We start from the raw sequence: 56,117 nt of genomic DNA, 5'->3' as shown, positions 1-56,117 counted from the left end.
CTGGTATGTTCATCCAAGTTTAGCCACTAATGCTTCACCTGCCTGCCAGATGTTACCGGCACCCAAGGTGATCACGATATCACCTTCTTTGACGATGCTGGCCAGGTGGTCTGGCAGGTCGTTCCGGTCAGCAATGTAGGTAACGTCCCGCTGGCCATGGCGACGGGTCTCTTCGGCCAGTCGTTCTGCGGTAACACCGGGGATCGGCTGCTCACTGGCAGCGTAGATATCGGTCAGTACCAGCACATCGGCATCGTAGAAACAGGTCACAAACTCGTTAAACAGCTCCTTGGTGCGGCTGTAGCGGTGGGGTTGGAATGCCACCACCAGACGTCGTTCAGGCCAGCCGTTGCGCGCTGCACCCAGGGTGGCCCGGATCTCAGCAGGGTGGTGGCCGTAATCATCTACCACCATGATCCCGTTTTTCTCACCCTTGACCGTGAAGCGACGACCGACACCGCCAAACTGGGCAAAGCCTTCCTGAATCTTATCAAACGGTACATCCAGCTCCAGCGCCACCGCCGTACAGGCCAGGGCGTTCAGTACGTTGTGGGCACCGGGCATGTTGAAGCTGATCTCACCCAGTCGATAGCCTTTGTAATGGGCGGTAAAGCTGGTCTGGAAGCCGTCCAGTTTGACATGGGTGGCACGCAGGTCAGCCTGGGATGAGAGGCCGTAGGTCATGAACCGCTTCTTGATGCGGGGGATGATCTCGTTGATGTTGCGGTCTTCCTGGCACAGTACCGCGAGGCCGTAGAACGGCACCTTGTTGATAAAAGAGACAAAGGTGTCTTTGATCTGCTCCAGCCCGCCGGTGTAGAAGTCCAGGTGGTCGGCATCGATGTTGGTGACCACGGCAATAGTGGGGGAGAGGGTCAGGAATGAACCATCGGACTCATCCGCCTCAGCCACCAGAAATTTGCCCTGTCCCAGCTTGGCATTGCTGCCCAGGGTGTTCAGCTTGCCGCCAATCACGATGGTTGGGTCGATCCCGGCATGGGTCAGCACGGTGGCCACCATTGAGGTGGTGGTGGTCTTGCCGTGGGTACCGGCAATGGCAATGCCGTACTTCATCCGCATCAGCTCTGCCAGCATCTCAGCCCGCGGGATGACCGGTACCATGCGATGCTTGGCCTCAATCACCTCCGGGTTATCACTCTGCACAGCGGTCGAGGTGACCACCACATCCACGTTGGTCAGGTTTTCTGCAGCATGGCCGATGCAGATCTCGCCACCCAGCCCCCGCAGCCGCTCGGTGGTGTCACTCTCCCGTAGGTCTGAACCAGAAACCTTGTACCCCAGGTTCAGCAGCACTTCGGCAATACCGCTCATACCGATGCCGCCAATGCCCACAAAGTGAATTTTTTCTATGTTTCCGTACATGGCTGTACCCCTTCCAGCATCTGGTCAACAATTACCTTGGCTGCATCCAGGCGGGCCAGGGCAGCGGCATTTTCACCAATCAGTTTCAGTGCGTCCCGGTTATCCATCAGTCTGGCAATGGCGTTGGATAGCCCATTACCGCCGATTTCCTGTTCCACCAGCATCTCGCAGGCTCCCCTTTTTAGCAGCGCCTCAGCGTTCTTGCGTTGATGGTCGTCAGTGGCATGGGGAAACGGCACAAACAGGCAGGCCTTGCCCAATGCGGTTACCTCGGCAATGGTGGTGGCCCCTGCCCGGCAGATGATCAGATCTGCCCGGTGATATTCCGTTGCCATGTCATCAATAAAGGGGCGGACAACAGCCGCCAGCCCGCATGCCAGGTATGCGGCCTGCACCTGCTGCAGGTCTGCCTCACCGGTCTGGTGGGTGACCTTTAACCGCGCCTGGTACTCTGGACTTAACTGCGCCAACGCTTGAGGAAGCGCCAGATTTAGGGCATGGGCGCCCTGGCTGCCGCCAAAGACAAAAAGCTGGAACGTTCCGTCTGGCTGCTGTTCCTGTAGGCTGCTGGTCAGCATCTCCAGGATCTGCTTTCTGAGCGGGTTGCCGGTCAGCATAGTGCAACCCTCTGGAAAGAACTTTGCCGACTCTTCCAGCGAGATAAAGACCTTGTTGGCAACCCGTGACAGCACCTTGTTGGACATGCCGGGCAGGGCGTTCTGCTCATGGATATAGCGTGGAATCTCCATCCCCCGTGCAGCCAACACCATTGGCAGAGATGCGTAGCCACCCACCCCAAGCACCAGATCCGGTTTAAACTGCTGCAGGATTTTACGTGACTGGGAGTAGCCATAGAGCATCATGGCAGCCCCTTTCAGTTTGGCCAGGCTGCCTTTGCCACGGATACCGGCGGCTGAGATCAGCTCCAGCTGATAGCCCAGGCGTGGGATGGCCCGTGCCTCAATCCCCCGCTCAGATCCCACAAAAAGCACCTGGTTGGCAGGATCTCGGGACAGAAATTCTTCTGCCACCGCAATGCCGGGAAAAAGGTGTCCGCCAGTGCCGCCACCGGCTACAATCAGTTTCATTTTGCTTCCTTCCCGGTCAGCGGGGCCAGCTTCAGCCCGGCTGAGATGTTCAGCAGAATCCCCACGGCAAACAGACTTATCAACAACGAACTGCCGCCGTAACTCAGGAATGGCAGGGCCAGTCCCTTGGTTGGAAACAGCCCGGTGACCACTGCCATGTTCACCACCGCCTCAATGGCAAACAGTACGGCAATCCCCAGTGCCAGAAAACGGCCAAAGGTGTCCTGGGCAGCCATGGCGATCCGCATTGCCCGTTGCACCAGGATAAAGAACATACCGATGATCACGATTACGCCGATAAACCCCAGCTCCTCTCCTATGACTGAAAGGATGAAGTCGGTGTGGGCCTCCGGCAGGTAGAACAGCTTCTGTTTGCCTTCGCCCAGTCCTTGTCCAAAGAAACCGCCAGCCCCAAAGGCGTACTTTGACTGGATAATCTGCCAGCCGATGCCGGTTGGGTCCTGTTCCGGGTTCATAAAGGCCTTGATCCGTTTCAGACGGTAGGCTGAGTGGACCACCAGATAGACCACAAACGGCATCGCCACCATGCCGCTGCCCAGAATAAAAATCAGCCGTGTGCCTGCAGCAAACAGCATGGTGATGGTGACGGCTGCCAGGGTCAGGGCTGCCCCCATGTCCGGCTGTTTCAGCAACAGGCCCAACAGGATCATTAACACCACCATGTAGGGCAGAAAACCTGCTGACAAGAGGCGGATCCGGTCCTGCTTCTTGTCGATCGAATAGGCCATGTACATGATCAGTGCGATCTTGGTAAATTCCGATGGTTGCAGGTTAAAGCCGGGCAACCTGATCCAGCGTGAGGCCCCTTTGACCTTGCCACCTATGCCGGGAATCAGCACCAGTACCAACAGAATCAGGCTGAGAAACAGCAACGGTACTGCCCAGCGCCGCCAGACCTGATAGTCAATCCGCATGGCAACCAGTGCGCCAGCGCAGCCAACCAGCGCAAAGATCCCCTGCCGTTTCAGAAAGTAGGCACCATCATGGAAGTTTTTGGCAGCCATGACCGATGATGCCGAGTAGACCATCACGATCCCGAAACTGGTCAGCGCCACCACCATCAGCAGCAGTACCAGATCATACTCTGCCAGATTGAATGGTTTGCGCAGCATCGCGAGCATCGCCTAAAGCCCCTTTACCGCTGCAATAAAGCGTTGGGCACGTTCTTCGTAATCCTTGAACATGTCAAAACTTGAGCAGGCTGGCGACAACAGCACCACCCCGCCCGGTGCGGTCAGCCTGGCGCTGAGTTGCACTGCTTCCTCCAGTGTTTTGGCCCTGTGTGTGGCAGTACAGGTGCCAAGTTCCTGCTGCATCCGTTCAGTGGCCTCACCGATCAACACCAGGTGTCTGACCCGCTGCTGCACCAGTTCTGCCAGCGGTGCGTAGGAACCACCCTTGTCCTTGCCGCCTGCAATCAGGGTGATGTTCTCAAAGCTCTCCAGCGCCTTGGCAACGCTGCCCACATTGGTGGCCTTACTGTCCTCAAAATAACGTACACCGGCTACTTCGCGCACAAACTCCATCCGGTGGTGCAGTGCCTCAAAACGGTTCAGCAGTTCCAGGCTTGCATCTCTTTGACACCCCAGCAGCAGACAGCAGGCCAGGGCAGCCATGATGTTTTCCTGGTTGTGTACCCCCTGGAGCTTGAAACCAGCTGTAGGGAAGGTCTGCTCCAGCCCGTTGTGGCGGAAAACCAGTTCAGCTTCACGGCAGAAGATCCCCTCTGCAAGCTCATGCCTGCGGCTAAACGGAAACAACTGCGCCTTGAGTGATTGCGCAGCCTGCCAGACCAGCTCGTCATCGCGATTAACTACGGCAAAATCATCTGCTGTCTGATTTTCAAAGATCCGCAGCTTGGCGTTGATGTACTCCTGATAGCCATGGTAGCGGTCCAGGTGGTCTTCAGTGATGTTCAGCAATGCTGCAACTCTGGGCTTGAACTGTTCAATCCATTCAAGCTGGAACGAGCTGATCTCAGCTGCAACCCGCTCCACTGTTTCACCGGAAGCAGGCAGGTCAATCAGTGGATCACCGATGTTGCCGCCCACATAGGTGCTAAAGCCGTTGGCCTGAAACAGCTCACCAACCAGGGTGGTGGTGGTGGTCTTGCCATTGGTGCCGGTTATGGCCACCAGCGGGGCGGTGATAAAACGGCTGGCCAGTTCTATCTCACTGGCCACGGCAACCCCTGCTTCTGTTGCCTTCAGCAACAGCGGGTGTTCCTGTGGCACACCGGGTGATACCACCACTAGGTCCGTTGCCGTGAAATCAGCCTGATCATGATGACCAAGAACAAAGCGGATACCCAGCCCTGCCAGTTCAGTCAGCACCCCGGCCAGGGCGGTTTCATCTCGCATATCTGTAGCGGTTATCTGCGCACCCTGCTGTGCCAGAAAACGTGCAGAGGCCACGCCGGTTTTGGCGAGGCCCATGACGGTTATTTTCGTATGTTTCAGTTCCATGTCAGCGCATCTTCAGGGTTGAAATGGCCACCAGGGCCAGGATTATGGTGATGATCCAGAACCGGACAATGATCTTCGGTTCTGCCACCCCCTTTAGTTCAAAGTGATGGTGGATCGGCGCCATGCGGAAGATCCGTTTGCCCCGGTATTTGTAGGAGCCGACCTGGAAGATAACCGAGAGCGCCTCGATCACAAAGATGCCCCCCACGATCACCAGCAGGATCTCCTGCTTGGTCAGCACTGCAATCACTCCCAGCGTACCACCCAGTGAGAGCGACCCCACATCCCCCATGAATACTTCGGCAGGGTAGGAGTTGAACCAGAGAAAGCCCAGGCCTGCACCCACCATGGCGCCACAGATCACTGCCAGCTCGCCAGCGCCAACCACCCGGGGGATCTGCAGGTAGGCTGAAAGGGTTGCGTGTCCTGCAATATAGGCAAACAGCATGTAGGTGGCAGCATTGATTGCCACCGGCCCGATTGCCAGGCCATCCAGACCATCGGTCAGGTTCACGGCATTACTGGCACCCACAATTACCAGGGTGACAAACGGGATAAAGAATATCCCCAGGTCCGGGTGAAAGTTCTTGAAAAACGGGACATACAGCATCTCATTGAAGCCTGGGGTAATATAGAGAAATACCGCCACGCCGCCTGCCAGCAGCACCTGCCAGAACATCTTCTGTCTGGCCGAGAGCCCTTTGGTGTTCTTCTTTACCACCTTGAGGTAGTCATCCATGAAGCCGATCAGACCATAGCCCACGATAATGAACAGAGTCAGCCAGATATAGATGTTGGTCAGATCCGCCCAGAGCAGGGTGGGCAGGATGATAGCCGAGAGTATGATCAGGCCGCCCATGGTGGGGGTGCCCTGCTTTTCCAGATGTGATTCCGGTCCATCAGTCCGAATCACCTGCCGGGCCTGCAACCCTTCCAGCTTGCGGATGATCCAGGGCCCCAGGACAAAGCAGACAATCAGGGCGGTGATCATGGCATAGATGGTTCTGAAGGTCAGATACTTGAAGATGTTCAGAATCTTCAGGTTGGATGCCAGGGGGTAGAACAGGTGATAGAGCATTGGTGTTAAGCCTCCTGACGATCTGCAGCCCGAAGCAGAGCGGCAATTTTTTCCATCTTCATTCCCCGTGAACCCTTGACCAGGATCAGATCACCCGGGCCTGCCTGCTTAATAATATCATTGGCAATTTCTTCATGGCTTGCAGCAGAAACAATCGCCTCTGCTCCCATGCCTGCTTCTTTAGCTGCGCTGGCAGTCTCTTTGGTAAGGTTACCCAGCAGGTAGAGCCGATCAGCAACAGAAGCTGCCTGCATGCCCAGCTGGCGGTGCAGCTCCAACTCATCTTTGCCCAGCTCCAGCATGTCTCCAAAAGCGGCGAGTACACGATTACTGCCCTTGACATCCCGCAGGGTTGCCAGGGCAACAGCGCAGGAGGCAGGGTTTGCGTTGTAGCTGTCATCAATCAACAGCCTGTTGTTGGACAGCTGCTCCAGATGGAACCGTCCGCTGTAGGGAGTGAACGCCTCAAGCCCTTCAGCTATGGTCTCCAGGCCCACCAGCTCCAGTAATCCGGCTGCTGCAGCCAGGGCGTTATAGATATTGTGTTGCCCCAGGGCCTTGAGCTGGATCTGGATACTGCCTTTGGGGGTAACCAGCTTGAATGTCTGACCCTCGGTGCCGATTGCCTGGATCTCTTCAGCGCGGACTTCTCCCCGCCGGATACCGAAGCTGATCCTGCGGGCTGAAGGGTTCTGATGCAGGCTGGCAATACGGGGATCATCGGCATTCACCACCGCAAGGCCGCCATCCTGAATCCGGTTCAGCAGTTCACCTTTGGCCTGCGCAACTGCCTCGACACTGCCCATGCTCTGCAGATGGGCCGGATAGGCGTTCAGGACAATACCGATTGAAGGGCAGGCGATCTCTGCCAGGCGGTCTATCTCACCCGGCTCACTCATGCCCATCTCCAGCACTGCCCAGCAGTGTTCCGGTTTCAGCTGAAACAGCATCTGTGGCAGGCCGATCAGATTGTTCAGATTGCCGCTGGTTTTCAGTCCTTGATCAACCTTGCCAAGGATAGCCGCCAGCATCTCTTTGGTGGTGGTTTTGCCATTGCTGCCGGTAACCCCGATCATGGTCAGCGCAAACCGTTTTCTGAAGGCAGCGGCAAGGTCGCCCAATGCCCGCAGGGTGTCCTGAACCGCGATGCAGCTTATGGTGGCTGGCGGTTGTTGATGCTGCAGCCAGGCCTCACTGCAAAGGCTGGTGGTAATGCGCCGGGTGGCCAGTCCGTGAATATAGTCGTGCCCGTCAAACCGGTCTCCCTGTAACGGCACAAACAGCTCACCAGGCTTTATGGTGCGTGAGTCTGTTGAGATGCCGGTTATTGGTCCGGTCTCAGGTCCGATCAATCTGCCATTGGTGATGCTTGTCAGTTGTTCTGGGCTGAACATGTCAGGTCCGCTCCCTGAAGGCGTTGGACGCTTCTTCCCGGTCATCAAAGTGGTGTTTAGTGGTGCCGATGATCTGGTAATCTTCGTGTCCTTTACCGGCCAGCAAAAGGATGTCGCCAGGCTTGGCCAGCTGTACACCAAGCCTGATTGCCTCATGGCGGTTTTCAAGCATGACAAACCCCTTGTACTCAGGGTTAGTAGTCAGTTCGTCCGGGCTGTATTCCCGCAGCCCCAGTGGAAGAATTCCTTCGCGGATCTGGCGCAGGATTTCATGGGGATCTTCGGTGCGCGGGTTGTCTGAGGTGACAATGGCCAGGTCGGAATAGTCTGCCGCAATCCTCCCCATAATCGGCCGTTTGCCGTTATCCCGATCTCCGCCGCAGCCGAATACAGTAATGATTCTTGCTGTTGCCAGCTCTTTCAGAGTGCTCAAGACATTTTCAAGGGCATCGCCGGTATGGGCATAATCAACCAGGCAGGTGACGCCGACGCCGTTTACAACTCGCTCCAGGCGTCCTGGTACGGTGGTATGCTGTTCAATCCCCTGTACAATGGCCTGCAGCGGTAGTCTTAGCGCTACTCCTGCAGTAGCCGCTGCCAGGATGTTGGAGAGGTTAAACCCGCCCAGCAGCTGTGAATGAAACGGTTGTTCTCCCTGTGGCGTCACCAGGATAGCGCTGATCCCGTTCACCGATGAGCTCATCTCGCGGACCGTAACCTCTGCGTCCTGAGCAAGACCATAGCGGATGACCGGGCAGGCAGCTGCCTGGATGAAATCTTCTGCTGCCGGATCATCGGCATTGATGACGGCATGGCGTACTGGTGTGCTGGTGTCCGGTTTTAGCAGTTCGCTGAACAGGCGCTGTTTGGCGCTGCTGTAAGCCTGCATGGTGCCATGGTAGTCCAGGTGGTCGCGGGTCAGGTTGGTGAATATTCCCACATCAAAGACAGATCCATCGACCCGGCGTTGCTCAAGGCTGTGGGAGGAAACCTCCATCACAAACGCCTTTGCACCAGCATCGGCAAGTTGGCGGAAGATGCCTTGCAGTTCAGTGGATTCCGGCGTGGTATGGCTGGCCTCAATACAGGTATCGCCAAAACGGTAGCTGATGGTGCCCAGCACGGCAGCAGGCAGACCAGCAGCCGTGAGAATCCCTTCCAGCAGGTAGCTGGTGGTGGTCTTGCCGTTGGTGCCGGTGATGCCGATTAGTGGCAGATCGCGGGTCGGTTGGCCAAAGAAGCGGGCCGCCATCAACGCCATGGCCTGACGACCGTTTGTCACCTGTACCCAGGGGATCTGGGCAGGTGCATAGGTCGGGTCTTCCAACACAATGGCTGCTGCACCGCTAGCAACGGCCTGATGGATGAAGCGGTGTCCATCAACCTTGGTGCCGTGCAGGGCAAAAAAGAGTGTGCCTGCAGCTACCTGACGGGAATCGCAGGTAAGTGCCGCGACCGCAACAGAGAGATCACCGTGGCTTGCTTGTAGCGGTAGTTCATGCAGTAGTTGTTCAAGGCGCATACAATGATTCCTTATACCGCAGGTGCCAGACGGACCCAGATTTCATCCGAGCCATGGATAACCTGCCCTGGCTGCGGATGCTGTTCAATGACACGTCCGCTGCCACGCAGTTGCAAATTAAGCTGCCGTTTTTCCATTACCTGCAGGACCCGCCGCATACTCATGCCTCTGAAGTCCGGCATAGGTGTTCCGGCTCCGGCAACTTCAATGCTGCCGCCTTCTTCAGCATCGGCAGCAGCTTGCGGTTTTGCCGTGGGTGCCGGTTGTGCCGGTGCTGCCTGTACGGTCTGTGTCTTGGGCAGTTCACAGGCCTTGCCGACTCCGGCCGCCTTCAGGTAGCATAGCGTGTTAAAGGCGATCTCACGGAATGCAGGAGCAGCAACCACCCCGCCATAGGGGCTGGTGGTTGGCTCATCAATCACCACCAGAATGGTCAGGAGCGGCTTTTCTGCCGGCACAAAACCGACAAACGAGGCGGTCCGCTTGGTGGCGGAATAGCCCCTGCTGACCGGATCAACCTTCTGGGCTGTGCCGGTTTTGCCTGCCACCCTGAAGCCGTCTATGGCGGCGTTGGTGGCGGTGCCACCTTTCTGGGTAACGCCTTCCATCATCTGACTGATGGTTGCAGCGGTCTGTGTTGAGATCACCCGCCTGACGGTTTGAGGCTCAAAGCGCTGCAGTTCCAGTCCGGCACTGTCGGTAACCCGCTCCACCAGGTACGGCTTCATCAGCAGGCCGCCATTTGCCACGGCAGAGGTGGCAGCCACCAGTTGCAGGGCGGTGATTGAGACCCCCTGGCCAAAGGAGATGGTGGCGATATCGGTGCCGTACCAGCGACTGACCGGGCGCAGGCCCCCAGATGCCTCACCAGGTAGATCAACGCCGCTCTTGTCACCAAAGCCGAACGCCTTCAGATAACGGTGCAGCCGGTCATCACCCAGCTTGAGGCCGATCTTGGCTGATCCGATATTGCTTGAGTATTTCAGAACCTCTGCAACGGAAACCCTGCCGTGGGGGTGGTCATCCCTGATAATCCGACCGCCAAAGGAATAACGACCGTTTTCACAGTTGATGCCGTCACGGGGGGTTACTATTTTTTCTTCAATGGCAGCAGATAACAGAAAGACCTTGAAGGTTGAGCCAGGTTCAAAATTGTCGCTCACACAGCGGTTACGCAGGTTAAGCGTAGGATATTGTCTGAATGAGTTTGGGTTAAAGGTCGGGTAGTTGGCCATGGCCAGTACCTTGCCGGTCCAGGGGTCCATTACCAGCGCCATACCACTTTTTGCCCTGCTGCCTTCGACCGCCTTGGCCAACTCTTTTTCAGTAAAATACTGGATGTTTTTATCCAGCGTCAGGTACAGGTTTTTGCCCGGAGCCGCGTCCTGTACCACGGCACTTCTTATGGAAACATCCCGCCCCAGGGCATCCCGCTCGGTGAGCAGGTAGCCGGTTTTACCCAGAATAGTGGTGTCGTAGCGACGCTCAAGCCCTTCCAGGCCACCTGGGTCCATGCCGGTAAATCCCAGCACATGGGATGCCATCTCAAAATTCGGATAAAAACGCTTGTTCTCTTTGACAAAGCCGATTCCGGGCAGCTTCATCTGTTTGATCTTTACTGCGGTTTCCGGGGGCAGTTGACGGGCAAGCCAGGCAAAACTTTTCTCGGAGCCAAGTTTACGTTGCAGTTCCTGCTGTGGTAGCTGGACAAGTGGTGCAAGGGCTGCTGCTGTTCCTGCGGGATCAGTGATTCGTTTGGGTTCGGCATACAGCGAATCCATTTCCAGCGAGACAGCCAGAGGTGCGCCGGTCCGGTCAAAGATGCCACCACGCGCCGGTGTAATTGGTATGGTACGGTGATGCTGCCGTTCAGCCAACTTAACCAGCTGATCATGCTCAAGTATTTGAAGGTAGAAGCTACGTGCCGCGACAGCCAGGAAGCCGAAGGCAAACAGGCAGGAGACCATGATGATCCTGACCCGTGCCCACTTTTCCTTGTCGTTTTTCATGCGCTGCTCCCTGCATCTGCTGTGCTGCGGATCATTTTACCAAGATTACCTGCTGGTCCTGAGGGACGATCATGCCCAGATCACGCTTTGCAATGATCTCAATTCTCGCCGGTGTTTTGAGCGATTCCGCCTCAAGTTTCAGCCGTTTTTGTTCCTGCTCCATATCCTTGAGCTGACGACTCGCTTCACCGATCTGCAGGTTGAGTTCAATCAGGCGAAAGCGCGACCAGACGTGAAAAATGGATACCACGGTCAGCAACACCATGCAGATCATCAGGAACTTGACAATATCCATCCGGCGTGGGGCCAGATCAGCCCCCAGATGTCCGGGAAAGGTCAGTTTGGAACTATCAGTTTTTACCATGCCCATGGATGAGCCCTCCTTCCGGGACTAGCCCAGTTTTTCAGCAACCCGCAACTTGGCGCTGCGTGCGCGGGGGTTGCGGTCAGTTTCTTCTGCTCCGGCAATTATCGGTCGCCCGGTCAGGATGCGCAGTTGCGGCTTTTTGTTACAGACGCAGTACGGCATCCTGGGGGGGCAGGTGCATCCGGTTGCTGCCTCACGAAACAGGTGTTTCACAATCCGGTCTTCAAGGGAGTGAAACGAGATCACGGCAATCCGGCCTCCCGGTTTCAGAACAGCTATTCCCGCGCCAACCCCCTGCTGTACCTGCTCCAACTCCTGATTGACCGCGATCCGTAACCCCTGAAACGTACGGGTTGCCGGGTGAATCCGGTCTTCGTGAAAGCGGCGTGGAATGGTGCCAGCCACTAGATCTGCCAACTGAAGCGTTGTGGTGATCGGCGTTTCCTGGCGGACCTGCACGATTCTCAAAGCGATTTTTTTTGCCCAGCGCTCTTCGCCGAACTCCTTGATGATCTGTTCCAGCTCCTGGGCGGAGCATTCCTGCAGCAGGTCTGCAGCAGAGTCGCCACAGCTGCGGTCCATCCGCATATCCAGGGGACCGTCAAGCCGGAAGCTGAAGCCCCGCTCATCGGTATCCAGCTGATGGGACGACACGCCAAGGTCCAGCAGCAGGCCGTCAAGGGCGTTGATACCTTCTCTTTTCAACAGCTCTGCCAGATCTCCAAAGCTGCCTTGTACCGGCCTGAAGCAGGCGCCAAAACGACGAAGCCGTTCAGATGCGGCAGCCAGGGCTGACTGATCCCGGTCAATGCCTATCAGCAGGCCATCCGGTCCGATCTGCTCCAGAATCAGCTGGCTGTGGCCTCCGCCGCCCAGGGTACCATCCAGATAGATACCGCCGGGGCGAGGGGCCAGTTGCTCAATGACCTCTTTGGCCAGCACAGACAGGTGATGAAATTCCTCCATCTATATGCCAAGCGCTGCAAGTGCAGCTGAATCCTGCGGGAAGTTGTGCTCATCCTGGGCATTAACACGGGTATAGATCTCTTTTGCCCAGATATCGAAGCGCTTGCCCATCCCGACAAAATACAGGTCGCGATCGAGAGCCGCATGGAGCCGGAGTGCCGGAGGAATCAATACGCGCCCAAGTTTGTCGGTGGAACACTCCTGGGCTGGCCCCAGTATCAAACGTTTAAGGCTGTTAAGTTGCGCAAGTGGCTGTTCGCCTTCATTGGCATTGATCTTTTTTTCCAGTTCCTGCCATTCAGAATAGGGATAAACCGAGAGGCCACGGCCATAGCTGCCATCTTCAAATGCAACGGGAGATGCCTTGGTGATGACAAAACGCTCGTCACCAAACTCCGCAATCAACAGTTCCCGGAATCTTACCGGGATGCTGGTGCGCCCTTTTGCGTCGATGGTAGTCAGGCTTTCGCCACCAAACATGGCATCCCTTTCGTGTTTCTTTGCCACTAATTTCCACTAATTTCCACTTTGTGGCAAAACTATACCAGTAGTCAAGGAGCTGTCAAGAACAAAACTTTCATCATTTTCATTGTTTGTGACTTGAGCCCTATGAACTGGTCATTTGATTGTTTTATGGTTCAAGATCAAATGGTTGTGTTGTGGTTACAGGGTGGCTCAGAAGTCCAGTTAATGGTGCATTTGCTTCATATTGACCTGTGGACGCTCTTGACGTACCTTTGGGTGGAGTTGGTGCATTTTGAGGGGTGGGGTGGGTTATACAATCAGGCGTGTCGAATTATTGCAGCTTTGGTGTTACCCATGAGCTGTCTTAATCGCTTACAAGGAGAAAAGTATGGTTAAAACCGCAACATTTGAGGCGCTGCTGGAGTCGGTGGTGGAAGATGGTGATGGCTGGTTGTTTACTCTGGAGGGCAAGACCTACCGGATTGCTGACAAGGATGAGGTGCGCAGGATAGCTGAATCCCACGGCTATATTTTGATCTACTAACCGGCCTTCATGATCAAGGTGCTAATCAGTTGCAGCACCAGCGGGATGGTGATGATCCCGCCAAGGGTGCCGACCGCCACCATGGCAGCGGCCTGTTCCGGGCAGTTGTCGTATTTCAGGTTCAGCAGATAGGCCATGACCGGGCCCGGCATGGAGGCGTTCAGGATGATGACCGCCTCTGAAGTCCGGTAGCCCAGCCAGATCAAGGGATCAAGGGTTGGATCAACCGGTGTCCAGCCGATCATGCGCCAGAACAGTACCAATCCGATCCCCAGCAGCGGCCCGCCAATCAAGCGTATCATCCCCCCGGTAATGCCGGTCTTCAGGGTCTCAAGCCTGATATCACTCATCGAATAGCCCAGGTTGACAATCAAAAGCGGTATGGCGCCATAGCCCAGGATGTCGGTCAGCTTACCGGCAAAATAAAGGGCTGGCTTCAGCGCTTCCGGTAGCGGCAGGGTTGCGGCTGCCACACCGGCGATCATGGCATACAGGGCCGGAATCTTCAGAAACTGCTTCAGGTCGGTCTGGCCGCTGACCAGAAAGACCCCGGCGCTGTACAGCACAAAGATGTTGGCCAGGTGGAAAATAATGGATTTGGAAAGTCCTTCATTGCCGAACATCAACAGGGCGATCGGCAGGGAGATGTTGCCGGTGTTCATAAAGATCAGCGGCAGGATAAAGCCGTTGCGCTGGACTCCGGCACGGCGCTTCAACAGCAGCGCCACCGGCACCATCAGTGCAATCATGGCAATGGCTGAGACAAACAGCAGTGAAAATTCAGACGGGTCAAAGGCCCGTTTATGGGTGGATGAAAAGATCAGTGACGGTACCAGAAAATAGTAGACCAGGTTTGAGATGCTCTTCTGGTTCAGCTCCCGTTTGGTATCCAGCCTGCCCAGCCAGAAACCGGCAAAGGCGATGGCAAAGGAGGGGATGACGGCGCTGATGATCAGAAAGTTCTGGTTTGAAAACATGGTGGTTCCGTTTCAGGCGTTGAAGATGTAGCGGTTAATGATAAAGACCAGCAAGCCAAAGGCGATGATCGACAAGAGGGCTGATGAAAGCAGCAGCGACGAGTCCCGTTTGGACAGCGGGCTGTCCCCTGGCCGCCAAAAGGCGGAAATGGTGCAGGGCAGGGCAGAGGCCAACAGCAGGATCGCCTCGGTGGTGCGCAGATCCAGGTAGTGCATCAGGTCATAGCCCTTATCCAGTGGTGCCAGGCCAATCGCCCTCAGCAACAGAATCAGCGTGGTTGCCACCAGCGGCAGCCAGAGCATGCGCAGGAATGCAGCGCCGGACCACCAGGATCCACCGGAGCTGCGCAGGCAGTAGAGGGCATAGCCATGGCTGATCAGCAGGATCGGCAGGGCGCCGCTTGCCATCATGCCGATCCCTTTTTCCACCAGCCAGAGCAGGTCCTGTAGTTGACCGGGAAGATCCAGTTCAAACAGTTTAAGCCCAAGCGCCAGCAGCACGGCATGCAGGGTCGGTGTCTTCAGGAAGGCGGTCAACTGGGTGGGGTGTCCGGCCCGCCAGCGGCCCCAGGTGTAGATCAGGAACAGATTCACTAGATGGAAAAAGGCGGCCTTGGTCAGCCCCTGGCTGCCAAACAGCAGATAGGCCAGCGGCAGCAGGATGGTGCTGGTGCTGCCGAACAGCATGGAGATAAAACCGTTCCGGTCCCCCTCCGGGTCCCGTGCTACCCACCAGTGGGCCAGCGGATAGGAACAGAGGGAGAAAAACAGGGCTCCGGCCCCCATGGTCAACGCTTCAGGCAGTGTCAGCGGGGTGCGGTTCATGGCCGCAAAGATCAGGCAGGGGATAAAGATCTGGCTGTTCAGCCGGGCCAGGGTGTTTTGTTGACCGCCCCCTTCCCATTTGGCCATCAAGGCCCCGGCCACAATGATGATCACGGCGGTTACCAGTATCCGCAGGGAGAGGGATTGGGCGGCGGTGGCACCGCTGCTGATCAGGGCTGCAGCAGTTCCTGTCATCGCTTTACCACCGTGGCAACCGACAGCAGCTGCAGCGGAATATGGATGCCCAGCCGGTCGGCAGTGGCAAGATTGATGGTAATGGCAAGCTGGGGCACGACACGAACCGGAAGATCTCCTGGTTTGCGCCCTTTCAGGACCAGCAGGGCATTGTCTGCCGCCAGTTGACCCAGGGTGCGGTAATCCGGCCCCAGTGAGATCAGCGCCCCGTTTTCGCTGACCATCTCCGGTATGACCACCACGCTGGGAATCCGGTGCTTGTTGAGGATGCCGATAATACGGCTGGCATTGGCCTTGACAAAGGAGTCAGACGGGAAGATCACGGCATCAACCCGTGCATCAATCACCTGCTTCATGGTGCTGGCAATACCCTCTTTGCCGTTAATCGGGAACTCCAGGGTCTTGAAGCCGAACCGCTTCTGCTGCTTCCTGATCTCTGCCAACTGGTAGCGGGGGGCCGGGTCGTGGCTTGAGTAGACAAAGCCCAGCTTGCGGATGTTCATCAGGGTGCCAAGGGTGCGGAAGGCGCTGTCCATCGGCACCAGGTTGGAGGCACCGGTGGCCCTGCCGCCGGGATGTTCCATGCTGGCAGCCACTTTGCCCTCAACCGGACGCTGTACAATGTTGAAGATGATCGGGATATCACGAGTCTGCTGCAGGGCTGCCTGGGTCACCATGGTGCCAAAGGTGTAGGCCAGTCGGAAGCGTTTGTGGTCCAGCCCGGCCAGGATCTTGTCCAGTTTTTCTTTGTTCTGACCTGCATCAAAGGCGGTAATCACCACCTCATAGTCAGGCGATGTTGCCAGTTTTTCACGAAAGCCTTTTTCTGCTTCAGTCTCGCCCCGCCAGAGTACCATGGCGATCTCAACCCGTTCTTTGGCTTGGGCCGTGTCAAAAAAGGTTGACAGGATGGCTGTTATGCAGAGCAGCAGACCGATGAACCGGCAAAAGGCTATTGCACGCGGAGACGCGGAGATGCGGAGAGTGCTAAAGAGACACCTGAAAACAGAGGTGATGATACGGTGCCAGGGAATCAATATCAGGCGGCAGCTGGTTGGTCTGCTCCGCGAGCTTCGCGGCTCCGCGTGAGAGATTGTTTTTTCTGTGATCATCACGCCTGCTTTCCCAGATAGCGTATGGCCAGCATGGTGATATCATCCGACTGTGGTGCGCCATTGGCAAAACCCAGCACCTCTGCCCGGATAGCATGGATGATCTGCTCTGGCGTTGCCGCAGGGTGTGCGGTCACACAATCCAGCAGACGTTTGTCTCCGTACTCTTCAAGGGCTGGATTAACCGCTTCATTGACCCCATCGGTGTACAGCAGGAACAGTTCGCCCGGCTGCAGCATGATCTGTTCAGTCCGGTAGCTGATGTCCGGCATCGGGCCCAGCACAAAGCCGGGGGAGAAACTGCGGTAGGTGGTGCAGCCATCAGCCTTCTGGATCAGCGGCGGCAGGTGCCCGGCATTGGCGCAGTCAAGCTGGCCGGTATCGGTATCCAGAATGGCGCAGAAAACGGTCACAAACATGGATGTCTCGTTATCCAGTGCCAGGATGGAGTTGGTGCGCTCCAGGATCTGGGCCGGATTTGCATCCCGTAGCGCCTCACTCTTCAGCAGGGTTTTGGCCACCATCATGTAGAGGGCGGCCGGTACCCCTTTGTCAGACACATCGCCAATCACCAGGCAAATTCTGCGATCATCAAGGAAGAAGAAATCATAGAAATCACCGCCCACTTCCTTGGCCGGTTCCATCAGGGCAAACAGGGCAAATTCTTTGCGATCAGGAAAGGGCGGAAAGATGCGGGGCAGCAGTGAGGCCTGAATATCGGTGGCCAGTTTCAGTTCACTCTGGATCCGTTCTTTGGCTGCGGTGGTCACGGTCAAATCATGGATGTAGCGGGACAGGTCCGCAGCCATCCGGTTAAAGGTCTCTGCCAGTTGCTGGATCTCGTCGCCGCTTTGCAGCTGCAGGCGATGTTCCAGGTTACCGTTACCGATGATCTCCGCACCGCTCTCCAGTTCAAGGATCGGCGCAGTAATTTTTTCTGCAACACGGCGGGAAACCACGGTGACGCCGCCCAATACCAGCAAAAACACACCCGCCAGAATAGCCATGGTAATGCCGATCTGCTGATAGACAAGGCTGCTGGCAGCCTTGGTCTGGGCTACAATTGCCTGTTCCGTCGGCCGGATCGGGGCATAGACCGCCTCAACCGGCAGGGCAAACAGTACTGACCAGCCGGTGGTGCTGGAGGGGGCATAGGCCACAAAACTGTCCTGTTTCCCCAGCATGCCGCGCATGATGCCAGGGGTGCCTGAGGCAAGGTTCTTGTCCAACAGCGGCATCGCCTTCTGGTCATCAAAGGAGAAAAACTCCCCCTTTTGCTTCTCGCCCCAGTCATTACTGCTGGTATCCAGACCTTCGCGGGCCAGGATCCGCCGGTCTTTGGAGATCAGATAGGCCCTACCCTGGTTGTTGATCCGCATCTTGATGATCCGCTCCTGAATGGTGGTCAGCGGGACATTCAGGCCGATCACAGCAACAATTTTATTGTTCTTTTTAACCGGGGCAGAACAGTTGACTCGCAGGTTGCGGGCGATGACCCCCACATAGGGCTCACTCCAGCCCAGACTGCCAGAGGTAAGTGCTCTGGTGAACCAGTCACGTTTTCTGACATCATAGTTTTTGTCAATATTGGCTGACCAGGGAAAACGCCGGAACAGTCCCTGGGGGGTGGCCAGGTTGCAGTCGTTGATGATCGGGTTACTCTTTAAAACCGATATCATAAAGTCGTCCATGGCGGATGACGTCTGCAGTTCTGTTGCAACAGCAGAGGTAGGCACCCCCTGGGGAATTTGCCAGACTGAGGCGGCTTTCGGGTCAGAAGGCTGATCTGCAATGGAATAGGACCGCTTGTGGGGGTAGAGGCCGGGGGTCTTCCAGATCCGTTCTGCACTGTCCACCAGTACCTTCAGGTCGTTTTCCACATCGCGGAACTGGGCGTCGATCAGTGCGGCCTGATCTACCGTAGACTTTAGCAGCCCCTCCTGGGTCAGGGTTTCAAGGGAACCTTTGCTGATCTTGAGCAGTTCCTGACTGAGGCCAACGGTCCCCTTCAGCGAGGTCTGTCCCAGGTTGTTCATGCTCCAGAATGAAACCAGGCCAAAGCAGACCAGTGACAGCAGTGCCGTACCCAACAGTGCATACAGGATACGGGTTCGGATATTTTTGGGGCGTAATCGTCTGCGATTGGTCATGGTTTGCCAGTACCTTTACCGGTAGAATGTCATGCCGCCGGGAACGCAGCGGCTCGTTAGCATCGCGGTACCTTATAGCATCCTGCAGAGCTGAGCGCAAAAGATGCCAAAATAGGTGCCAAAGATATTGCCCAGAATGGCCAGCAATAGACCTACTGACGCCAGTCCGGGCTGGTAGACCTCTGCCACCACCGGGGCCGAGGCAACACCGCCAACATTTGCCTGACTGGCAGCAGCCACCAGAAACAGCGGTGCCTTCAGCAGGCTGGCAGCTACCAGCAGAAACAGGGCATGCACCAGCATGATCAACAGGCCTGCACCGATCAGCAGTAGCGCTGAGCCGAAGCTGGCCACCGATGCCTTGGCGCCGATGGCGGTCAGCACAAAATAGAGCAGCCAGGAACCGGCCTTGGATGCGCCATGCTGCTCCAGCTTGCGGGCCGGGGTGCAGGAAAGCAGCAGCCCCAGCAAAGAGACGATGACAATGGTCCAGGTGTAGCCGGAGATGACATCTTTAATAGCCGGTAACTGACGACCAAGCCAGTGCGCCATGCTGCTTCCTGCTGCAGCAACCGGCAGGATCAGCAAGAAACCACCCATGCTGAACCGCTGCTGTAGCGCCTGCCCGGCTGCCAGGGATCGGCTGCCAAGTTCATCAACAATCCGGCGATCAGCCCTGTTCCAACGATCAAAGGCCGGCTGCAGGGCAACACCGGCGATCAGGGTTGCCATCCAGAGGTAGGGCACCACCGTATCCACAATCACCATCGGCGCAAAGACCTGATCCGGCACACTCAGGGCTTCCTTGACCGCAATCATGTTGGCGCTGCCGCCGGTCCATGAGGCGGACAGGGCACCGAAGCCTGACCAGAACTGCTGACCGATCAACGGCTTGAGCAGACTGAAAACCAGGGCTGTACCAGCAACAATCCCCAATGCGCCCACAAAAAACATGACCAGTGCAGTGGGGCCAAGCCGCAGAATAGCCTTGATATCCACCGGCAGCAGGAGCAGCAGCAGACAGGCAGGCAGCAGCCAGGTGGTAATCATGCCAAAAACCGGACTTTTGGGGTCAATCAGGCCAAAACTACTGGCCAGCATCGGCAGAAAGTAGATCCAGAAAACCGGCGGCAGCAGGTTAAACCAGCCCTTGGTCCGCTGGTGGTTGGCCATTGACAGTACCAGCAGCTCAATGGCCAGCAGGACCATGATGATCAACAACGGCTGCTGGATCATGGCAACTGTAGTTCCACTCCGATGCCGGGTGTCGGGTTGCTCAGGTCAAACCTGCCGCTCTGATCCAGATAGGGGCTGCGGGACAGGGGGCCGTTGATAAAGAAGGTGGTGTCCAGATCAATCACCTCAAAGCAGCCCAGGGCTGCGGCAAAGTGTGCTGCAGCGGTAATGGCCAGACTGCTTTCCATCATCGCCCCCAGCATCAGCCTGATGTTGTTGCGACAGGCCAGTTCGGCAATCTGTACTGATTCTAGAATGCCGCTCTTCATGAACTTGATGTTGATGGAATTGACCGCCTGCAGCTTGATGGCCTGTTTAGCTGCTGCCAGTGAACCGACACTCTCGTCAGCACAGACCAGCATGCCGCTACCCTCCAGTGCGCGGGTGATGGCGGCCAGGCCATCCCAATCCCCCTTGGGAACCGGTTGTTCCAGCAGCATCGGGCGGATGCCGTACCCTTCAAGCTGTTTCAGAAACTTCAGCATGCCTGCAGCATCAAAGCCCATGTTGGCATCCAGAATCAGGCTGCTGTCAGGTGCAATCCGCTTGACCGCCAAGACCCGTTGCAGGTCCAGATCAGGGGCTTTGCCGATCTTGATCTTAAAGGCGTTAAACCCCTGTCCCGCATAGTGGCGTGTTGCGCTCTCGGCCTCTTCCAGGCTGCCGATTACGATGGTGATGTCGCTGGTAAAGCAGGGCCTGGGGCTGCAGCCGGGGGCAGGGCTGAACAGGCTGCCAAACGGCATGTCCCGACTACGGCTGACCAGATCCAGCAGTGCCATCTCAAAGGCTGCCAGGCCGGCATGGTTGGCATCAAAACAGGGACGGAACCCGTTGATCAGGGCTGTGTAATCAACAATGCTGCGTCCGACCAGCTGTTCTGCTACCTGTTGCAGATTGGCCAGGGTCTGCTCCACGGTTTCGCCGGTGATATGGGTGGCAACTGCAGCCTCACCATAGCCGCAGATGCCGTTGTCGGTTTCAAGCTGCAGAAAGACATTTTGCAACTGGTCGTGCTGGCCGGTGGCGATTCTGAAGGGGGTGTTCAACGGCGCTGTAACAATAGCGGCGCAGGCCTGTTTGATGCGTATGGTATCCATCGGTTACCTCATAGCTGTGGTTTGCTGCATCTGCCTCAATCCTTTTTCAAAAGCACCGTCACCCGGTTTGTTGCATCAACCCGTTGATAATCAATCTCCTGAGCCAGGTGAGTGATGATGTTCAGCCCCAGCTCATCGGGCAGGCGCTTCTTGTCTAACAGGTTACCTGTCTCTCCCTGATGTTCCAGAATGATCTCAATGGTTTCCTTCTTCTCAGAGTAGGCGATGGTCAGGTCAAGGGTCGTTGTGGCCAGCAGCGGGTTATGGATCTGCAGTAGCTCTTCCACCAGCAGTAGCAGATTGTGCCGGGTCTTTCTGGGCAGGATCTGACGTTCGCAGAACTGTTCAATCTCTGCGTTCATGGCATACAGGTCATAGTCAGGTGAGCTGATCCGATAGTTGAAGCTGCGGATCCGGTTGATAAAGGCCCTGGTCTTTTCCTTTTGTGGCTGTTCAAAGATCTGCTGCGGTGTCCCTTCTTCATAGATCAGGCCTTCATCCATGTACAGCACCCGATTGGAGACATCGCGGGCAAAGGCCATCTCATGGGTCACAATCAGCATGGTCATACCGTCTTTGGCCAGCCGCCGGATAACGGCCAGTACCTCGCTGACCATGGTGGGGTCAAGGGCTGAGGTCGGTTCATCAAACAGGATGATCTCCGGGTTCATGGCCAGACAGCGGGCAATGGCCACCCGTTGTTTCTGTCCACCGGAAAGTTCATCGGGAAAGCTGTCGGCCTTTTCAGCCAGCCCCACCAGTTTAAGGATCTCCAGGGATTTTTGTTCTGCCTCACCCCGCTGCATCCCCAGCAGCTTGATCGGTCCGATGGTCAGGTTTTCCAGCACCGTCAGATGGGAAAACAGGTTGAAGGATTGAAAGACCATGTTCATCCGCTGCCGGATTTTAGGGACATCGCTCTTTTTATCCAGCAGGTCAATCCCGTCCACCGTACTGGAGCCGCCACTGGGCTGCTCCAGTAGGTTGAGGCAGCGCAGGAAGGTGGATTTGCCGGTGCCCGATGGTCCGATAATGGAGATGACTTCACCCTTGGTAACGGTAAGGGAGATATCCTTCAGTACGGTGAGGTCACCGTAGGTCTTGGAGAGATGGTGTACCTTGATCATTGGTTGGCCACCTTTTTCTTTTTGAATTTTGGATCTGTGACCCGTTCCAGGTACTCCAGGGACTGCATCAGGAACCATGAGATCAGGAAGTAGAGTATGGCCACCATCACCAGCGGGAAGAAGGCATCAAAGGTGCGGCTGCGGATGATGTCACTGGCCTTGGTCAGGTCCTGCACTGCGATGTAGCCCACAATGGAGGTCATCTTGACCAGCGAGATAAACTCTCCTTTGTAGACCGGCAGGATCCGCCGCACCATCTGGGGCAGCACAATATGGAAGAAGGTGCTGGTCTTGGTGAAGCCCAGAGAAATACCGGCCTCAGTCTGTCCCTTTTCCACCCCTTCAATGCCGGTCCTGAAGATCTCTGCGGTGTAGGCGGCAAAGTTCATCCCAAAGGCGATGATTGCCACAATCACCGGGTTGATATTGACTGAGGCAAAGACCACATAGAAGATCAGCATCAACAGCACCAGTACCGGTGTGCCCCGCAGGATGGCGATGTAGAGCTTGGCAGGCAGATTCAGCAGGTTTGATTGTGCCATCCGCATGAAGCAGACCAAGGCACCCAGCAGGGTGCCGAAGATGGTGGCAAAGATGGAGATGATCACGGTGGTTTTAAGGCCGTCTAGGATCAGCAGATAACGCTTTTCATGGATGATGTTGCTCTGAAAGCTGGCAACGAGGTTGGTGATGAAGGAAGGGGCAGCCAGCTTGGGGCCATGACTTGTTGTGTCAGCATCAGCAGTATTCTTCTTCAGCGCAAAGACACTGGCCCCCAGTTCATAGTACGGCTCTGAAAAAGCGACCTGCTTCTTCCGCTCGTCGGTAATCATCAGGGTACTGAAGATAGCGTCGATCTTGTTGGTTGAGGCGGCGGCAATCAGGCTGCCAAACTCCATGTCGGCAAAGACCGGTTCCTTGCCCAGGTAGGCGGCAAACCGTTCAGCCAATTCAACATCAAAGCCGATCATTTTATTGTCTTTAATGATGGTGAACGGCATCCCCTTGTCGCTGACAATGCCGATCACCAGTCGGCCATTGTTCTTTGTATTGTCAATGTTTGGCATCTGGGTGCTGCCCTGCAGGATCCAGCGGGTGACCATGTCATTAAACTGGCCGTTTGATTTGATCTGACGCAGGAAGGTGTTGAACTGGTCTTTCAGTGCGTCATTACCCTTGTTAAAGCCGACTGCGATTGGAACGGAAAAGAGCGGTTTTCCCAGCAGTGCCAACTCTTTGTCTTGTCGCAGAACCTCCAGCAGGGTTTCGTGGGTATAAAAGGCAGCATCAACCTTGCCGGATTTGACCGCCAGTATCAGATCAGGAGGGCTTTTGTACTGCAGGATGGTGGCCTGGGGATACTGTTTGGTGGCGTAGGTGTCATGGACCGAACCCAGCAGAACGCCGATCCGTTTATCCTTCAGATCGTCGGCAGTGCGTAGCAGACCCCCTGCTTTTTCCGGTTTGGCGCCGGTGGTGCCGGAACTGGACGGAAGGTCGCTCCGTCTGACCAACGCACCGATGTCGTTAGTGATGTACGGCGCGGAAAAGTTGATCAGTTTCTTGCGCTCGTCAGTTACATTGAAATTGGAGAGGGCAAAGTCGATTTTGCCTGATTGCAAGGCAGGAATCAGGGCCTCAAAATTCATATCAACAATCTGAACTTTTTTGCCAAGCTGTTTGCCGATCAGCTGGCTCAGTTCAATATCCAGGCCGGTCAGTTTGCCGTTGGACTGGAAAGAAAACGGTTCAAGATTGGCACAGGTACCCATCTTCAGCACACCATTAGCGGCGGTGGTGTCGGTGGCCGACAGCGTTGGCGTTGCGCTGTACTTTGCGTCAACCCACTTTTGCCTGAGTCGTTGCAGGTCGCCTTCTGTTTTCAGGTTTTGGAGTGCCCTGTTTATTTCTGCAAGCAGTTGGCTGTTCTCTTTTTTAATTGCTGCAGCCACCTCCAGCTTGGCCACCGGCTTGTCAAGAATCACCAGTTCAGGGTTCTTTACAACCAGGTTCAGCAGTACGCTTTTGTCATAGATAAAGGCATCGGCCTTGTTGGCCTTGATCGCCAGGGCCGCATCAGCTGCGGCAGTAAAGGTCTGGAACTGTGCGCCGGGAAAGTTTTTGCGGGCAGCCAGATCACCGGCTGAGCCGTTCAGTACGCAGATCCGCTTGTTGCCCAGCCCTGCCAGTGAGTCGTCTGACGCAGCAGCAGTTTTTACCGCATTTTTTACCAGCATCACCTGGGCATTGGCAAAGTAGGGGCGGGTGAAGTTGACCGCTTTTTTGCGCTCATCCGTGGCGGTCATGCCGCTCAGGATCATATCTACCTTGCCTGACTGCAGGGCAGGTATCAGCGCCATGAACTTCATGTTTGAAAACTCAATCGGGCGGTTAAGCTTGATGCTGATCAGACGGGCCAGTTCGCCGTCATGGCCGGTGACCCGACCATCCTTATCCACAAAACTGAGCGGTTCGCGGGTGGCAGATACCCCGATCTTAAGCAGCTTTCCTGATGTGGGTGGCGTAAGCTTCAGCTCTTCATAGGGTCCGGTATCTGCCTTTAACCAACGCTTCCGCATGGAGGCCAGGGTGCCGTCTGCCTGCAGATCGCTAATAATCCGGTTCAGATCAGCCAAAAGCTGGCTGTCTGCTTTTCTCAGGGCGATGGCGGTGTCTTCATTATCCAGCGGTTCCGGCAGGGTGGTGAATTCTTTGTTTACCTTTGAGACCTGAACAGCGGTGGGCAGGGCGGTGACGATCGCCTCAAGCTGCCCCGACTTCAGGGCGGCAACCGCATCCATCACATCATCAAAGCTTTTTACCTGGGCATTGGGAAAGCGCGCTTTGGTAATCTCTTCGCCGGTGGTGCCGGTCATGACGCCGATCTTTGCTGTCTTGGCATCATCAAGACGGGTGATTGTCTTTTCTGTCTTGCTACAGCCTGCTGCGCAGAGTATCAACAGTAGCAGGCTGACGGTCGTCAGCAGAATCTTCTTCATGCAGCATCCCCATGTTTCAATGTGCGCTTCTTCATCGCTATAATCCGGTTGCAGGCCTGATCGATCCGTTCCCGTGAAATCCTGCCTTGCTCCACCATCGTTAACAGCAGCTCAATGGTGCGGGGCATGATGTCGGGGCTGTAGAGCTTGTCATTGGCCACCACCAGCAGATCAACCCCGGCATTAATCGCCTTTTCCACCGCGGTCTCATAGCTGTAATGTTGGATAATCGCCCCCATGTACAGGTCGTCGCTGACCACCACGCCGTTAAAGCCCAACTGTTTGCGAAGTATACCATCAATGGTGGCTTTTGAAAGGGTGGCAGGGTACAGGGGATCTATGGCGGTATTAAAGGTGTGGGCGGTCATCACCATATCGCACAGCCCCTGGCTGATCAGGTCACGGTAGGGCTGCAGTTCGTTTTCATGCCAGTAACGGGTCACATCCACCAGGCCCAGGTGGGAATCATCCCGAGAGCTGCCGTGGCCGGGGAAGTGCTTCAGGCAGGTCAGGATCTGGTGACGGTGGTGGCCCTTGATGAACTCGGCAGCATGGGCCGTTACCAGGGCAGGGTCGGCAGAAAAACTGCGCTCTTTGAAGGCGATTACCGGATTGTCCGGGTTTGTTGCCAGGTCAACCACCGGCGCCAGGTTCAGGTTGAAGCCGTATTCCTCCAGCGTTGCTGCAAGGCTGTCGCTGGATGCGCGGGTCAGCTCCAGTCGGTTCTGCTGCCCCAGATGCTTGGCTGATACCGTTGCCGGAAAGCCATAGCGATCCTTCAGCCGGGCAACCACGCCCCCTTCCTGATCAACCGCAATCAGAAGAGGCACTTCTGCTGCCTGTTGCAGGACACTGGTCAATTGCTTTAACTGGGCCGGGGATGTGATGTTGCGACCGGTCTCCCCCAGATCAATGTTGTTGTCAAACAGCACCACCCCGCCTGCACCGTAGCGCCGGATGGCCTGATCAATCGGGCTGCCCGGTTCCAGGGTCTCGCCGGGAAACCCCAACAGCAGCATCTGGGCGATCTTACGCTCCAGCGGCCATGACTGCAGGTCGGGAAAGCTCTGCCGGATTGCCGGACGGGTGGCGGCGCAGCCGCCCAGCAGCAGGCCGGGCAGCAACAGGGATGCACCGGTCAGGGCGCTGTTTTTGAGAAAGGTACGGCGGGTGCAGGTCTGCATGTTTCCTCGCAGGATTCAGTGTTTACGGCTCAAAGGTTGAGTACGGCAACGGGGATAAAGGTGCTGATTGGGATGCTCTTGTTCATGCAGTTCTCCTCCTTTTTAAGAATAAACGACTGCTTTCGACCGTTTAAAAGAAACCCGCCGGGGTACTTGAGGTAACGATAACACCGCCCTGTTTGTCCACGGTAACAACGTAGTCTTTTAGCAGCTTGGGAGCTGGCTCCTGATACTCCTTCAATACTGCCTTGCTGGGATCGGTACCGTCGGTGGTGTTGACCACCTTGATCTGGCTGACCGCTTTTACCGGTGATCCCAGCCCCGGCTTGGAGCTGTTGGGGTTGATGATCTCGGGGCTGCTTTTACTGCCGTCGCTGAATTTGACGCCGACGCCGAGTACGAAATTTGAGTTGTTGATGACCTTGACCATACCGGCTTCGGCGCTGCCCAGACTGCACAGTACGGTTGTCAGCAGGGTGGCGAATGCGGTGATGAGGGTTGTCTTTTTCATGGCGATCTCCTTGGTTTACGTAGGGACGTTCCCAAATGAATGGGGACAATAGAATGCTAATAGCGGTCGTTCGGTTGCTATTCTGACATTATCTGGTTTCCCTGAATACGGCCTCGCAGGCCTGTATCCTGGCTATACCTGTTACTTGTAACGAAGTGGCAGTTTCCCTTCATTCTGCCGTTGTTACCTTGTTCAGCAATAGATGTGCCAATGGCTAACATGCTGAATTAATGACCTTGTATCTCTGCGGCAGCTGCCAACTTACGCCTGGTTCTGCCAACATTGTTGGCGGTTTAACGGCTCTGCATTGTGATACGGAAACAGGCGGAACTCCGCTTCATTTTTTTGTCACCCGGCGTCCCTTGAATACGGTTTTTGTTGTCACTTCACATGAAGCTTTTCGAAAACAATCTTGCAGGCCTGTTCCTTGGTTACACCAGGGTCCAGTGCTACCTGTCCGGTCCTGTCGCCGCTTGCAGCACTCCCTTCCAAACAAGAGCCCATGTAACACTCATAACTATTGCCGCTTGTATGATAGCAAGCGTAGCATATGGATCTGTAATGGTGATTATAACCCCGCCTTGACGTATCCTGATACATCAGCTCGAAAGATTCCCATGTGCCCCAGCGCCAGAACTCGATGACAGAAGAGAACAGCAGCTTTGAAAAAGTACATTTCCATGGGCTTGCAACTGTGAAGGCTTCCACTTTTTTATACTCTTCTTCAATGTAAGTACCTGACCAGCTCGAAGGCACCGAGGCTGTCAGCGCAAGAATTGCCGCTGCGAGTATCATGAAACCTTTAAAGAAGTAGCGATGCATTTTGTCCTCCCCTTTGTGTTTAAGCGGTTTTCTGTCCAGCTTGAGCTGTTACAGCGACGGGAATCCGCCACCGGCTTGCCGGATAAGGCCCAGTAGTCGGGAGCCGGATGGGCAGGATTCTGGAAATAGACGTGGTCGCGGGATAATGGCACGGTTTTGGGGGCATATTTGGGGGTCGGGGCAGCTGCAGCGCTGATTGCCGACATGAAAAAGACGATCAGCGCCGCAGATCCGATCTGCTGGAGTAGGATTGCTATTGGGGGTCGATGAAACGATTTGCACGCTGCTTGCATGATGCTCTCTTGTCTGCCGAAGGGAACGGACTCCTTCTGTATCGATAGCTACTTGAAGCCGGTAATGGTTATGTTTCCGCTTCGGCTGTGTGAGAAACTCCCTTCCTTTGTCGTGTAGGTGGGAACCTTGCCGCTCAGGTGGCTGACATGGATGTTACCTGCCTTCAAGGCACACAGGTTTTGCTGGATATGTATCTTGGAAACTTCTACCCAGTTGTTACCAAATGGCGCTGCACTGTTTTGGATGAACGTCACATCGCAACTTGGTCCCTCCCCGCCGATTTGCTGAACATAAAGGTCGTTGGTGGCCTTGCCCATCAGTTTGCCTTTTGAACAGTACACATCACCGATCCGGTAGTCTTTTATAAACGCATACAGATCCAGAAAATGACAGCCATTGGCGTGAGCTGAGGCCGAAGAAGCCAAAATAACCAGGATACTGATGATCGTTGCCAGTCTCATGATACCCTCCTTTTGTATAAACTACTGTCTGAGCTTCCGTTTTCATTGTCCTGTGCCGCTATCCGTTGTCTCTGCTGCTGGAAAGTCCAGCTCTGTTTTCCGCTGTCGATCTATTTGACATAAATGAGAGAATAGCAGCTATTAGCGGTAGTGCAAGACATGGTAAACCAGTGGCTACATCCTGCTACGCCTGCGGTTAAACCGGATCGTACTGCAATTTAATACATGCTCCACCCGCCTACTTTAGCTACCACCTGAACGCTGCCTGGAAGCCTGTTTGCCAGCACTACCGTCAGTGAATCAGCGGAAGCCATGCTGACGCTAGAGCCCAGGCCACAGTCGCCATCATCATGAAATAGACCACCATCCCGATTACCACTGTGTTTTTTTCTTCATTTACTTTTCCTTATCAGGTTTATTTATACTCCCTCACCAGTTATCCCTACTGGTCAAACAGCAGCACTCCCTTATTGTTGCTAATACCGGTATTTAGATCGAGTGCTGCAGGAATGTCCAGAGACAGAGGTCCCCAGGTTTTACACTTTGCATGTAAGGTCACGCTACCAGTCATCGCAACCTCATAACCTGGTTTTACCTCAAGATGGAGGTTGCTGCAGGTGGTACTAAAATTTGTCCCTTTAAATTTTAGCGCTCCCGCTACATTTGAGATGCCCTGATTAAGATCGATTGCGGTTGGCCGTCCGATACGGCAATTCATTCCGAGAAAGTCACAGATACAGGGGGATTCTATGCCCGGGGTACACTTCATTGAGGTCATGCACACAGCGCTAAGGTACTTTCCTTGTAGTGATATGTTTCTGCAGGTTTCGCTGAAATCCTTTGCCTCTGACTGACCGGTGATTGTCGCCATGAGGAGTGCTGCTACAAGGAAACTTCTAATGTATTGCCGCGTCTTCATCAGGATCTTTCCCCCTGGAATTGTGGTGTTAAGCTGAATTAAGCGTTGAACTTATTCCGGCTAATTAGGGCAGAAACCGTATTTGACGTTCTCCAAGACAGGATCAGGCGGTATTGACGGTTTGGGGCAGACCCTGACACTGACACTGTATTTGCATTCGACAAAATTAAGGCCTTGTACATAATCGGTGCCGGCGCAGGTGCGGCCTGCCAAATAGATCCTATTGTTGTATTTATCAACCCTCCACCCCTCGATTGTCATGAGCGGCGTGTTATAGGGGGCTGTCCAGGTGTAGATCTGTCCCCGCTGCAGGACCACAGTATTTGTTGTCCCGCCGGCCTGCATGGTGATCGTGTAGTGATCAAACGGCAGGTCACTCGGCAACTGTACCTTCCATTGATAGGTGTTGGGAAGCTGGAGCTGAAACGCCCGAGCCCGATTTGGCGCAAGTATGGTCAGGCACAAGAAACAGAAAAACAGGGTAATGACACTGGCTGATTTCATGGCTATCTCCTGTATTGTAAGGTAAAATTACTAACGCAGAGTTCGTGCCAAATGATGAAAGTAGTTATATCAGTATATTATGTCATTGCTGTGCGCCAACATTCGTCCGGATACGCCAACAATGTCGGCATATAGCGCGCTAGGGCACTCCCGGTTTACTCTGTCGTCCCCGTCCGCCATTAGCAGGGCATTCAGCACCTTAATGACCGGATCACAGAAGCCGATCGGGTGACAATAGACGGTTACAACGGTCTGCCGTTCATGTAGTACACCCCAATACCAAGCGCATTGCATACCTTTTCACACGTGTCACCGATGATGGCGGAATAGCCCGGATTTTTTATCCTGCCAGGATAGGCCACCTTGATCTGGTAAATATAGGCATAGGTTGTCCATGATCTGCAATCAAGGTCTGTCGTGCCGTCCGCGACTTGGCTGCATTCCACCCGTGTCTTTACACTTGGCGATATGGTCGCGGAGTAGTCGATTTTGACACTCTTGATGATCTTGATTTGGGTGTCATTGTAGATGTAGTTGATCGAGCAGGAAAGTTTACCATCCATGCAACTTCCGGCCAGCACACTGCCGGGGGTGGCCGATACCAGACCGGCAATTGCCAGTGCAAATAGAGAGCTGCTATTTACTGACCACCGTATGCTCCTGCGCCTGCTGAACATGATGTCCTCCTTTCCCAATCCAGTTCCGAAAAAAGTGGGGGCTGCCCCTTTTTTGTTTCCGTTAGTCAGAACAAAAACCATACAGTTTTCAATCTGCCGCTATTGCAACGTGCCGTTCCAGCAAAACCAGCCACTCTTTGAATCGTACACCTTGCCGCTGGCACTCAACTGCGCCTGCAAAGCCGATGTCAGGAGGAAGTACTTAATATTCTGACTTAATATTCTGGTATGGACGCCCAGGAAATCGCTTCCTACACCGCCGTTCCCGCAGAATTTGGTATTTCCACTTCCAACGCACAGACAGGTGGTAGTTGCTTCGGCAGGTACGCCGGACAGCATAATGCCCAAAAGCAGTACTCCGATGATAGTTTTTTTCATGGTGATCTCCTTGGTAGTTGCATGATAGCCACATGTAACTCATAGCAGATTTTGTGCCAGCAATAAATGATTGTTATATCAGTATGTTATGTGAATAATAACCGCCAACGCATGTCTTGTGCTGCCAACTTTGTTTGCAGACTATTTGGCCGGTAGCGTCAGTATACCATCCACATGGTCAAGCAGGGTTCCTCTGGAGAGGGGTAGCTCAAAACCAGCCTCCAGGGTGGTCAGCACTGTTCTGCCAACGTAGAACTTTTCTTCCTGACCGCTCTTGGTTTTAAAGCGGATCGCCCAGGTGGTATGCAGCACCACCGGCCTGCCGTCAAAAAGCCCTGCGTAGAGCATGATATGCCCTTTGCGGTGGACAATGGTACGAAACGGCACCCCCTGCTGGATCAGCAGCTTTTCCTTGTCCGGTTTCGAGAGGTTGGCCAGCGAGACAAAAGGCCCGGAATGCAACTGTTCCCGTGAATTACGGGGCAGCCAGATGCCGAACGGCAGGAAGAAATCTCTGGTGGTGGCGGAACAGTCACGGTCACGGAACAGCTCACCCCAGCCGTAGGGGGTCTTGAGCAGCTCGTTACCGATATGTGTTACGGTTTCGGCGTTAAACGGCAGCGGGAAACGTTGGGCATCCTTTTTCAGGATCCGTGCTGTTTTAAGCGTTGCCCAATCATCTTCTCCAGGGACAGCCAGCTCAACCAGCCAGTAATCCGGCTCTTCGCGCACAAGGGGATACAAGGCACCAATTCTGGGTTGCGGCATCGCCTTCCCCTTGTCATCCCGAATCACTGCAAAATCCATGGTAATGACGACGAGATCAGCGCTGGTCAGCCGTTGCTGCATTGATCTGTCAACCGGTAGCACCGTGCCTGCCTTTACCCAGCCAAGGCCATAGGCGGTCTCGACAAATGCCCAGGCCCCGGTGTCAGACAGGTGCAGGATACGCACCGGCTCGTTGGGCTTTACCTCGCTGTATTGCAACTGATCAAAGGGAAAGTCATCAGAGGTCTCATACAGCGGTTTCAGGTTGGGCAGCCCCCGCATAAAGGTGGGGGCTATGGCTATCCCCGGCTGGTTCATGGAAGGCAGTTGATCAAGGTCGGCATGCCCAAGAATCACTTTGATCCGCTCCGGCTTAACTTTAAGACGGTTCTCTCCATACCAGGTTGTTTTTGCGATATCCTTCATCCCCTGGATTGACTGTGTGAGGTTGTGGGTCGGCTGCGGCTCTGTCCAGGGGGAGAAATGTTGTGTGCGAAACCGACGCAGGGCGTTGGCCGATTCTTCGCTGGTTGGTAGTGGTTGTAGTGTGGCGGTGAACCTGCGCAGATTCTGCGGTATCTTTTGGATATCCTCAATCTCACTTGGCAGCTCTTCTGGTTTTGAACGGTTGAAGTCATCTGTTGAAGCTGCTGTCGTACCCTGCTTCACAAGGACAGCAGTGTGCTGTGGTGCGCATCCGGCTGTGATGAACAGCAAGGTTGCGGCAACAATTGAACAGGTAAACGGTGTCCGTGTCATAGTCGGTCTTTCCATAAGCAGGGTATTATTCCGAGGGTGCCTTACCTACTTGTGCTTGCATAGCTATAAGCTGCCCCCGGAGTGGTCTTCAGCCGGTGGTTACTCTTTCCAGCAGGACCAGCCTGATGTTGGATCATAGGCTTTCCCTGTGGTGGACAGGGTGTCTCGCAGCGTTTGTGTAAGCAGCAGGAACCTCATCAGGTTGTCGGGAAGGTTTTTACGTACATCCATAAAACTGCCCGACACGCCGCCATTTCCACATGTCCCTGCGGAACGGTTCTGTCCAACGCAGAAACAGCTGTTTGCCGCAAAAGCCGGTGCGGAAACGAGCAGTAATGAGAGCAGGGTACAAGCAACGCTGATTTTTTTCATGGTGGTTCTCCTTTTGAGCGGGACTGTGTGGCTTGGAAGTTCACACCGTCATGGGGGACGTTTGCCTTGTTATACTGAAAGCGTCGTTAATTTTCCTTCAGTGTAAAGGTCATATCGCCATATTTATGAAGCATTTTCGATTGGTTGCCGGTAACGGTTACCGTAAAATTGCGGTGGGGAAGCCAGATGCCGTCAATAATAAAGTTTTTCGCCTCATGCACGTAGTCGGTATTAAGGTTATAGTCGCATGCTTGTGTACTGGCGCTGGCGCCTATTTTATATTTATAGACGCAATGAGCGGCCACGTTGCCGACCGAGAGCGAGGTGTGAAACCATTCCGTCTTGCCGGGGAGCGCACAAGGGGTTTTCATTTCGGTTGGAATTCCGAGGAAGTAGCCTTTGGCTGATATATAACAGTTCCAGTCCTGGGTTTTGTTGATGATGGTGACCTGTCCTGCCGTTGCGTGTGATGCAAGCGAGAGAGTAACGGCAAGGGTGAGTAGGGCAAGAGCTGACGCATATTTGTTTTTCATGGTTATCTCCCTTCTGTGTTTAGCGGATGTTCGCCTCTGCTGGAGTTATTACAAATTGTGCGCCAAAAGTAATCAATGTAATACCAATATGTTGTGATAAGTGGCTATGCCAACTATCTGCCGTGACCGCCAACTCTGGTGGCGCTTACAACCTATTTTTCTGCGCTCTCCAGATCTTTTTCCGTGTCCCGCTGAAAGTCGCAGGTAAGGTAATCAAAACTCATCGGCAGCCCTAACTCCAATGTGGTCAGAAACTGAATGCCCACGGTTACGTCGTTGGGACAACATTCCAGCAGATGGCCGCCGGTTTTGCGGTCTGCGGAGAGAAAATGCAGGTGCATCCCCGGCACGCTCAGCGAGCCCATGAACGACGGCGTGTAAAAGCCCACCAGGGTGCCTTCGGTATCGCTATACTCAAAGACCGGCTGGTCCCTGGCCACCTCTGCCAGAGGGCGATAGCTCTCCTGGCGGGGCACTGAACGGACCTTGATCCGGCTGAAATGCCCCTCAACCCGGATGGCGTAGAAGATGTTGGGGGAAGGGAACAGGCTGTTCAGCCATTCCAGAAACGCCGGGTAACTGCAGGGCTGCTCAAGCCGGTCATGGCTCATCGGCTGGTAAAAGGTCACGCAGGAAAAGGGGGTCAGGGTATCATCGGCCACCCTGGCCGCTGCTCCATCGGAGGTGATCTGGTAGATCTCGCCATCCAGCATCACCATCTCGCCGTCCAGATGATCAAAGGTGCCCAGCCCGAAGTCACCGTGTTGCTTGATTTCAGTAAAGGGGATTTTCTGCTGATAGATCCCCTCCACCAGGGCGTTGACCGGGGCGCAAAAATAGATGCTGTTGCAGCGGGATGCGTCAGGAGTCTTGTTTGTCATGGGTCACCTTGGCTTACGGCGATGATGGTTGCGCGGGCCTGCTGTATTGGTAAAGGTATGGTTGTGGCACCTGTTTTAATAAAGTTTTCAGTCAATTGCTTACTTGATGGTAACGGTCACAGTGGTTGCCACGTCACTATTGTTGGAGGTCTGTTGCACCTGCAGGGTGTTGCCGGACTGGCTCAAAAGTTTCCAGATTGCCACTACTTCAACGGTCTTGCCGGTGTGACTGTCCGTAAATTCACGCCGCAAGGTGCCATCGTGCTGAATCTGCCAGTGCTTGCAACCGATAAAGCTGGGGTAATTGGTGCAGGTGAGGCTGCCGTTGCTGTTGAAGGTCATGGAACCATTAGGATAGCCGGAACTGACCATGGTTTTGTTGACAACAATCCTGCCCGTAAATTTCGGGGCGGCCTCAGGCAGTGTTACCGAGAAGGCCGGTGCGGCTGCGAAGAACGTCATACAGAAGAGGGCGACTATACTGATGCGTGCTGTTGTTTTCATTTGTTGTTTCCTTTCCAAGATGTATTCGAGATAGCAAATCTGATCTGTCATGGCGTGCCACGCCGGTATATGAAGCGTGCGATGTAAAAACAGTGGTTAAAAGGGAACTATCCTTTTTGTTTTGTATGTACAGCTTCAATATTTCAGCAAGTTGTAAGCAATCGCACATGCCTCGCTTTCGCTTGTGCCTGGTTTGATAATGGGATCGAAGGCTTGTCGTATCTTTAGCTTGTCATCTACCTTGGATTTTGTGTTCTGGAGTATGCAGCCATAGCCTCTATCCATGCGCCACTTGCTGGTAAAACGGGAAGCGGCCCTCTCTCCCTCAACAGTTCAATGGTCCCTCAACTTCATTTTTTTGGGGTACCCCGTTGCTACTAAAAGTAGTTCCTGTAAGAGTCAAAGACTAAAACCTTACCACCCCCAACCACTCCTAGAGTGGAGCTTACAATCAAACCAGTGCAAAAAATGATCTGGCTACCTCCAGCGGTTATGTTCATTTCTTTTTGGCCCAGATACCCAAGAGTCTGTAACCGTCTTCACACAACCCGCCTTCTATGGAGAGGTAATGGAGTGTCGCCACTGAAGAGCCATTGAGCTGATATGTTCCCCCCACCGTACCATTCCTTACGGTACACTTCGCATGCCATGGGATAACGGTTATGTGATTCTTGATTCTGTCAATTGGCGATATCGTGTCTTCCGTGTCCCGACAATCATATACAAGCTTGGCTGGGGGAGAATCAACATTGGGGCTCGTACAATAGGTCAGCACCACAGATTTATTATCATAAGCAACCTTTTTGCTGCAGTAGATCTTCGGTTCTCCTCCGTCTGTTCGCACCAAGCCGAACTTCCAACTGTCCGCCGTGTCGCATCCCCAGGTAGCCGATACGGGCACAAAAAGCAGGGCAGCCGATACAAAGAGGCCGGTAAATCTGCTGACAGTAATGGTCAGATGTTTCATGATGTTGCTCCTTTTTTCCCCTATTTCTCTATCATCACGAAATCATTGGGTGGCGTAAAGGTGACGGTAAAATTGCGATGCGGTAGCCACGTGCCGGGTACATCATATTTTTTACCTGGGCAGGGCATGGCAAACCTCTCATTATACATGCCGCAAAAATGGCGACACAACGCGTTATCAGAGCACTCTGTCCGTATATAGCCCGTCGAAAGCCAACTGGTAACCGTCCCCGAACTGCCGGGCGCTACGCATGGTGTCGTAACATCAAATGGAATCCCCAAAACATAGACGGTGGCGGTTGCATTACAATAGTGCTTCGTTGACGTATTGACCAGCGTTACGGTTCCGGCCAGGGCAGGGCTGGCCGTTACGGCTATCAGCGCAACTGTTGCCAGGAAACCGTTGGTTTTGGCGTTCATGAGTGTTAGTCGCACGTTAAATCTCCTCTGATAGCGTCGCTAATTTTCCGTAAGCGTAAAGGTTACATCGCCATGCTGAAAATACATTGATGATCGGTTGCCGGTAACGGTCACCGTAAAATTACGATGGGGAAGCCAGGTGCCGCCTATAGTAAAGAATTTCCCCTCATGCGGATGCGCCCTGTAGTCGGAATCAACGGTATAGCCACATGCGTTTGCGCTGGCGCTGGTGCCTTTATAGCTGCAAAGAGCGTTCACGTGGCCGACCGAGAGTGAGGTGTGAAACCATTCCGTCTTGCCGGGGAGCGCACAAGGGGTTTTCATTTCGGTTGCAACTCCGAAGAGGAAGCCATGGGCTGAGATATAACAGTTCCAGTCCTGGGTTTTGTTGATGATGGTGACCTGCCCTGCCGCGGCGTGTGATGCAAACGAAAGTACAAGAGCAAGGGTGAGCAGGGCAAAAGCTAGCGCATAGCTGTTTTTCATGGGAGTCTCCCTTCTGTGTTTAGCGGATGTTCGCCTTTGCAGGAGCTGTTACAGATTGTGTGCCAAAATGTCATCCAAGTGATATCAGTGTGTTATGGTGGTTTGTCCTGCCAACTTTCTGCCGGTGCCGCCAACGCTGGTGGCGATTCACTACATCACAGCAAGCGACACAGCTGGGCGAACAGCATCCCCAGCCTGGGTCTGCTCCACGGTTTTACCGGTGATATGACTGGTAACCGCCGCCTCACCGTAGCCGCGGATGCCGTTGGTGGCCTGGACCTGATAGAAGTCTTTCTCTAACTGGTTATGCTGACCGGTTGTGATCCTGAACGGGGTGTTGAGTGGCGCGGTGATGATGGCTGCGCGGGCCTGCTGTATTGGTGAAGGCATGGTTGTGGCACCTGTTTAATAGAGTTTTTAGCATGGTCGCATCTGCAGTGCCCCGACAGGGCAGACCTGGCTACACAGTGAACAGCCGCTGCAGTTGTCTGTGACAAAGACCGGGCTGTCCAGGCCAGGGGTAATGGCCTGATAACCACCGTCACGGCAGGCGGTCAGGCATAGACCGCAGTTGCAGCAACGATCTGGATTGACCACAGGACGAACCTTCAGGTTGTTTGCAAGCTGCTCAAATGAGCTGATTCGATCTTTGCAAAGGCCGATAACGTCAGCAGGCTCAGAAAAATCGTGCCAGCCCATGAATTCCTGCAGTTGCTGCTGCATCTCTTTGACAAGAGTGAATCCTCGCAGCATGGCCCCGGTTCCTACCTGCACCACCGGAGCCCCCAGCAGCATAAACTCTGCTGCATCAAAACCACTGGCGATCCCGCCGCTGGCCATGACCGGCAGTCCCGGAGACTGACACAGCTCAGCCACTGCCCGCAGAGCGATCGGCTTGATGCCGGGGCCGGAATAGCCGCCGTAGCTGGTCATACCGCCCAAATCCGGTTTGGGGCGAAGCGTCTGCAGATCAAAGCCAAAAAACGAAGGGACCGTATTGATGGCGCAAAAACCGTGGGCGCCTGCCGTCGCCAGTTCTTCGGCAATAAACCGGATATCGGCAACTGCTGCGGTTAGCTTGGGGATGATCGGTATGGTTATATCCGTAGATGCGGTAAGCCATTTTACAATTCGAGTGCCATATTCCGGGTTCTGACCGATTGCGGCACCGCGACCACGTTCCGGGCAGCCATGGGGACAGGAAAAATTTAGTTCCAGCAGGTCAGCACCGGCATCCTGGCAGCCACGGGCCAGAGAAAGCCACTCTTCTGGTGAATCGGCACTGCCCATGATGCTGCCGATGATCGGGCAGTGAGGAAAATCTGCCTTGACAGCGGCAATGTCGCGATACCATTCATCCGGTCCTTTCTCAGACAAAAGTTCCAGATTTTCAAAGCCGAAAATTTCCCCGCCGCTTCGTAGCGTGGCAAAACGATTAGAAAGGTTGTGGACCGGATCGTGGCAGATGGTCTTAATTACAGCTCCGCCCCAGCCCGCTTCAAAGGCACGCCGGATCATGTCGCCGTTGGCGGTGGGTGGCGCCGAGGCCAGGATAAACGGGTTGTTAAATGCTACTCCCAGATAGCTGGTTTGCAGGTTCATTGCAGTGCTCCATGTTTGCTGTGTACTACCAAGTCACCAATAAAACTAATCTATTGTCCGGCGCGAACCGGCAACACGTAGTTGATTTTGTTTATCATCTCTCTGGAGTAGATACTGTAGGGGTGACCGTCCAGACTGGAACTGTTACAGAGTGTTACCGGCATTCCCCAACCTGGCCCCTGCATTTGTACCACGCAGGAGGACGACCAGTAGTTGCCCTGCCGGATGTTCGTGAAACCTGAAAGTTCCTGATGTATTCGATTTAATTCGTCACCTGTGGGAAGTCGCCAGGAACCCGGTCTGGAGTTGTCTGATAGACCGCACTTGCCGTGTGCAAGGTTTTTGGGGCTTGCCGTGGCATCAACCCAGTTCATGCTTCCCAAACAGCCGGCATCCTTCAGCCAGACCAGGCCGGTAGCGTCGGTGTACGTGCCGTTGCCGTTATCCCTCGCATGGACTGCGCCTGTGCCGATAGCCAGCATGAAGGCCGTTGCCGCCGCGATGGTGATGAGCCGTTTGATCAGGTTTGTTTTCATGATTGCCTCTCTTTTGAGGAACATTTAGTTGTTTTCCAATTGTACCAAAGCAGCTTTAGTGCCAACGCTGTATATATGTAGTTACAGGGTGTTATGTGCTTGGTTGCTACCAACAACTGGCCGCTAGCGTCAACTTTGTTGGCAGTAGCGTTGTCGCCCGATGGCATCGGCTGCCAGCAGGGCGTTTAGCACCTTGTCCGGTGTGATGACGCCTGCCTCATGGTGGATGCACTCTTCCGGGGCACAACTTTTTTCCGCCACCCGCATCAGCCGGGTCCGGTCGCATCCGGCCAGGCCAATAAACGTGCCGGCCAGTGACGACTGACTGTCAGACGGTTGTCCGGCGCATCCGAAGATCATCAATAGGGCAATCAAAAAGAAGAAGGTGATACTATCTTTCATGTATCTGACCTTCTCTGTTTAGTAAGGTGCTTATGCATAAGCTATTCTCTTATTTTATAAAAAGCAGTTCACGCAACGGCGCAACGCCATAAAAATAAAATCTTTGTATAAATCGAGCCTCTCACCAAACAGGTGAAACTTAAGTTTCTGTAAGTGTTTGGTTTTTGTTGCGAGCGTTGCGGCTTTGCGTGAGTAACTGCCGTTTATGGATTATGGTTACTCCATCCCCAGCCGCTTCAGTTTCTTGCGTAGCCCTTCCCGGCTCATCCCCAACCGCTCTGCTGCCTGGGTCTTGTTGCCTTTGGCCTCTTTCAATGCCAGCTCAATCAACTGTTTTTCTGAATCCTTCAGCAGTGATTTCCCCCCTGCTGCTGATGGTCTGGCTTGCTGCTGCAGCGGATCAGAGAGGTCGGTCATGGTAATGGTGTCGCCATAGGCCAGGGCTACAGCCCGTTCAATCTCATTATCCAGCTCCCGCACGTTGCCGGGCCAAGGGTAGTTGCGCAATCGTTCCAGGGCATCTTTGGCAATCCGCATCGGTGGCCTGCCGCAGCTGCGGCCCCACTTGTCCAGAAACTGCCGGGCGATCAGCTCAATATCGCCTTTGCGTTCCCGCAGGGGTGAAATCCGCAGGGTAACCCCGTTTAAACGGTAGTAGAGGTCTTCACGGAATCGTCCTTCTGCGATCTCTTTGGTCAGATCACGGTTAGTGGCGGCGATGATCCGCAGATCAACCGGAATGGCGGTCCGGCTGCCGACCCGTTCCAGGGTCCGTTCTTCCAGCACCCGCAGCAGTTTGGCCTGCAGTTGTAGCGGCATTTCGCCTACTTCGTCCAGAAATAGGGTGCCGCCTTGGGCCTGCTGGATCTTGCCGATCCGGGCCTCAACCCCGGTGGCCACCCCTTTTTCAATGCCGAACATCTCGCTTTCAAAGATGGTCTCAGGGATGGCGGAACAGTTGACCGCCACAAACGGTTTGGCGCTGCGGGGGCTGTTAAAGTGGATCGCCTTGGCAAACAGCTCTTTACCGGTACCGGTCTCGCCAGTGATGATGACGGAGAGCCGGGAATCGGCTATCCGCTCTGCCTTGCTGATCAGCTCTCTGATCTGAGGGCTGGTGCCGAGGATGGAGGAGAAAGGGAAGGAACGGCGCAGGTTTTTCTTGAGGGTGCTGTTCTCGCGAGCCAGCTGTTCCCTGGCTGCGCGCAGTTGGGCTTCCGTTGAGCGCAGTTCCTCAATCATCTGTTCCAGCCGGTATTCCCGCGCTTCTACCTTGACCGCCATCATACCGAACGATTCCGCAAAGCGGGCGATCAGGGGAGGGTACTGGCCACTCTTGGTTAGCTCGAAGATGTCGTCATACTGGCCAAAACGTCCTTGGGAAAGCTCCTCGGTCACCGCAATCAGGCGGTCAAGCAGTTGATTCACTTTAAGGTTGTTCATTGCACGTCTCCTTCTGTCAGCTTGCTGCTCGTCTACGGTCGGTCTTTTGCTCAAGCCAGCCCATTGCCTGCATTAAGATCCATGAGATCAGGAAGTAGAGTATGGCCACCATCACCAGCGGGAAGAAGGCATCAAAGGTGCGACTGCGGATGATGTCACTGGCCTTGGTCAGATCCTGTACCGCGATGTAGCCCACAATGGAGGTCATCTTGACCAGCGAGATAAACTCACCTTTGTAGACTGGCAGAATCCGGCGCACCATCTGGGGCAGCACAATATGCAGGAAGGTACTGGTCCTGGTGAAGCCCAAAGAGATACCTGCCTCGGTCTGCCCCTTTTCCACCCCTTCAATGCCGGTCCTGAAGATCTCTGCGGTGTAGGCGGCAAAGTTCATTCCAAAGGCGATCACCGCCACAATCACCGGGTTAATATTGACTGAGGCAAAGACCACGTAAAAGATCAGCATCAATAAGACCAGTACCGGCATGCCCCGCAGAATGGCGATGTAGATCTTTGCCGGTGCAGAGAGCAGGCGGCTTTTTGCCATCCGCATGAAGCAGACCAAGGCACCCAGCAGGGTGCCGAAGATGGTGGCAAAGATGGAGATGATCACGGTGGTTTTAAGGCCGTCCAGAATCAGCAGATAGCGTTTTTCATGGATGATGTTGCTCTGAAAGCTGGTGATGATGCCGGTGATGATGCCGGTGATGAAGGAGGGGGGGCGGGAGGAGGAAGCTGATTGGGTGGCAATATTTTTTTTCAGGGCTACGGCCAATGAATCAAACGTGTAGTAAGGGTCTGAAAAGGCTACCCGTTTTTTGCGCTCTTCCGTGATGGCCAGGGGCGTGGCGATCAAGTCGATCTTGTGTCCTGCCAGGGCAGCGATCTGGCTGCCGAAATCCAGATCAATATACTGGATTTTCCGGTTGCAGAAGGCGCCGAAACGCTCCATCAGCTCAATATTAAAGCCGATCAGCCTGTTGTCCTTCATAACCATAAAGGGCAGACCGTTGTCGCTCAGAACCCCCACCGCCAGTGGCTTGCCGGTTCCGGTCGTGTTCAGTTTCGGCATCTCGGTGGCGCCTTGTTCCATCCAGCGCTTGAGCATGCCGTCATAGGTGCCGTCCGAACGGAGCTGTTGCAGAAAGCGATTAAAGGAGCTGAGCAGCTCAGTGTCCTGTTGCTGGAAAGCAATGGAGGCCGGTGTGCGGTAAAGTGGGCCACCCACAAATCCCAGATCATCGCTGCTACGCATATACTCCATCAGTTCATCGCGGCTGTAGATGGCAGCATCTGTCTTGCCGGTCTTTATTGCCAGCAGCATGTCTGAAACAGATTTGTACTGCAGCACTGTGGCCTTGGGATAGTGCTGTGTTGCATAGGCTTCATGGGTGGAACCCTGCAATACAGCAATCCGCTTGTCCTGCAGGTCGTTGGCGGTGGCCAGCGTGCTACGGGAACCGGGGCGATCTGACCGGTCGCTGCCGCAGCTGGCAACGGTGCCAACCAGGAAAAGCAGGGCCAGGTACAGAAGTAATGAGGTGGGCTGCATGAGTTTTTTCATTCATCCTGCCTGTGTTGGTTTAAGGCGTTGAGGCGCTGCCCCGTTTGATTCGGCTCTGTTTCAGAGGCAGCTCCGGCAACCCTATTGCCTGACCAATGCCGCAATACCGCCGACGTAGTACGGTTCTGAAAACAGCACTTTTTTCGAGCGTTCCTCGGTAATGGTGATGCAGGCACCGATCATGTCTACTTTGCCAGCCATCAAGGCCGGGATCATGGCGCCAAAGTCCATGTTGACGACTTCCAGGGTCATATCAAGCTTCTGTGCAACATAACGGGCGATTTCGATATCAAGGCCGACAACCGTGTGGGAGGCATCCATGAATGAAAACGGCTCAGTCACCGCAGAGGTGCCGAATTTCAGTACCCCCTTGCTGCCGGTCAGCTTGATCTCCGGCATGGGAGCAGGATTACCTGTTTTGGGGAGCCAGCGCTGCAGCATGGCATCATAGCTGCCGTTCTTTTTCAGGTCACTGACAACGAGATCAATGGCCTGTTTCAAATCCTGCCGATTGGACTGCACTGCAAAACCGTAATTATCCTTGGTGATCAACTCCGGTAGCACGGTCAGCCCTTTATTTTTTGCGGCAATGTTTTTCAGAATCGGCTCATCATAGGCTGCTGCATCAGCCTTGCCTGCCTGTACCGCCAGTGCTGCATCCAGCACGCTGTTGTAATACTGAAATTTTGCATCGGGGAATTTTGAGAGCACCAGTTTGTCGGCAACGGTTCCGGTGGGGACGGCGAACTGCTTGCCGGACAGTTGCAGCAGGTGGGTGACCTTCTCCCGCTTACTGCAAGCGGTGAGCATGAAGAGCCCCGTGAAGATCAAACTGATACAAACTGCGCTGAAAATCTTTTTTTGCATGGTATTTCTCTCCTTGCTGATCGCTGTTTAAAACTAACATGTTACATCATCTGGTCGCTGGTATTCAGGGGTATCCGGCGGCCAGTGGGGTAACTGATCTGAAGTCTGCCCGGTTTGAGTTTTTACGGTAACCTGCGAACCGGCAAGACATAATGTAAGCTGTTCCGGTCAAAACTCTGGGTAGTGCCATTGGTGAGAAGGATACATTTACTGGTGCTTGGGGCTGTGCCCGGATTTGATGTCCAGTACCAATCACTGATGTTCCCGTTGAACTTTGACAGATTGCCTTGCAGTGATTTTAGCTCAACTTCGTTGGGTAGACGCCATTGTCCGGCAGATGATTTGTCGGACAGGCCGCACATGCCCGATGCCAGGCCGTAAGGTTTGTTCTGGGCATAATAGAAATTTACCTTGTCAAAGCAATCGGCCTGTTTGAGCCAGACCAGACGTTGCGTGGTATCGATGAGTGTGCCGTCATTATTGTCTTTTAGGTCCGCAAAAGCTGTCCCTGCCACCATCATTCCTAAGAGTGTCACTACTGCCATGATCTGCTTTTTCATTGTTGTTTCCTCCTGTTCTTTTGTGGTGAACGTGTACTTGAAATAGAGCAGTATGTGTGCCAATTGATATCTGTTGCAATAATGAATAGTTGTGTTGTTCCGTGGTGCCACTGTTCGTCCGTGTGTGCCAATTCTGTTGGCGGTCTGATTCAGCTTCACTGCAACAATCGGCCTCGGCAAAGAGGTTTAACAATCCGTTGCAGTACAAGAGAAGGTATGAGTGCGTCATCTCTTTAACACAGCTGGGCTATGGGCAATCAAGCCATGACTGCCTGATACTCCTCAGCTGTCAACAGTCGCCAGCCGCCATTGCCGGTCAGTTCCAGCACCTGATTGTGGTAGCTGATCAGGCTGGGGCGATGGCCGACACTGACGAAGGTGGTCCCGGATTGCTGGAGGTAGCCGTAGAGCAGGGCCTCATTGGTTACATCAAGGGCACTGGTTGCTTCATCGAGTACGGCGTAACGTGGCTTTGCTAACAAAAGTCTGGCAAAGGCCAAGCGCTGTTGTTCCCCTAGAGACAGCAGTGTCCCCCAGCCCATAACCGCATCAAACCCACCAAACCGGTCAGCCAGATTGGGCAGATTAACCGTGTCCAACACCGCCCGAAGTCCGTCATCTGATGTTGCACTGTCCAGGTTCGGATAGAGCAGCTGTTCTCGCAATGAGCCCAGAATCATATAAGGTCGTTGTGGCAGAAAAAAGATCTCATGCAAGGGTGGTCTGGTTATCTGACCTTCTCCAGTATTCCAGAGTCCGGCAACAGCCCGCAGGAGTGAGCTTTTCCCCACACCGCTGTGTCCGGCAATCAAAAGCCCTTTTCCTGATGGGACCTGGGCGGAGGTCTCCTTGATCAAGGTGTGCTGTTGATCGGGTGTCTGGAGCGAGACCCTGTCCAGCGCGAGCACGCTGTCTTCTTTGGATAGAATGCCTGTCGTTTCTGACGATTGTTGCACCTCAACCAGTTGATCCAGCTTCGTATCAAAAGATTCCAGACGGGCTGCCCCGGCTGCGATGGAACTGAACATCGCAAATTTTGTGACTATTAACGAAAGCGCCGTCAGTACCATGGCAAAAGCACCGGCCGCCTGGGTCATAACCCCTAAATGCAGTTGGCCTGCGAAAAATTGCGGAGCCAGAACTAGCAGTGGCAGCACCTGGGGGATGTAGTTATAGCCAGAGGTGAAAAAGGCCAGATTACGTTCCCAGCTTGCAAGGAGCAGATTGTTGCTGATTGCAGCCTTCAATCGGTCAAGCACCTGAAGATTTTCCCGTTCTTCCCCTTGGTAAAAGGCGATCGACTCTGCATGGTCCCTGACATGCATCAGGCCATAGCGGAAATCAGCATCCCGTCGGGTCTGTTGGAAATTGAGGTTAAGCAGGCGTTTACCAAGCAATACGCTGATGATGGTGCCAATGGTGGCGTAAAACAGCAACACCAGCACCAGCTTTCCTGAGATGCTCCAGAGGATGCCCACAAAGGAGAAAAAATCCATCAGCGAGCTTAGGACCAGCAGCAGTACCGACAGATTGTTTTGGGTAAGATTTTTTATGTCATCGGCAATTCGCTGATCAGGGTTATCTATCCCCGGATCATTGCTGATATGGTAGTAGGCGCGGTTTTTGAAGTAGCGCTCCATAAACCGGGTGGTCAGCCAGCGTCTCCAGTTAATGGACAGTTTTTGCTGGATGTAGCCGTAGAGGGCGGTTATTGGTATGGCAACCGCAAAGCCGGTTGCATAGAGCAGTATGCAGCGGTAGAACTGCGTCAAATTCTTGTTTGCCAGTGCATCCATCAGATCGCGGCCCAGGTAGTTGAACAAAATATTAATACCGGTGACCGATGCCAGTAGCAGCAGTAACAAGAACAGCAGCCATCGAGCCTTCCACTTCTCATCTGAGAACCAGTACATTTTTGAGATGTCCCAGATCTTTTTCCAGAGTTTCAGGTCATAAATATTCATGGTTGCGTGAGGCTCTTGCATCTGATTTCCTTGCGTGCTTAGAGTCGTTAATCTGTTTTTTGCTTGTGCGCCGTTCTGGTTACTGCAGGCGGACGCCATCCACATGTATGAGGATGGTGCGATCCTGACAGGGGCTGATGGTAAGCACCTGTCTCCAGTCTGAACCCTCTGGTTTGGAATGGCAGGCAATGTCAATGTTTAGCTTGGCGCAGCCAGAGACAGGGCTGTAGCTGATTTTCTTGTTAAAATCGGCTGGAATAAATGCATACAGCGGAAAACTGACACCCTCCCACTGCTTAAGCAGCGTGCTTGCCCCCACCGTGGGACTACCGGTTACCTTGATATTGCACCTGTTTGTAGTGCCTTCTGGCAGCGTACTTTTCCAGGTAATGAGATAATCGCCAGCTGTGGCAAACGGTGCCAGAGACAAAAGTGTGATCGCAGCAATGGCGAATGAACGTGCATGCATGGGAGAACTCCTTTAGTGTTTGTTCTTTATTGGTAGCACGGTCTGTGCCAAATTTTCGACAAGTAATATTAGTGTGTTATGTGTTTTGCAACTGCCAACGATCGTCCTGGCGTGCCAACTCTGTTGGCGGTTTAATCAGATTTCAGCGCAACAATCGGGTCTAGCAGAGAGGCTTGACGGGCAGGGTAGTAGCCGAAGAAGATCCCAACGGCATTGGAGACGCCAACCCCAAGCAGGATGGCGCTGAAGGAGAGGGCAAACTGCCACTTGGCAAAGTGGGCGATCAGCCATGATGCGCCGATACCGAAGATGATACCCAGCAGGCCACCGATCAAAGAGAGGATGATTGATTCGATCAGGAACTGGCCTTTGATGTCACCCCGCTTGGCCCCCAGGGCACGGCGGATGCCGATCTCCCGGCGGCGCTCCGTCACCGATACCAGCATCACGTTCATGACCCCCACCCCTCCCACAATCAGCGAAATGCTACCGATGGCCCCCAGCAGCAGGGTAAACATCTGCATCTGCTTTTCCATCTGGGCGATGATTTCCTCCGGGCTGGTTATCCTGACCGCCTGACCTTTGCCCAGGGAGGCAACGTAGGCCATGACCTGATCACGGGCAGCGTTGTTGGTGGTGCCGGGGCTGACCCTGGCGGTGATGGATTGTATCTCGGCATTGGCAAAGACCCGTAGACCGGTGGTGATATGCAGGTAGATCATCTCATTGGGTTCAAAGCGCCGCATACCGCCCTGGGGAACCTCGTTGGTAACCCCGATAACCGTAAACAGGTTGTTGCCAATCCTGATCTTTGAACCAGCCAGCTTGGATGCCCCTTGCTTTTGCAGCTCTGCAGCCACCTGGCTGCCGATGACACAGTAGCGGCTTTGCTCGTCCAGATCAGACAGGAAGCGCCCTTCGCGCATGGTCAGCTTGTTGATATCCAGAAATGATGCGGTAACCCCCATCGGGCTGCAGCGCTCCAATTTTTTGCCCGCAAAGCTGATGTCGCCGCTACCCCTGACTGATGGGGCCACCGCCGCAATACCGGGACAGCGGGACGGGATGGCCAGGATGGTATCAAGTCTGAGCGCTGCCTTTGCTGCAGCTCCGCCAGCAGCACCCGGTGCGCCCTGCATGCCGGGAGGACCACCGCCGCCGAACTCCTTTTCAATGGTCAGGATATCGGTGCCCATCTCTTTAAACTGGCGCAGGGATTCTTCCTGTACGATCCTGCCGACTGAGACCATGGCGATCACCGAACCGATACCGATTACAATGCCGATCAAGGCCAGAATAGTGCGTTGTTTTGAGGCCAGCAGGCTGCGGGCCGCCTCTTTCAGGTGGGATGGATGAATCATCATGGCACGATCACCCCGTCCTTCATGACCGCCACCCGTTTGCACTGGCGTGCAATGCCGGGATCGTGGGTGATGATCACCACCGTGATCCCTTCCTCCGCATTCAGTGTCTTGAACAGTTCCATGATTTCGCCCCCCACATTGGTGTCAAGGGCGCCGGTCGGTTCATCGGCCAGGATCAGAGATGGATTGCCCACCAGGGCACGGGCAATGGCCACCCGCTGTTGCTGCCCGCCGGAAAGTTCATTGGGCCGGTGATTGGCACGGTCATCCATGCCGACCCGTTTTAGCAGTTCCATACAGCGATCATGACTGTTGGTGCCGGTGTCGCCGCGGTAGACCAGCGGCAGGGCAACGTTTTCAAGGGCGGTCAGGCGGGAAAGCAGGAAGTACTGCTGGAACACAAAGCCGATCCGCTGGTTGCGGATCTCGGACAGGGCATCATCATCGCTGTAGCTGACTTCAGCGCCATCCAGCATAAAGCTGCCGGAGGTGGGGCGGTCCAAAAGGCCGATGATGTTCATCAGGGTGGATTTGCCGCAGCCAGACTGTCCCATGATGGAGACCAGCTCTCCCTGCTGAATTTCAAGGGATACCCCTTTGAGTACATCCACCTCGGTGGGGCCGATCCGGTAGCTCTTGCGTATGTCGCGCAGGGTCAGCATTTTAAGGCTTCCCGCCTGGTGAGGGCGGTGGCCCGAGCGTGGCTACCTCTAGCAGGTCACCGGCCTTCAGGCCGCTGGTGATCTCAACCGCATCCTGGGTGGTGTAACCGGTGGTGACCGGTACCTTCTCGGCGGCATCTGACGGGGCAGTCCCTTTTTTTCTGGTAACATACCGTTTGCCCTGTTCATCATGCACCGCAGCCAGCGGCACCATCAGGGCATCGGGTTTTTCGTAGATGATAATCTCAAGGTTGGCGGTCATCCCCACCATGATCCGCTTTTTCAGTTCTGGTGGTACCGAGTCAATCACCACCTTGATGCCAAAGGAGGAGACCGATTTGCCCCCTTCCCCCTCTTCTGCATGGGGGGAGATGCTCTGGATGCTGCCGCTTAACTGCTGACCCGGAAAGGCATCGCCGCTTACCCGTACCTTCTGCCCCAGTTGGACCTTGGTGACATCCACCTCATCCAGCTTGGCATTGACGGAAAAACCTGACAGATCGCCAATGGCCAGCAGCAGTTCTCCCTGCTGGAAGGTGGTGCCGCGCTCCACGGTTCTGCCCTCTTTGGACTGACCGCTGGCTGGCGGCTTCATGATAATGCCTGAGACCGGCGCCACTACAGCTGAGGAGGCGATATCCTTTTCAGCCTGCCGCATGCGGGATTCAGCATTGTCCAGCTCAAAACGGGATACCTTGCGATTTTCACTGTTACCCTTTTCATGGGCAGCCTTCAGCTCTTCCTGGGCACTCTGGTAATCCATCTGCTGATTGATGTACTGACTTTTGGCTGAATCATACTCGGTGGCCGGGATAATCCCTTTTTTGTACAGTCGTTCTGATTCGTCCAGGGTCTTTTTCTGGTTTTCCAGTGAGAGTTTGGCCTTTGCCAGAGAACGTTGCGCCCGGGCAACATCAGCGCTGGTGTCCCATTTTTCCATCTGCTTGTAGCTGTTTTGCGCCTTGATGTAGGCTGCCTTTGCCTCGCGGTACTTGATCATCGCCTCGCTGGTGTCCATGACCAGTAAGGGTTGTCCTGCCTTGACCACGTCGCCATAGCGGACCATGACCTGGCCCACCTTGCCGGAGATCGGGCTGGTGATATTCACCATCTGCAATGGCAGCAGCTTGCCGGTCAGGGTAATACTGCTGGAGACCGGCTGGGGGGTGACCGGCACAACGCTTGGTGCAGATGCCTGTGTTGATGCTGGTGAGGGGGCTGAAGAGCTAAGACTGGCTGGCTTGCGGTTCCAGACAAACAGGCCGATCCCCAGAAAGAGAATGATGGTGAAGGCGGTGGCACTGTTCCTGATGATCTGGACCTTCTTCAGGGCCGACTGTAACTGCTGATTACCTTCTTCGGTCTTCAGGTAGGCTGCCTGCAGTTCACGGTGTTTATTTTTGATCTCTTCTGCCAGCCGGGCTTCAGCCTCCTGCAGCGCCTGCAGCTCGGTAATGTCACTGAATACGGCGATCACGCCCATCCGCTGGTCAGTGCCATCCTCAGCCTTAAGAAAGGTGGTGGTCAATGCCAGGGTGGTCTGTTTATCGTTGCAGGTAAACGGGACAATCCGGTTATGGCTGGTGGATGATTCGTAGATGGCATCCAGGATGGTCTGGTTGAAGTCATCATTGGCTTCTGCCAGCAGAAATACCTCGCCAAAGGACTTTGCCAGTGCATCTTCCTGGGCGATCCCCAGTATTTTGGCTGCTGAGGCATTAAAGGTGGTGATTCGACCGCTCAGGTCGATGGTCATCACCCCATCTGACATATCTTCAAGTATTCTGCCTGCTATGATGGTTTGCTGTTCCATTGTTTGTCCCGGTTTCAGGGCCGTTCAGCCAGGGCGATACCCCAACGTTCCAGGGTAATACCCAGCTTGCTTTCAAGGCTGGTCAAGGCGTTCTGGTAGGTGATAATCGCATCAAGTTCACTTCTCTGCGCGTTTTTAAGATCATTCTGGTAACTGACCAGTTGGAAGTTTGTGGAACGCCCGGCTTTCAGCTTTTCCGTTTCAATTTCCACTTTTTTTTCCGACAGTGTCCGTGCCAGGGTGGCCAGCTTAATTTGACGGTAGTTCATTTCAGCAGAACGCAGGGCATCCTGGATCTCGATCTCTATATCCTCCCGCTGCCGTGCCAGACTGTTTTCCATCTTCTTCAGGCCGATATCAGCAGCCAGAGCGGCTTGGCGGTCGCTTGAAGAACGGTAGAGGTTATCCAGCGGAATGGTCAGGGTCAGGCCCGCTGTCCAGGCACCGTTGGAGTTGACCGGTGTTATGCTGGTGGCCCGGTTGTAGGTTTCAGTGTAGCTGCCGGTCAGGGAAAGATCCCAGAGTGTATTGCGTTTGGCAATGGTCAGGGCCCGTTTGCTGTTTTCGTAATCCAGTAGCAGGCTCTGGTAGTCCGGTCGGTTACTGAAGGCCAGCTGCCTGGCCTGTACAAGTGTGTACGGTACCGGCGGGATCTGGGTTTCTGCCAGCGGGGTAATCCGGGTGTTTTTATCAATATCAATCGCCTTGGTTAATGCCAGTCTGGCGGCATCAAGGCTGTTTTCAGCAGTCAACAGACTCAGTTCCTGATTGGCCAGGTCTGCTTCCGATTGGACAATTTCGATTGCCGCCATCCGTCCGGCTGCAATCAGTTCCCGGTTGGTGGCCACCAGTTCACGGCTGCGCTCCAGCGACTGCCGGGTGATCTCCAGCGATTTAATTGCCTGGATGTAGCTGCGGTAGGAGGTGATGACTGATGACATGGTGGAGATAAGGGTCGACTTAAGCGCGAGGATATTCTTCTGTTCGTTTATACGGGCAATCCGGACTGACTCCAGGTTGACATCCAGGCCGGCCCCTTTCAGTAACGGTTGGGTCAGGTTGACGTTCCAGCCGTAGTCCCGTGACGGCACTGCCTGCTGGGTGCTGGTGACGGTATAACTGCTGCCAACGCTTAGTGTGCCACCGGCTGGCAGGTTTTCAGTCAGTGTCGCAACCGCACCTGGCTTGAGCGTGGTGTCGCTGCTGCTGTTGTTTATACCGCCTCCCAGGGGTTTTGTGTTGCCGCTGCCGGTAACCGATGGCGCCAGGGTCAGGGTGGGGATAAACTTGTCTTCAGCCATGCGCAGGTCATATTTCTGTACAACCCGGTCAAGGTAGGCATTTTTGATGGTGCGGTTTTCTCGCAGGGTCAAGGCGATACAGTCATCCAGGGACATGGCCGGGTCAGCGGCGTGTGCTGGAGTGATGGCAGGGGCAAGAAGCAGAAGCAGGAGACAAAGCAGACGTGCCGCTAAACAGTGGGTCATGGAGGCGTGTCCTCTGCCTTGTGGAGGATCATCTGCAGGATGTTGTTTCCCTCTTCACGACGATAGCTGACCTGATCGGTCAGGGTACGGATGAAGTGGACCCCCAGACCGCCGATCTGGCGATCCATGATGTCTGAGGTGGTGTCAGGAGCGGGTAGTGACAGGACATCGAACGGAGCCCCTGAATCGGCTATTTCGACGACAAACGCCCCGTTATCGTTACCGCATGAGATGCTTGCGTCGCCCTCCGCATCGGGATAGGCATAGTGGCAGACATTGACAAAGGCCTCTTCAACCGCAATCAACATGCCTAACTTTTTCTTGGTGGCCAGCTGGAATCGGTCGGCAGCCTCTTCCACGAACTCGATTACCTGATTGAGGTTCTCAAGGGTGGCTGCACATTTGAGTGTATCAAAGGTCATGGCCTTTAGCCCAGGTCGGCCAGGGCAGCGCTAACGGAATCCTGAATCTGGAAGATGGAACCAAAACCGGAGATGTCGAATACCTCTCTGACCGTTCCCAGTACGTTGGCCAACCGGATCTGTCCGTTTTTGGTCTTCAGTAGTTTTGCTGTGGCAAGCAGTGCCCTCAGGCCAGCACTACTGATGTACTCCAGCCCCTGAAAATCGATCACAAAGGCGGATTCTCCGGCTGCTATCTGCTCATTCAGTGCCTTTTCATACTCCGGTGCGGTGACAGCGTCCATTCTGCCGGCTATGGTCAGTACCGTGGCGTTTGCTTCTTTTGTTGTCTGAATCGTCATCGTTTTTCTCCAATCTTTTCTGGCGGCGCAAAATAGTCCTGCATGATGGTGTGTAATCTGCTTTCTAACTGATTTTCACTGAAATTCACAATAGTTTCGTACATAGTCCGGGCATTCTGTACAAACAGGTCGAAAATTTCCGGATCAAAATGGCTACCCACCTCGGTTCTCATGGTTCTCAAGCTGTAGTCAACGGGATAGGGTTCCTTGTAGGGGCGTTTTGAGGTTAGTGCGTCAAAGACATCACAAATGCTGAAAACACGTGCATGAAGCGGGATCTGCTCTGCCTTGAGCCTGTCAGGGTAACCTTCGCCGTTATAGCGTTCATGGTGATGCAGCACCACATCATGGGCATCGGACAACCAGCTGTAGGCCCTGATGATCTCACTGCCATGCAGTACATGGGTCTTGATGATCTCATATTCCCGGTCGTCAAGACCGCCTGGTTTCAGCAGAATGGTGTCGCTGATAGCTATCTTGCCAATATCATGCAGAAACGCACCCTTGATCAGGCTGCGAAGACTGTCGTCAGGCAACCCCAATGCCTTTCCCAGATGGATTGAGTAAATGCATACCCGATAATTATGGGCGCAGGTATCACTGTCCCGTTTTGCAATGGCACTGCCTAGCACCTCCAGCATGCCGATGTTTGCATTTAACAGGCTGGAGGAAACCTGTTCCAGCTCCCTGTTTTTGTCCTGCAAATCTGTAAGCAGTCGTTCAAGACGTTGCTGTTTTGCTTCTATGTTCACGATCAACATGCCGAAAGATTCCGCCAGGTTTACGATTTCCGGAGGGTACACCCCCTCTTTGGTCAGCTCAAAGATGGTTTCAACGTTGGTGGTATTCCCCTGTGAAACCTCGTTCAAGATTCTGGTCAGTTGTTGGAAAAGCGTGTTGTTCTGGAGTGCAGTCATGCTCACAGGCCCCCGTCAGCTCTTTGTGGTCCTGAGTATGGCGGTAAACATCGCCTCCTGATCGGTCTGCGAAACAGAGATCACCATTTCCACCTCAAACAGCTTGCCACAGACATTGCGCACTGTTTGCAGGCTGGTGGTGCCGATCAGACTACTGCTGCCAGCCTGAAAATAGTCTCTGATTCCGGCTCTAAGCGGTTCAGGGTCGGCCATGAAATCGCAAATACTCTGACCCAGCAGCTCTTCTTTGGTAAGCCCGAACAGTTGCTCCGCCTTTTGGTTGGCGATTACAATTTTGCCATCCGGCAGGAAGGTGATGATTGGCGACTGGGCAATCTCAATGAAATTGCGGTAGCGTTCATCCGACTCGGCCCGCTGCAGGGTTCTCCGCTCCAGTTCTGCCATCAGCTCGTTAAACGAGGCCACCAGATGACCGATTTCATCATTGCCCGGCTGTTCGATCCGCTGGGTATAGTTGCCGCTGCTTGCTACCCCTTCAATCCCTTTGGCAACCGTGGCTACCGGTTTCAGAATCGCGCGGTGAATGACCCAGCCGGTAAACACCAGCAGCAATAGCAGGATGGCCGATTCTATCACCAGGCCGTGAAACAGGTTGCTGTCAATGGAGCGGTACAGTTCCCGCATCGGCACAGAGACAGAGATGGCGCCGATAACTTCACCGACCTGGTAGTTGTAAGAAGGATGCCCCTTGGGGAAGCGTTCCTGGACAAAGCGTGGTGCGGACTCAAAGCTGCCATGGCAGGTCAGGCAGGACTTCTCGGCGGTCATCGGCAGCAGGTAGCGCAGGGCTTCCTTGCCGTTACTGCCAACGACCCTGTAGCTTTCCTGTGGCACAGGCGTAGCTGCTATTCTTGCCAGCTCCGATGCTTCATACTGGTCAGGCTTGTTTTCCGGGTTGCGATTGCGCAGGGAGACTTGACGGACGTAGTAGGGTGAGCCTTCGGTGATTCTCACCGCTATCCGGCTGGCTGCTACTTGAGGTACCAGGGCGAAGTTATGTGCTGCCTCTCCCTGTTCGGCACGGGAGAGATAGTCCCGTGTTTCGATGATCTGGCGTGCAATAATGCGTGCCTTTTCTACCCCTTGCTGCTGGATCAGGCGCAGTTCGTGCTGATAGGAGTTCCAGCCCAGTGCCATGAACAGGGTTATCAGCAACACAGATATAATTAACGTCAGTTTGGTGGTGATGCGCATGGGTGGCCTCGCGGAGAGTAAACGCTATTAAGTATACCAGTATAACCTGAATAACCGGATTGACAAGCAGAGCCAGGCCGATACACTAGCTAAAACTTGAACCACGTTCCTGAATCAGGTATCGTGCGAAAATACAGAGCAGTTTTTGTGTGAATAGAGGGGTTTGAAAGGTTGTCAGCATGTATCAGGAACAGAGCAAAACAAGTCGTCGAGCACCCAGTCACAGCAGAAAAGGTTTTCTGTCCACCCTTCTGTTGATTGTAGTTACTTTAGTGGTGGTGTCACTGCTGGGGCTGGGGGGATATGTGGCCTTTTTGATGGCCAAGCTCCCCAAGGTGGATCGTCTGACCGATTATAAGCCGCCGATTGTCTCTCAGGTGTTTGGCGATGATGGGACGCTGGTGGGGGAGTTTTATCTTGAGCGCCGATTGGTAGTGCCGGTTAACAAGATGCCGCGCAAGTTGATACAGGCCTTTGTTGCTGCTGAAGATGCCAGTTTTTACTCCCATAAGGGGATAGACTATTTCGGTATCGTTCGTGCCGCCTTCAAGAACATCATCTCCATGCGCAAAAAAGAGGGGGCATCCACCATTACCCAGCAGGTTACCAAGACCATGCTGTTGACCCCGGAAAAGAAGCTTTCCCGCAAGATTAAAGAGGCGATCCTGGCCAAGCGGATGGAAGAAAAGCTGACCAAGGATGAGATTTTGTATCTCTACCTGAATCAGATTTACCTGGGGGCTGGCTCCTATGGCGTAGAAGCTGCTGCTGAGACCTACTTTGGAAAGCGGGTTGAACAGCTTAATCTGGCAGAGATGGCGATACTGGCTGGCCTGCCCAAGGCGCCCAATGCCTATTCACCGATCAAGCACCTGGAGAGGGCCAAGGAGCGTCAGGCCTATGTGCTGGAGCGGATGGTGCAGGAAGGGTTCGTAACTCAGGCCGAGGCTGATCATGCCCGTAAGACCGCACTGACTATTTTGCCTGGTCGCCGGGTTATGAATGATCGAGTTGCCTATTTTCTTGAGCAGATGCGGATATATCTTGAGGAAAAGTATGGAGAAGACCAGCTCTATAAAGGCGGGTTGAAAATCTATACCACCATGAATGCCAATATGCAGGGTGCGGCCTATGATGCGGTCAGGGCCGGTTTGAAGGCGGTTGACAAGCGTCAGGGGTTCAGGGGGGCGGCTAAATATCTGAAGCAGGAAGAGGTAGAACCGTTCTGCGACAAAGTCGAAGAAGGTATTGATTCTGCTGCCTTGAAAGCAGGCGAGACCTATGCAGGTGTAGTAACTGCGGTTGATCCTGCCAAGGGGATTGCAACGGTGCGGGTGGGTGATCGTTACGGCGCACTTGACCGTAAAGGAATGGGTTGGGCCGGCAAATTGGCGTTGGTGAACAGTTATGGCAAGCCGGAAAAGTCAGCCAAATCACTTGGGCTGGGGGCCGTGATAGACCTGCAGGTGATTACCCCTGATCAGAATAACCAGGGGGCGATCTTTGCCCTTGATCAGATGCCCGAGGTCCAGGGTGCCTTGGTCTCGATCGACCCTCGTACCGGCGGTGTCAAGGCGATGATCGGCGGTTATGACTTCCGTAAGAGTCAGTTTAACCGGGCTGTGCAGGCCAAGCGAAATGCCGGTTCTGCCTTTAAACCGATTATCTATGCTGCTGCCTTGGAAAAAGGGTTTACCGCTGCCACGGTGATTGATGATTCGCCGGTGGAATATCCGGCAGGTTTGGGCAAAACCTGGTCACCCAAAAACTATGATAATAACTATCGTGGCCCGGTCACCATGCGGGAGGCCTTAACCAACTCCATCAACGTGGTCAGCGTGAAGATTCTTGAAAAAATCGGTGTGGACCATGCGGTTGCATTTGCCAAGCGATTGGGCTTTACCTCAAAGATTGAACCGAACCTGTCCTTGGCATTGGGGGCCGCAAGTGTGTCGCCTCTGGAGTTAACCTCGGCCTACACCGCCTTTGCCAATAAAGGGATCTATCAGCAGCCGTACTATATTAGT

The 56,117-nt window shown here is 54.3% G+C and carries 57 protein-coding genes (2 of these 57 only partly in view); 2 read left to right on the top strand and 55 right to left on the bottom strand.

What is annotated here, in order from left to right:
• The 12 genes in view from murB to mraZ are tightly spaced (at most 31 nt apart) and all read right to left on the bottom strand, a layout consistent with a single transcriptional unit that may run on beyond the window.
• A protein-coding gene (gene murB / locus B5D39_RS11100) for a UDP-N-acetylmuramate dehydrogenase (RefSeq protein ID WP_078790541.1) crosses the window boundary here: on the bottom strand, positions 1–13 show its 5' end (the start). It extends 872 nt beyond the left edge of the window; 13 of the gene's 885 nt are visible here — the first part of the coding sequence; its start codon is at positions 11–13; the stop codon falls past the left edge of the window.
• Positions 10–1,383 carry a UDP-N-acetylmuramate--L-alanine ligase gene (murC, locus tag B5D39_RS11095; RefSeq protein WP_078790540.1) on the bottom strand — a complete coding sequence of 458 codons (1,374 nt, stop codon included), beginning with the start codon at positions 1,381–1,383 and terminating at the stop codon, positions 10–12. Before murC ends, murB begins: the two co-directional genes overlap by 4 nt.
• Positions 1,368–2,471 (bottom strand): undecaprenyldiphospho-muramoylpentapeptide beta-N-acetylglucosaminyltransferase, encoded by a 1,104-nt coding sequence (murG, locus tag B5D39_RS11090; RefSeq protein WP_078790539.1) that lies wholly within the window; start codon positions 2,469–2,471, stop codon positions 1,368–1,370. The genes murC and murG overlap by 16 nt, the downstream gene beginning before the upstream one ends.
• Entirely contained in the window at positions 2,468–3,613 is a 1,146-nt protein-coding gene (gene ftsW / locus B5D39_RS11085; protein ID WP_078790538.1) for a putative lipid II flippase FtsW, read from the bottom strand. The genes murG and ftsW overlap by 4 nt, the downstream gene beginning before the upstream one ends.
• Positions 3,614–3,616: 3 nt before the next feature.
• A complete protein-coding gene (gene murD, locus B5D39_RS11080; protein WP_078790537.1) occupies positions 3,617–4,957 on the bottom strand; it encodes a UDP-N-acetylmuramoyl-L-alanine--D-glutamate ligase in 1,341 nt (446 codons plus the stop codon).
• 1 nt (position 4,958) lies between these two features.
• The gene (gene mraY / locus B5D39_RS11075) at positions 4,959–6,035 is read right to left on the bottom strand and encodes a phospho-N-acetylmuramoyl-pentapeptide-transferase (protein WP_078790536.1); all 1,077 of its coding nucleotides are present in this window, start codon (positions 6,033–6,035) and stop codon (positions 4,959–4,961) included.
• A 5-nt stretch (positions 6,036–6,040) separates the two neighbouring features.
• Positions 6,041–7,429: a UDP-N-acetylmuramoyl-tripeptide--D-alanyl-D-alanine ligase gene (locus tag B5D39_RS11070; protein ID WP_078790535.1), complete on the bottom strand. Its 1,389-nt coding sequence runs from the start codon at positions 7,427–7,429 to the stop codon at positions 6,041–6,043.
• Position 7,430: 1 nt separating this feature from the next.
• Positions 7,431–8,951 carry a UDP-N-acetylmuramoyl-L-alanyl-D-glutamate--2,6-diaminopimelate ligase gene (locus tag B5D39_RS11065; RefSeq protein WP_078790534.1) on the bottom strand — a complete coding sequence of 507 codons (1,521 nt, stop codon included), beginning with the start codon at positions 8,949–8,951 and terminating at the stop codon, positions 7,431–7,433.
• A gap of 11 nt (positions 8,952–8,962) precedes the next feature.
• Positions 8,963–10,960 (bottom strand): penicillin-binding protein, encoded by a 1,998-nt coding sequence (locus B5D39_RS11060; protein ID WP_078790533.1) that lies wholly within the window; start codon positions 10,958–10,960, stop codon positions 8,963–8,965.
• 31 nt (positions 10,961–10,991) lie between these two features.
• Entirely contained in the window at positions 10,992–11,330 is a 339-nt protein-coding gene (gene ftsL, locus B5D39_RS11055) for a cell division protein FtsL (RefSeq protein WP_078790532.1), read from the bottom strand.
• Between the two features lie 21 nt (positions 11,331–11,351).
• Positions 11,352–12,293, bottom strand: coding sequence for a 16S rRNA (cytosine(1402)-N(4))-methyltransferase RsmH (gene rsmH / locus B5D39_RS11050; RefSeq protein ID WP_078790531.1), 942 nt, complete (start codon positions 12,291–12,293; stop codon positions 11,352–11,354).
• The gene (gene mraZ / locus B5D39_RS11045; protein WP_078790530.1) at positions 12,294–12,773 is read right to left on the bottom strand and encodes a division/cell wall cluster transcriptional repressor MraZ; all 480 of its coding nucleotides are present in this window, start codon (positions 12,771–12,773) and stop codon (positions 12,294–12,296) included.
• A 373-nt stretch (positions 12,774–13,146) separates the two neighbouring features.
• Here mraZ and B5D39_RS17125 point away from each other — a divergent pair, with 373 nt between their 5' ends.
• Positions 13,147–13,302, top strand: coding sequence for a hypothetical protein (locus B5D39_RS17125; protein ID WP_167370390.1), 156 nt, complete (start codon positions 13,147–13,149; stop codon positions 13,300–13,302).
• On the opposite strand, the gene B5D39_RS11035 is transcribed toward B5D39_RS17125, so the two are convergent.
• The 43 genes from B5D39_RS11035 to B5D39_RS10835 all read right to left on the bottom strand — a co-directional run bounded on the left by B5D39_RS11035 (position 13,299) and on the right by B5D39_RS10835 (position 54,090).
• Positions 13,299–14,279: an AEC family transporter gene (locus tag B5D39_RS11035; RefSeq protein WP_078790528.1), complete on the bottom strand. Its 981-nt coding sequence runs from the start codon at positions 14,277–14,279 to the stop codon at positions 13,299–13,301. The two genes, B5D39_RS17125 and B5D39_RS11035, sit on opposite strands and share 4 nt — an antisense overlap.
• Before the next feature lie 12 nt (positions 14,280–14,291).
• Entirely contained in the window at positions 14,292–15,299 is a 1,008-nt protein-coding gene (locus tag B5D39_RS11030; RefSeq protein WP_078790527.1) for an AEC family transporter, read from the bottom strand.
• Positions 15,296–16,336 (bottom strand): ABC transporter substrate-binding protein, encoded by a 1,041-nt coding sequence (locus B5D39_RS11025; RefSeq protein WP_161947488.1) that lies wholly within the window; start codon positions 16,334–16,336, stop codon positions 15,296–15,298. The genes B5D39_RS11030 and B5D39_RS11025 overlap by 4 nt, the downstream gene beginning before the upstream one ends.
• 74 nt (positions 16,337–16,410) lie before the next feature.
• The gene (locus B5D39_RS11020) at positions 16,411–18,561 is read right to left on the bottom strand and encodes a SpoIIE family protein phosphatase (RefSeq protein ID WP_078790525.1); all 2,151 of its coding nucleotides are present in this window, start codon (positions 18,559–18,561) and stop codon (positions 16,411–16,413) included.
• Positions 18,562–18,633: 72 nt separating this feature from the next.
• Entirely contained in the window at positions 18,634–19,797 is a 1,164-nt protein-coding gene (locus B5D39_RS11015; protein WP_078790524.1) for a DUF819 family protein, read from the bottom strand.
• Positions 19,794–20,897 carry a dipeptide epimerase gene (locus B5D39_RS11010; protein WP_078790523.1) on the bottom strand — a complete coding sequence of 368 codons (1,104 nt, stop codon included), beginning with the start codon at positions 20,895–20,897 and terminating at the stop codon, positions 19,794–19,796. The genes B5D39_RS11015 and B5D39_RS11010 overlap by 4 nt, the downstream gene beginning before the upstream one ends.
• 35 nt (positions 20,898–20,932) lie before the next feature.
• Complete coding sequence (locus B5D39_RS11005) at positions 20,933–22,024, bottom strand: amino acid ABC transporter ATP-binding protein (RefSeq protein ID WP_078790522.1); 1,092 nt, start codon at positions 22,022–22,024, stop codon at positions 20,933–20,935.
• Positions 22,021–25,023 (bottom strand): ABC transporter substrate-binding protein/permease, encoded by a 3,003-nt coding sequence (locus B5D39_RS11000; RefSeq protein ID WP_078790521.1) that lies wholly within the window; start codon positions 25,021–25,023, stop codon positions 22,021–22,023. Before B5D39_RS11000 ends, B5D39_RS11005 begins: the two co-directional genes overlap by 4 nt.
• Positions 25,020–26,207, bottom strand: coding sequence for a glycoside hydrolase family 3 protein (locus tag B5D39_RS10995; protein ID WP_078790520.1), 1,188 nt, complete (start codon positions 26,205–26,207; stop codon positions 25,020–25,022). The genes B5D39_RS11000 and B5D39_RS10995 overlap by 4 nt, the downstream gene beginning before the upstream one ends.
• A gap of 130 nt (positions 26,208–26,337) precedes the next feature.
• The gene (locus tag B5D39_RS10990; protein WP_078790519.1) at positions 26,338–26,718 is read right to left on the bottom strand and encodes a hypothetical protein; all 381 of its coding nucleotides are present in this window, start codon (positions 26,716–26,718) and stop codon (positions 26,338–26,340) included.
• Positions 26,719–27,099: 381 nt separating this feature from the next.
• Positions 27,100–27,540, bottom strand: a complete 441-nt coding sequence (locus tag B5D39_RS10985; protein ID WP_078790518.1) for a hypothetical protein — start codon at positions 27,538–27,540, stop codon at positions 27,100–27,102.
• Positions 27,510–27,833: a hypothetical protein gene (locus B5D39_RS16815; protein ID WP_139366755.1), complete on the bottom strand. Its 324-nt coding sequence runs from the start codon at positions 27,831–27,833 to the stop codon at positions 27,510–27,512. Before B5D39_RS16815 ends, B5D39_RS10985 begins: the two co-directional genes overlap by 31 nt.
• 48 nt (positions 27,834–27,881) lie before the next feature.
• On the bottom strand, positions 27,882–28,295 hold the full coding sequence (locus B5D39_RS10980) for a hypothetical protein (RefSeq protein WP_078790517.1): 414 nt from the start codon (positions 28,293–28,295) through the stop codon (positions 27,882–27,884).
• A gap of 442 nt (positions 28,296–28,737) precedes the next feature.
• Positions 28,738–29,013, bottom strand: coding sequence for a CVNH domain-containing protein (locus B5D39_RS17455; RefSeq protein ID WP_425274633.1), 276 nt, complete (start codon positions 29,011–29,013; stop codon positions 28,738–28,740).
• 261 nt (positions 29,014–29,274) lie between these two features.
• A complete protein-coding gene (locus tag B5D39_RS10970; protein WP_078790515.1) occupies positions 29,275–29,718 on the bottom strand; it encodes a hypothetical protein in 444 nt (147 codons plus the stop codon).
• 242 nt (positions 29,719–29,960) lie between these two features.
• On the bottom strand, positions 29,961–30,395 hold the full coding sequence (locus B5D39_RS10965; RefSeq protein WP_078790514.1) for a hypothetical protein: 435 nt from the start codon (positions 30,393–30,395) through the stop codon (positions 29,961–29,963).
• A gap of 99 nt (positions 30,396–30,494) precedes the next feature.
• Positions 30,495–30,773: a hypothetical protein gene (locus B5D39_RS10960; protein WP_078790513.1), complete on the bottom strand. Its 279-nt coding sequence runs from the start codon at positions 30,771–30,773 to the stop codon at positions 30,495–30,497.
• Positions 30,774–30,914: 141 nt separating this feature from the next.
• Positions 30,915–32,300 (bottom strand): SH3 domain-containing protein, encoded by a 1,386-nt coding sequence (locus B5D39_RS10955; RefSeq protein ID WP_161947487.1) that lies wholly within the window; start codon positions 32,298–32,300, stop codon positions 30,915–30,917.
• A 99-nt stretch (positions 32,301–32,399) separates the two neighbouring features.
• The gene (locus tag B5D39_RS10950) at positions 32,400–32,672 is read right to left on the bottom strand and encodes a hypothetical protein (RefSeq protein WP_078790511.1); all 273 of its coding nucleotides are present in this window, start codon (positions 32,670–32,672) and stop codon (positions 32,400–32,402) included.
• An 86-nt stretch (positions 32,673–32,758) separates the two neighbouring features.
• Entirely contained in the window at positions 32,759–33,205 is a 447-nt protein-coding gene (locus tag B5D39_RS10945; RefSeq protein ID WP_078790510.1) for a hypothetical protein, read from the bottom strand.
• A 152-nt stretch (positions 33,206–33,357) separates the two neighbouring features.
• Positions 33,358–34,086: an acetolactate decarboxylase gene (budA, locus tag B5D39_RS10940; protein WP_078790509.1), complete on the bottom strand. Its 729-nt coding sequence runs from the start codon at positions 34,084–34,086 to the stop codon at positions 33,358–33,360.
• A 99-nt stretch (positions 34,087–34,185) separates the two neighbouring features.
• Positions 34,186–34,590, bottom strand: a complete 405-nt coding sequence (locus B5D39_RS10935; protein ID WP_078790508.1) for a hypothetical protein — start codon at positions 34,588–34,590, stop codon at positions 34,186–34,188.
• A gap of 496 nt (positions 34,591–35,086) precedes the next feature.
• Positions 35,087–35,557, bottom strand: a complete 471-nt coding sequence (locus B5D39_RS10930; protein WP_078790507.1) for a hypothetical protein — start codon at positions 35,555–35,557, stop codon at positions 35,087–35,089.
• Between the two features lie 20 nt (positions 35,558–35,577).
• Positions 35,578–35,991 carry a hypothetical protein gene (locus B5D39_RS16810; protein WP_139366754.1) on the bottom strand — a complete coding sequence of 138 codons (414 nt, stop codon included), beginning with the start codon at positions 35,989–35,991 and terminating at the stop codon, positions 35,578–35,580.
• A gap of 24 nt (positions 35,992–36,015) precedes the next feature.
• On the bottom strand, positions 36,016–36,462 hold the full coding sequence (locus B5D39_RS10925; RefSeq protein ID WP_078790506.1) for a hypothetical protein: 447 nt from the start codon (positions 36,460–36,462) through the stop codon (positions 36,016–36,018).
• A 150-nt stretch (positions 36,463–36,612) separates the two neighbouring features.
• Positions 36,613–36,852, bottom strand: coding sequence for an enolase-like domain-containing protein (locus B5D39_RS10920; RefSeq protein WP_078790505.1), 240 nt, complete (start codon positions 36,850–36,852; stop codon positions 36,613–36,615).
• 27 nt (positions 36,853–36,879) lie between these two features.
• Positions 36,880–38,064 carry an NAD-dependent dihydropyrimidine dehydrogenase subunit PreA gene (gene preA / locus B5D39_RS10915; RefSeq protein WP_078790504.1) on the bottom strand — a complete coding sequence of 395 codons (1,185 nt, stop codon included), beginning with the start codon at positions 38,062–38,064 and terminating at the stop codon, positions 36,880–36,882.
• A gap of 50 nt (positions 38,065–38,114) precedes the next feature.
• A complete protein-coding gene (locus B5D39_RS10910; protein ID WP_161947485.1) occupies positions 38,115–38,600 on the bottom strand; it encodes an Lcl C-terminal domain-containing protein in 486 nt (161 codons plus the stop codon).
• Positions 38,601–38,729: 129 nt separating this feature from the next.
• Positions 38,730–39,002 carry a hypothetical protein gene (locus tag B5D39_RS17235; protein WP_078790502.1) on the bottom strand — a complete coding sequence of 91 codons (273 nt, stop codon included), beginning with the start codon at positions 39,000–39,002 and terminating at the stop codon, positions 38,730–38,732.
• A gap of 216 nt (positions 39,003–39,218) precedes the next feature.
• Positions 39,219–40,445: a sigma-54 interaction domain-containing protein gene (locus tag B5D39_RS10900; RefSeq protein ID WP_078790501.1), complete on the bottom strand. Its 1,227-nt coding sequence runs from the start codon at positions 40,443–40,445 to the stop codon at positions 39,219–39,221.
• A 16-nt stretch (positions 40,446–40,461) separates the two neighbouring features.
• On the bottom strand, positions 40,462–42,009 hold the full coding sequence (locus tag B5D39_RS10895; RefSeq protein WP_078790500.1) for an ABC transporter substrate-binding protein/permease: 1,548 nt from the start codon (positions 42,007–42,009) through the stop codon (positions 40,462–40,464).
• 81 nt (positions 42,010–42,090) lie between these two features.
• Positions 42,091–42,876 carry a transporter substrate-binding domain-containing protein gene (locus B5D39_RS10890; protein WP_078790499.1) on the bottom strand — a complete coding sequence of 262 codons (786 nt, stop codon included), beginning with the start codon at positions 42,874–42,876 and terminating at the stop codon, positions 42,091–42,093.
• Between the two features lie 122 nt (positions 42,877–42,998).
• Entirely contained in the window at positions 42,999–43,436 is a 438-nt protein-coding gene (locus B5D39_RS10885; RefSeq protein WP_078790498.1) for an Lcl C-terminal domain-containing protein, read from the bottom strand.
• Between the two features lie 257 nt (positions 43,437–43,693).
• Positions 43,694–45,421, bottom strand: coding sequence for an ABC transporter ATP-binding protein/permease (locus B5D39_RS10880; RefSeq protein WP_208610576.1), 1,728 nt, complete (start codon positions 45,419–45,421; stop codon positions 43,694–43,696).
• 58 nt (positions 45,422–45,479) lie between these two features.
• On the bottom strand, positions 45,480–45,869 hold the full coding sequence (locus B5D39_RS10875; protein WP_078790497.1) for a hypothetical protein: 390 nt from the start codon (positions 45,867–45,869) through the stop codon (positions 45,480–45,482).
• A gap of 131 nt (positions 45,870–46,000) precedes the next feature.
• Positions 46,001–47,233, bottom strand: a complete 1,233-nt coding sequence (locus B5D39_RS10870; protein ID WP_244161393.1) for an ABC transporter permease — start codon at positions 47,231–47,233, stop codon at positions 46,001–46,003.
• Positions 47,230–47,895, bottom strand: coding sequence for an ABC transporter ATP-binding protein (locus tag B5D39_RS10865; protein WP_078790496.1), 666 nt, complete (start codon positions 47,893–47,895; stop codon positions 47,230–47,232). The genes B5D39_RS10870 and B5D39_RS10865 overlap by 4 nt, the downstream gene beginning before the upstream one ends.
• A gap of 1 nt (position 47,896) precedes the next feature.
• Positions 47,897–49,708 carry a PAS domain S-box protein gene (locus B5D39_RS10860; RefSeq protein WP_078790495.1) on the bottom strand — a complete coding sequence of 604 codons (1,812 nt, stop codon included), beginning with the start codon at positions 49,706–49,708 and terminating at the stop codon, positions 47,897–47,899.
• A 14-nt stretch (positions 49,709–49,722) separates the two neighbouring features.
• The gene (locus tag B5D39_RS10855; RefSeq protein ID WP_078790494.1) at positions 49,723–51,195 is read right to left on the bottom strand and encodes a TolC family protein; all 1,473 of its coding nucleotides are present in this window, start codon (positions 51,193–51,195) and stop codon (positions 49,723–49,725) included.
• Positions 51,192–51,617 (bottom strand): ATP-binding protein, encoded by a 426-nt coding sequence (locus B5D39_RS10850; protein ID WP_078790493.1) that lies wholly within the window; start codon positions 51,615–51,617, stop codon positions 51,192–51,194. Before B5D39_RS10850 ends, B5D39_RS10855 begins: the two co-directional genes overlap by 4 nt.
• Positions 51,618–51,622: 5 nt before the next feature.
• Entirely contained in the window at positions 51,623–51,958 is a 336-nt protein-coding gene (locus tag B5D39_RS10845) for an STAS domain-containing protein (RefSeq protein WP_078790492.1), read from the bottom strand.
• The gene (locus B5D39_RS10840; protein ID WP_078790491.1) at positions 51,955–52,875 is read right to left on the bottom strand and encodes an HD-GYP domain-containing protein; all 921 of its coding nucleotides are present in this window, start codon (positions 52,873–52,875) and stop codon (positions 51,955–51,957) included. Before B5D39_RS10840 ends, B5D39_RS10845 begins: the two co-directional genes overlap by 4 nt.
• A 15-nt stretch (positions 52,876–52,890) precedes the next feature.
• Complete coding sequence (locus tag B5D39_RS10835) at positions 52,891–54,090, bottom strand: c-type heme family protein (RefSeq protein WP_078790490.1); 1,200 nt, start codon at positions 54,088–54,090, stop codon at positions 52,891–52,893.
• A gap of 179 nt (positions 54,091–54,269) precedes the next feature.
• Between B5D39_RS10835 and B5D39_RS10830 the strand changes: the two genes are divergently transcribed.
• Positions 54,270–56,117, top strand: partial view of a penicillin-binding protein 1A gene (locus tag B5D39_RS10830; RefSeq protein ID WP_078790489.1) — the 5' portion only. The gene runs 600 nt beyond the window's last position; only the first 1,848 of its 2,448 coding nucleotides appear in the window; it begins with the start codon at positions 54,270–54,272; the stop codon falls past the right edge of the window.

The organism is Trichlorobacter thiogenes (genome assembly GCF_900167465.1).
Lineage (GTDB): Bacteria > Desulfobacterota > Desulfuromonadia > Geobacterales > Pseudopelobacteraceae > Trichlorobacter > Trichlorobacter thiogenes.
Note: the sequence above shows the minus strand (reverse complement) of the source record. Positions and strands in the feature narration are given on the sequence as shown.

What these genes read in the sequence shown, in the direction of transcription:
- B5D39_RS11060 (WP_078790533.1), bottom strand. Translation starts at nt 10,960, where the DNA reads ATGAAAAACGACAAGGAAAAGTGGGCACGGGTCAGGATCATCATGGTC.
- B5D39_RS10945 (WP_078790510.1), bottom strand. Translation starts at nt 33,205, where the DNA reads ATGAAAAACAAATATGCGTCAGCTCTTGCCCTACTCACCCTTGCCGTT.
- ftsW (WP_078790538.1), bottom strand. Translation starts at nt 3,613, where the DNA reads ATGCTCGCGATGCTGCGCAAACCATTCAATCTGGCAGAGTATGATCTG.
- rsmH (WP_078790531.1), bottom strand. Translation starts at nt 12,293, where the DNA reads ATGGAGGAATTTCATCACCTGTCTGTGCTGGCCAAAGAGGTCATTGAG.
- B5D39_RS11020 (WP_078790525.1), bottom strand. Translation starts at nt 18,561, where the DNA reads ATGACCAATCGCAGACGATTACGCCCCAAAAATATCCGAACCCGTATC.
- mraZ (WP_078790530.1), bottom strand. Translation starts at nt 12,773, where the DNA reads ATGTTTGGTGGCGAAAGCCTGACTACCATCGACGCAAAAGGGCGCACC.
- B5D39_RS10960 (WP_078790513.1), bottom strand. Translation starts at nt 30,773, where the DNA reads ATGAAAAAAACTATCATCGGAGTACTGCTTTTGGGCATTATGCTGTCC.
- B5D39_RS10980 (WP_078790517.1), bottom strand. Translation starts at nt 28,295, where the DNA reads ATGAGACTGGCAACGATCATCAGTATCCTGGTTATTTTGGCTTCTTCG.
- B5D39_RS10955 (WP_161947487.1), bottom strand. Translation starts at nt 32,300, where the DNA reads ATGACACGGACACCGTTTACCTGTTCAATTGTTGCCGCAACCTTGCTG.
- B5D39_RS10850 (WP_078790493.1), bottom strand. Translation starts at nt 51,617, where the DNA reads ATGACCTTTGATACACTCAAATGTGCAGCCACCCTTGAGAACCTCAAT.
- murG (WP_078790539.1), bottom strand. Translation starts at nt 2,471, where the DNA reads ATGAAACTGATTGTAGCCGGTGGCGGCACTGGCGGACACCTTTTTCCC.
- B5D39_RS11015 (WP_078790524.1), bottom strand. Translation starts at nt 19,797, where the DNA reads ATGATCCAGCAGCCGTTGTTGATCATCATGGTCCTGCTGGCCATTGAG.
- B5D39_RS11070 (WP_078790535.1), bottom strand. Translation starts at nt 7,429, where the DNA reads ATGTTCAGCCCAGAACAACTGACAAGCATCACCAATGGCAGATTGATC.
- B5D39_RS10875 (WP_078790497.1), bottom strand. Translation starts at nt 45,869, where the DNA reads ATGCATGCACGTTCATTCGCCATTGCTGCGATCACACTTTTGTCTCTG.
- B5D39_RS10855 (WP_078790494.1), bottom strand. Translation starts at nt 51,195, where the DNA reads ATGACCCACTGTTTAGCGGCACGTCTGCTTTGTCTCCTGCTTCTGCTT.
- B5D39_RS10930 (WP_078790507.1), bottom strand. Translation starts at nt 35,557, where the DNA reads ATGAAACATCTGACCATTACTGTCAGCAGATTTACCGGCCTCTTTGTA.
- ftsL (WP_078790532.1), bottom strand. Translation starts at nt 11,330, where the DNA reads ATGGGCATGGTAAAAACTGATAGTTCCAAACTGACCTTTCCCGGACAT.
- B5D39_RS16815 (WP_139366755.1), bottom strand. Translation starts at nt 27,833, where the DNA reads ATGCAAGCAGCGTGCAAATCGTTTCATCGACCCCCAATAGCAATCCTA.
- B5D39_RS10835 (WP_078790490.1), bottom strand. Translation starts at nt 54,090, where the DNA reads ATGCGCATCACCACCAAACTGACGTTAATTATATCTGTGTTGCTGATA.
- B5D39_RS10900 (WP_078790501.1), bottom strand. Translation starts at nt 40,445, where the DNA reads ATGAACAACCTTAAAGTGAATCAACTGCTTGACCGCCTGATTGCGGTG.
- B5D39_RS17125 (WP_167370390.1), top strand. Translation starts at nt 13,147, where the DNA reads ATGGTTAAAACCGCAACATTTGAGGCGCTGCTGGAGTCGGTGGTGGAA.
- B5D39_RS10910 (WP_161947485.1), bottom strand. Translation starts at nt 38,600, where the DNA reads ATGAAAACAAACCTGATCAAACGGCTCATCACCATCGCGGCGGCAACG.
- murD (WP_078790537.1), bottom strand. Translation starts at nt 4,957, where the DNA reads ATGGAACTGAAACATACGAAAATAACCGTCATGGGCCTCGCCAAAACC.
- B5D39_RS10970 (WP_078790515.1), bottom strand. Translation starts at nt 29,718, where the DNA reads ATGAAATCAGCCAGTGTCATTACCCTGTTTTTCTGTTTCTTGTGCCTG.
- B5D39_RS17455 (WP_425274633.1), bottom strand. Translation starts at nt 29,013, where the DNA reads ATGAATTGCCGTATCGGACGGCCAACCGCAATCGATCTTAATCAGGGC.
- mraY (WP_078790536.1), bottom strand. Translation starts at nt 6,035, where the DNA reads ATGCTCTATCACCTGTTCTACCCCCTGGCATCCAACCTGAAGATTCTG.
- B5D39_RS17235 (WP_078790502.1), bottom strand. Translation starts at nt 39,002, where the DNA reads ATGAAAGATAGTATCACCTTCTTCTTTTTGATTGCCCTATTGATGATC.
- B5D39_RS10890 (WP_078790499.1), bottom strand. Translation starts at nt 42,876, where the DNA reads ATGCAAAAAAAGATTTTCAGCGCAGTTTGTATCAGTTTGATCTTCACG.
- B5D39_RS11005 (WP_078790522.1), bottom strand. Translation starts at nt 22,024, where the DNA reads ATGATCAAGGTACACCATCTCTCCAAGACCTACGGTGACCTCACCGTA.
- B5D39_RS10920 (WP_078790505.1), bottom strand. Translation starts at nt 36,852, where the DNA reads ATGCCTTCACCAATACAGCAGGCCCGCGCAGCCATCATCACCGCGCCA.
- B5D39_RS11000 (WP_078790521.1), bottom strand. Translation starts at nt 25,023, where the DNA reads ATGAAGAAGATTCTGCTGACGACCGTCAGCCTGCTACTGTTGATACTC.
- B5D39_RS10870 (WP_244161393.1), bottom strand. Translation starts at nt 47,233, where the DNA reads ATGATGATTCATCCATCCCACCTGAAAGAGGCGGCCCGCAGCCTGCTG.
- budA (WP_078790509.1), bottom strand. Translation starts at nt 34,086, where the DNA reads ATGACAAACAAGACTCCTGACGCATCCCGCTGCAACAGCATCTATTTT.
- preA (WP_078790504.1), bottom strand. Translation starts at nt 38,064, where the DNA reads ATGAACCTGCAAACCAGCTATCTGGGAGTAGCATTTAACAACCCGTTT.
- B5D39_RS10995 (WP_078790520.1), bottom strand. Translation starts at nt 26,207, where the DNA reads ATGCAGACCTGCACCCGCCGTACCTTTCTCAAAAACAGCGCCCTGACC.
- B5D39_RS10990 (WP_078790519.1), bottom strand. Translation starts at nt 26,718, where the DNA reads ATGAAAAAGACAACCCTCATCACCGCATTCGCCACCCTGCTGACAACC.
- B5D39_RS10950 (WP_078790511.1), bottom strand. Translation starts at nt 32,672, where the DNA reads ATGAAAAAAATCAGCGTTGCTTGTACCCTGCTCTCATTACTGCTCGTT.
- B5D39_RS10895 (WP_078790500.1), bottom strand. Translation starts at nt 42,009, where the DNA reads ATGAAAAAACTCATGCAGCCCACCTCATTACTTCTGTACCTGGCCCTG.
- B5D39_RS11035 (WP_078790528.1), bottom strand. Translation starts at nt 14,279, where the DNA reads ATGTTTTCAAACCAGAACTTTCTGATCATCAGCGCCGTCATCCCCTCC.
- murC (WP_078790540.1), bottom strand. Translation starts at nt 1,383, where the DNA reads ATGTACGGAAACATAGAAAAAATTCACTTTGTGGGCATTGGCGGCATC.
- B5D39_RS10925 (WP_078790506.1), bottom strand. Translation starts at nt 36,462, where the DNA reads ATGAAAAACAGCTATGCGCTAGCTTTTGCCCTGCTCACCCTTGCTCTT.
- B5D39_RS11010 (WP_078790523.1), bottom strand. Translation starts at nt 20,897, where the DNA reads ATGGATACCATACGCATCAAACAGGCCTGCGCCGCTATTGTTACAGCG.
- B5D39_RS10880 (WP_208610576.1), bottom strand. Translation starts at nt 45,421, where the DNA reads ATGCAAGAGCCTCACGCAACCATGAATATTTATGACCTGAAACTCTGG.
- B5D39_RS10865 (WP_078790496.1), bottom strand. Translation starts at nt 47,895, where the DNA reads ATGCTGACCCTGCGCGACATACGCAAGAGCTACCGGATCGGCCCCACC.
- B5D39_RS10860 (WP_078790495.1), bottom strand. Translation starts at nt 49,708, where the DNA reads ATGGAACAGCAAACCATCATAGCAGGCAGAATACTTGAAGATATGTCA.
- B5D39_RS10935 (WP_078790508.1), bottom strand. Translation starts at nt 34,590, where the DNA reads ATGAAAACAACAGCACGCATCAGTATAGTCGCCCTCTTCTGTATGACG.
- B5D39_RS10965 (WP_078790514.1), bottom strand. Translation starts at nt 30,395, where the DNA reads ATGTTCAGCAGGCGCAGGAGCATACGGTGGTCAGTAAATAGCAGCTCT.
- B5D39_RS11065 (WP_078790534.1), bottom strand. Translation starts at nt 8,951, where the DNA reads ATGCGCCTTGAACAACTACTGCATGAACTACCGCTACAAGCAAGCCAC.
- B5D39_RS11030 (WP_078790527.1), bottom strand. Translation starts at nt 15,299, where the DNA reads ATGACAGGAACTGCTGCAGCCCTGATCAGCAGCGGTGCCACCGCCGCC.
- B5D39_RS10985 (WP_078790518.1), bottom strand. Translation starts at nt 27,540, where the DNA reads ATGCATCGCTACTTCTTTAAAGGTTTCATGATACTCGCAGCGGCAATT.
- B5D39_RS10840 (WP_078790491.1), bottom strand. Translation starts at nt 52,875, where the DNA reads ATGACTGCACTCCAGAACAACACGCTTTTCCAACAACTGACCAGAATC.
- B5D39_RS10845 (WP_078790492.1), bottom strand. Translation starts at nt 51,958, where the DNA reads ATGACGATTCAGACAACAAAAGAAGCAAACGCCACGGTACTGACCATA.
- B5D39_RS10885 (WP_078790498.1), bottom strand. Translation starts at nt 43,436, where the DNA reads ATGAAAAAGCAGATCATGGCAGTAGTGACACTCTTAGGAATGATGGTG.